Raw genomic sequence first — 57671 nt, 5'->3', positions numbered from 1 at the left:
GATGATCGCCGCAAGATCGAGTCCGGCCAGGATGGCGATCAATCGGTCACGGGTCACCGGATCGAGATTGTTGGTCGGTTCGTCGAGCAGGAGTGCGGCCGGTTCCATAACGAGAATGGTCGCCAGCGCCACCAGTTTCTTCTCGCCGCCTGAGAGCTGGTGGGTGATTCGCTGCGCCAAGTGACCGAGCCCGAGGCTATCGAGGGTGGCCAGGGCGCGGCTGCGGGCCTCGTCGATCGAAGCGCCGAGGTTGAGTGGGCCGAAGGCGATGTCTTCGAGAACGGTGGGGGAAAACAGTTGGTCGTCGGCATCCTGAAAGAGCAGGCCGACTTCTCGGCGCAACCCCTTGAATTCATCTTCGCTGTTGGTCGGTCGCCCGCGAAAGAGGATGGTCCCGGCCGTTGGTTTGATCAGCCCCATGATCAGGTAAAACAAGGTGGTCTTGCCGCTGCCATTGGCTCCGATCAGACCGATTCGCTGGTTGGCGGCCAACGTCAAGTCGACCTGGTTGAGGATCGGACTCCTGTCTGCGTAGCCGAAACAGACGGCCTTCAATTCGATGAGCGGAGTTTCGGGCATGGTAACCGGTTTGCTGATGAGACAGGGATAATGGCGGCCGGACCCGGCGACTCAGAGCCGGTTGAGCAGCGTCTCGCCGGTGGCGAGCATGATGGCCAGCGCTACCATTACACCAAGAAAGAGCAGATCTCCACGTTTAATTGAAAAATGGTTGATGCTGTGGAATTGCCCCTGGAAGCCGCGAAGCAGCATGGCCTGCCGGACTCGTTCGGCCCGCTGCCAGCTTTTCAGCAGCGTCATGGCAAACAGGTAGCCGAAGGTGCGATAGGTGTGCAGATTGGTGCCGGGCTGGAAACTGCGCAGCCGGGCGGCGCGGGCCAATCGTTGGTATTCCTGGTGGATGACGAAGATATAGCGATAGGAGAAGAGCAGCAGCAGACAGAGTTTTCGGGGGAGTTTAAGGCGTTCCAGGCCGTAGCCGATGTCGGCCACCGTCGAGGTAGCCAGCAGGGCGATGAGCAGCAGTACGATGGTATTGGCCTTTAGGGTGATCAGCAAAGCCAGTGCCACACCCGGTCCGCTGATAGCGAGCGGGCCGAGCGTAGCGATGGCTTGACCGGGATAGGTTAGGGGCAGGGTCAGCCAGAGAAAGAGGACAAAGCCGTTGACTACCAGCAGTCGCCTGAGCAGGTGCCGGGCATCGAGTCGGGCCGCAGAAACCAGCATCAGACCAAGAGCCAGGCCGGCCAGTACGGTCCAGGGACTGCGGCTCAGGGCGAGTACCGGCACCAGAACCAGCACGCTGACGATCTTGATGCGCACATCGCTGCGGTGCAGCAGCGATGTGCCCTGGCTGAACTGCTCGAACATCATGGTTGCCGATACTCGTCCAGATGAATCCACAGAACGGCGCCAAGTTCCACGCCCTTTTCTGCACCATCCTCTGTCTTCAACCGGTAATCGCCTTCGTTGAGGGCGGCAAAGCCCCACCAGCCGGCGCGGGGACAGGTAAAGGAAAAGATGCCGTTGGCGTCGGCCTTGACCACTTGGGTGACATGATAATCGCTCGGGGCGGTCACCGCCTGCTCGCTGTTGAAGAATTCGACCTCGACCTCGGCATGGGCGACCGGAGCCCCGTCCATCAGTACCTGGCCGACGAAACTGTTACCGGCGAAGTTGCCGAACGGCCGGAGCAGCGGTACGATCTCGGTCGGCAGGCCGAGCGGTTCATCCCAGCCGGTATCGGCGCCGAACGCGGCGACGATGGTTTTGGTGTAATGGATAATAAACAGATCCTCGGCCGGTTCCCAATAGGGCTGCGGTTCCATGGCAAACTGGTAGACACCGGGGCGCTTGCAAGTGTAGCTGGTCTGCCAGCCGGTGTGGCCCATTACCTCTGTCTGCTCAAGACCGTTGAGCAGATCGGTCTGCGAGCCGTCGGTGGCAACGAAAAAGCGTGCCGGTTTTTCGAGCTCCATGCCGACCATTTCGAAGGGGTGCGAAAAAGACAGGGTCAGGTCGATCGTCTTGTTCTGCTGGTCGGCGATCGGGCTCGAAGGGATGAGCATGCCGAAATGGGCCGGGGCCTCGCCGGCGCCGGCCGTCAGGAAAAGGGTTAAACAGCCGAAGATGGTCACGATTCGGTTCATCACTTCTCTCCTTTCTGAGATTTGATCAGGGCGATTACCCCAAAAATGCCGACAATGTAGCCGATTCCTCCGAGGATATCGCGGAGTCCCGGGCCCGACTGGCGTGTTTCCAGCATGAGTCGTTTCAACGGAGCAACCTGCTTCTCAACGGCCGTTTCGATGATCTGCTGTAATTGATCTTCCGGCCAGGGCGGTGGTAGTGCGATTTGTTGCGGAGGCAGCTCGATAGCAACGGGAGATTGCCGTTCGGAAGCCGCGTGAGACTGATCGTCGGGAGCAGTGTCAGTTTCTACGGGTAAATAGTCTTCGGCCGTCAGCAGCCATTCGTTGCGGTGACCCTCGCCGGCACGCACGACGATGAGCAGGTCGAGTCGTTCGTCGCGCGCCCTGTCCGGTACCGAAAAAGAAAATGTCCCTTGGCTGTCGCTGCGGGTCTGCAGCAAAACGGCGCCGGTCGCCCGGTCCTGAACCAAGATCTCGGCATTTTGTGCCGGTCGCCCGCCGCTGAACGAGGTCTCGCCGATGATCGTTCCCGCCTCGACGTAGGCAAAAACGTTAACCTTGTGCGCGTTGACAGGCGTAGTGATGACGAGACAGAGAAGCAGGATGGATAGGAAAATCGATAGTTGTTTCATGGTCGGCTCCCGGTGATGAGATCGGGGGTCACTTTGGCAAGAAAGGTGATGGCAAACATTGTGACGATCCCCTCGATCAACATAATCGGCAGGTTGGCGATCACGACGAGTTTTGCGGTGGCGAGAAAGCCGCTGTCGGACAAGGCGAGCGACAGAGCCATGCAGAGCGCGGCCAGAAAAATCGCCAACGCCCCGCCGGCAAAACCGGCCACACCGCGGGTTTTGGGTCTGGCCAGCAGCGGACGGACCAGGTAGTAACAGAGCAGGGCCGGGGCCGCCATGTTGAAGGTATTGACGCCGAGGACGAGCAGTCCGCCGAATTGGAAGAAGACGGCCTGCAGCAGCAGGGCGACCAGGATCGCCGGGAAACAGGCCCAGCCGAGAATGATGCCGAGCAGCCCGTTGAGCACCAGATGAATACTGCCCGGTCCGATCGGGACATGAACCAGGGAGGCGACGAAAAAGGCGGAGGTCAGGATGGCGGTATTCATGATCCGGTCGTAGTCGAGCCGGTGCAGACCGATCCCAGTTCCAATGACCGTGAGAACACCGCCGCCGATCAATACCGGTGCGGATAGAACACCTTCTGATATGTGCATCGTGCTGGACCGCGCCGGAATTACAACAGAACGGATCGCCGGCTGCGAAACGCTCCAGTAGTAATACTAAAAAAAAATATGTAACACCTTGACCATCTTCATGCCACGCTGTCAAGAGAAACTTTTCCTGTTGATGCTTACGAAGATGAAAGATCGTCCACGTCCGGTGCGGGTACGTTGAAAGCCGTCAAACTATCGGGATTGACCATGGAACAGATCGGCCTTACCGTTTTACTCGCGGTGGCGCGAACTGGTCGCGTCCTCCCGCAGGGCCCCGACATACAAGTGGAAACCTTGAAAAATTGTCATTTCACCAAATCTCATCGTTGCGCAGTCAAATTTTATCCTCTTCAGTATCATGTATATACCTACGGTAAAATTTTCTTGCGCGCCTCGATCTTGAACGAAATTCCGAATTTTTCAAGCTCCCCATGTGTTTGCATCGTGGGCGCTGTTTAGACACTAGTGTGCAGAGGATATCTGTTATGGAACATAATCTACCTTCATTACCGTATAATTATGATGCCCTGGAACCGTACATCGACGCGCGTACCATGGAGATTCACCACACCAAGCATCACCAGGCCTACATCAACAATCTCAACGGTGCCCTGCGCGGGCACGATGCGCTCCAGGAATGGGAGCCAGAACGGTTGATCGCCAATCTGGACCAGGTGCCGGAGGCGATTCGAACAACAGTGAGGAATCATGGCGGCGGCCATGTCAACCACTCGCTATTCTGGCCGTTGTTAAAAAAAGATGTTGCTCCGGTGGGTCCGGCGGTGGCAGCCATCGCCAAGACATTTTCCAGCATTGATGGGTTCAAGAAGGCCTTTTCCGAGGCCGCCGTCAAACTCTTCGGCAGCGGCTGGACATGGTTGGCGCTGCATGACGGCGAATTGGAGATTGTGACCACGGCCAACCAGGATAATCCGCTATCGCAGGGGAAACAGCCGATTCTCGGGATCGATGTCTGGGAGCACGCTTACTATCTGCTGTATCAGAACCGACGTCCCGACTACGTCGAGGCCTTTTTCAACGTGATCAACTGGGAACGGGTCAACGAGTTGTATCTCGCTGCGACCAGATAACGTCCGGTTGCGGCCGGACCCCCCCATCACGCCGCTTCTGCCGATCCACCGCCCGGTCTGTGCCACCGTCTCAGGACCGGGCGGTCTGCCATATTACCCTTTTTGTTGCAGCATCCCTTGAGTTGCCGTCGGCCACGCGGTTTTTTTCGTTGTTCCGATAAGAAAACGAAGCAGCCGGAGGTAGGAGCGACCAGTCCTTCCGACCAGACACCGACTTTCATTGTTCGTCATGACGTCCCGTCATGGGATTTAGCTGGAATTCGATTTTTTCGAAGCAGCCGTATGCGATCCTTATGGAAATAGAGCGGCGCAATGATTACCATGGAGCTGACAATCATTTCCATAGGAGGTGCATCCATGCGAATCCTGCTTTATCTGGCTACCAACCTGGCGATCCTGGTCCTGCTCGGAACAGTCATGAGCATTCTCGGGATCGACACCCGCTCCACTTCCGGGCTGCTGGTCTTTGCCGCATTGTTCGGCATGGGCGGGTCGTTCATCTCACTGGCCATGTCAAAATGGATCGCCAAGAAGGCGACCCGGGCTCAGGTCATCGAACGGCCGAGCAATCCGACCGAACAGTGGCTGGTCGACACCGTTCGTCGCCATGCACAACAGGCCGGCATCGGCATGCCCGAGGTGGCGGTATTTCAGGCGGCCGATATGAATGCCTTTGCCACCGGCATGAAGCGTGACGATGCCCTCGTTGCCGTCAGTACCGGGTTGCTGCAGAACATGGGCAAGGATGAGGTCGAGGCGGTACTGGCCCACGAGATCAGTCACGTCGCCAACGGCGATATGGTCACCATGGCGCTTATTCAAGGCGTCCTGAACACCTTTGTCATCTTTCTCTCCCGGGTTGCGGCAACCATCATCGACAATTTCCTACGCCAGGACGAGGAGGGTGGGGGGCTCGGTTTTCTCGGGTACATGGCGGTGACCATCGTCCTTGAACTGGTCTTCGGCCTGTTCGCTTCGATCATTGCCATGTGGTTCTCCCGGCGACGGGAATTTCGCGCCGACAGCGGTGCCGCCCAATTGGCCGGCCGCCAGAAGATGATCGATGCGTTGCGCCGTTTGCAGGCCCACCATGAACCGTCCCATTTGCCAGACCAGATGGCGGCCTTCGGCATCAGACCCAAGGAAGGGGGGCTGGCCTCCCTGTTTCGCAGCCATCCACCGCTTGAGGCCCGTATCCAAGCACTGCAGGGCGGTCAATAACAGCACCGGATTCGTTTGTCGGCCAAGAGGCGAGGGTCGGGAGCACACGGCATGACGTGCCCGCCTCGCCTGTCAGCTGTTGACACCGGTGTGGCACTATGCTTCAGGAACGTAATCTTATGGAGCAGAATATTCACCAGACGCTGAAAAGCGTCTTCGGCTACGACCAGTTCCGCAGTGCGCAACAGGAGATCATCGAGCGGCTGCTGGCCGGTCGGGATTGCTTCGTGCTGATGCCGACCGGCGGCGGCAAGTCACTGTGCTATCAGCTGCCGGCCCTGCATCGAGACGGCGTTGGCCTGGTCGTATCGCCGCTGATTTCACTGATGAAAGACCAGGTCGATGCCCTGGTCGCCAATGGCGTGCAGGCGGCGTTCTATAATTCCTCGCTCAGCGGTGTGCAGGCTCGCCGGGTTTTGGCCGAGCTTCACGCCGGCCAGCTTGATCTGCTCTATGTGGCCCCGGAGCGATTGATGAGCGATGATTTCCTGGCCCGCCTGGCCGATATCCCGGTCGCCCTGATCGCCATCGACGAGGCGCACTGCATTTCCCAATGGGGGCACGACTTTCGTCCCGAGTACCGAAAACTGGGCGGCCTGCGGCAGCATTTCCCGCAGGTCCCGATTGTGGCGTTGACGGCGACCGCCGAACCGCATACCCGCCGCGATATCATCGAGCGGCTGCAGCTGCAGGAAGCGCAGTCCTTCATCACCGGCTATGACCGGCCCAATATCCGTTACACCGTCCTGGAGAAGCAGAAACCTTTCAGCCAGCTTCGCACCTTTCTGGCCGGACGTCCCGACGAGGCCGGCATCGTTTATTGCCTGAGTCGAAAACGGGTCGACAAACTCTGTCAGCAGCTTGTTGATGCCGGATTTGCCGCGGCGCCGTATCACGCCGGGCTGACCGACCAGCAGCGCCGTGAGGCGCAGGAACGGTTTCTCTACGATGAGGTGCGCATTATCGTCGCCACGGTGGCCTTCGGCATGGGCATCGACAAATCCAACATCCGCTTTGTCGTTCATTATGATATTCCCAAAAATATCGAGAGCTTTTACCAGGAGACCGGACGCTCGGGACGGGACGGACTGCCAGCCGAGGCGCTGCTGCTCTTCGGCTACGGCGACATTCAGGTGGCCCGCGGTTTGATTGAGAAAACGATGAATCCGGAGTATCGGCGCATCGAGCTGCATAAACTCAATGCGATGATCGGCTTTGCCGAAGCGCTCGGTTGCCGGCGGCGGGTGCTGCTCGGCTATTTCGGCGAGCAGCCCGATCGGGACTGTGGTAATTGCGATATCTGCCTCAATCCACCGGAAATGATCGACATTACCGAGGACAGCCGCAAGGCGTTGTCCTGTGTTTATCGCGTCGGTCAGCGATTCGGAGCCGGTCATGTGATCGCCGTGTTGCGCGGCTCGAGCGGGGAGAGGATTGTACGGCTCGGCCATGATCGATTATCGACCTATGGCATTGGTGCAGACCTCAGTCAGGACTATTGGGGCAGCATCATCCGGCATCTGGTGCATCGTGGCTATCTCAGCCAGGATGTCGGCGATTATTCGGTACTGCGGCTGACCGAGGCCTCTTGGCCGCTGTTACGCGGTGAGCAGCGACTGGAAATGGCGCGCCCCCGGATTCGGGCGGAACAGGTCGGCAGGAAAACGAAAGCAGCTCGTCTCCCGGACGGAGTTGTTGCCGATGAGCAGCTTTTTGACCGGTTGCGTCGGTTGCGGAAGGAACTTGCCGATCGCAGCGGCGTGCCGCCGTTCGTTATCTTTCACGACCGGACGCTCATGGAGATGGCCGGTCGGCAACCGCTCACCGAAGAGGAGTTGCTGTCGATCGGTGGCGTCGGCGAGGCCAAATGTCGGCGATACGGTTCGGATTTTCTTGAGGTGATCGAAACCTATCGCGGCGAAGATCACTGATTGCGGGAGGCTACCCCTTGAGTCTTCAGCACCACTTCGGTTGCGACACCTCGTCGACCAGGTAGAGAATCGAGCGATAGGGTATGCCGGCGTGTAGAGACAGGCCGATTTCGCAGGTTTTACTGGTTGAATAGCCCGCTTCGCAGCTGCATACCTGTTCGGCCAGGCCGTGCAGCGCCGATTCGTTGAGTTCCGGAAAACTGAGACCGCGATCGCCGGCAAAACCGCAGCAGTGAATATCCTGAGGCCAGATGACCCGAGTCGCGCAGGCGCGGGCCAACTCGAGCAGTTTCGTCTCCAGTCCCATCTTTCTCGTGCTGCAGGTCGGGTGGATGGCGATCGTTGTTTCCTTCTGTTTGAAGGTTAGACGATCCATCAGAAAGGTCAGCACGAATTCGATCGGTTCGTAGAGCTTTAATCGGCTGTCTAGGGTGAGGCGCATTCGCTGCAGACAGGGGCTGGTGTCGCAGAGGACCGGCAGGGCGCCATCGTTGGAAGCGGCCAGCAGGGCCGTCGACAACTCCTTGGCTTTGCGGTCCGACTCGTCGGCAAAGCCCTTGCTCTCGAAGGCCTGGCCGCAGCAGAGACGATCGAGGTCATCGGGATAGAGGATCTGGTAGCCGGCCTTGTGCAGTAATGAGGCGGTTTTTTCCGGAAGTGTCTCGCGCTCGTTCTCCGACCTGGACGGCCCGCCCATGGCCCGACTGGCGCAGCTGGGAAAATAAACCACCTGGAGTGGCTGAGCGCTTCCGCCGGATTGCGGCGATATCTTCCGGGCACCGGTCGGCATCTCCCGATTCCAGAGTGGCAGCCGGTTCAGCGTGGCCGTGCGGGCCAGGGAGGAGGCCCGCTCCATGAATGGTGTGCCGGTATAGCGATGAACAAGATCGACCGCGTCCAGGCTCCGGCTGATGGTCCGGGATACCGGTGCGAACCGGGAGCCGACCGCGGCGGCGATTTTATTGGCCAGCGGGCCATGGGCTTCCTGGCGCAGGGCCTTGACCATCTTGCCGGTATCGATACCGACCGGGCAACGGGTCGCGCAGAGACCGTCCGCGGCGCAGGTGTCGATGCCCGGGTATTGATAGCTGCCGGTCAGCCGTTTCAGCGCCGCCGTGCCGGCGCCGGCGGCCAGGCGCCGGCTGATTTCCCGGCGGCCGGCGATCCTCTGGCGCGGGGTGAAACTGAGATCACGCGACGGGCAGACCGGCTCACAGAAACCGCATTCGATGCAGGTGTCGGCAATCGCATGGGTGGCCGGTAACGGTTTGAGATTGTGGATATGCGCTTCGGCGTCGTCATTGAGGATAACGCCGGGATTGAGCAGATTGTCCGGGTCGAAGAGCTCTTTGATTCGTTTCATCAGCGCAAAGGCGGTCGGTCCCCATTCCTTCTCGACAAACGGCGCCATGTTCCGGCCGGTACCATGTTCAGCCTTCAGCGAGCCGTCGTACGTGGTGACTACCATGTCGACGACGTCGGCCATGAAGTCGCGATAGCGGGCAACCTCGGCGGGGCTGGAGAAATCCTGGGTGAAGACGAAATGTAGGTTGCCCTCGAAGGCATGGCCGAAGATGATTGCTTCGTGGTAGCGGTATTTGGTGAACAATGCCTGTAATTCAAGTGCCGCAGCGGCCAGTCGCTCGGTCGGGAAGGCGACGTCCTCGATGATCACCGTGGTCCCGGTCTGGCGAACCGCACCGACCGCCGGAAAGAGCCCTTTGCGGATCTTCCACAGGGCCTGGTACTCGGCCGGGATCGATGTGAAGCTGATCGGCATTACCGTTGTAAAATCCGCCAGACTTTCGCTGATTCGTGCCACCTCGCTGGCCAACTCGCCTTCCTCGTTGGTCCGGGTCTCGACCAGCAAGGCGGTAACCGCCGAATTGAGCCCTTTGAGAAATGGGGGCATGCCCGGCTGCTCTTCAACCGAGGTCAGGCTGGCCCGATCCATTAACTCTGCTGCCGCTACCGGCTGGCCACGGAGGATGGGAATGGCCCGGCAGGCATCTTCCATGGAGGTAAAGAGGATCAGTGCGGTGGCCTTGTAACGGTGCTCGACGACGGTTTTGAACACGGAATCGGCAATAAAGGCCAGGGTGCCCTCCGAACCGATCATCAGGTGCGTCATGATATCGACGGGATCTTCGAAATCGACCAGTGCATTGAGGCTGTAGCCGGTGGTATTCTTGATCTTGAATTTTCGGCGGATCTTTTCGGCCAGCGGCTGGTCTGCCAGGATGGTGCTGCGTAGTTCGGCCAATTGTCCGAGCAGGCCGGCATGACTGAGCCGGAAATCGGCAACGCTTCTCGCATCGCCGGTATCGACGATGGTCCCGTCGACCAGGATCAGGCGGATGCTGTCGATGGTCTGATAGCTGTTCTGTTCGACGCCGCAGCACATGCCGCTGGCGTTGTTGGCAAGGATGCCGCCGATCTTGGCGGTGTCGATGGAGGCTGGATCCGGGCCGATCTTCCGGTCGAAGGGGGCCAGCTGCCGGTTGGCAAGGCCGCCGATGATGCCGGGCTGCAGGCGGATGCGTCCGGCGTCACCGGAGATATGGCAGCGATCCCAGCCGCGGCCGAGCCGCACAAGGATGCTATCGGTGATTGATTGTCCGGACAAACTGGTTCCCGCTGCCCGAAAGGTGACAGGCAGCCGGCGCTGCCGCGCTTCGCGCAGCACGATCTGAACCTCACGTTCGGATTCGACATCGACGATTATCTGCGGGATCAAGCGATAAAAGCTGGCATCGACCCCGATGGCCACCTTGCGCAGTGGATCGGTTATGATGTTTTTTTTTGCTATGCTCCGCGAAATGGCGCGGCGAAAATCGCGATAGGCGGTTACTGATGGCATCAATGTGCTCCCTGGTGCTATTAATAATGAGTATCACTATCTGATCATCTCTTTCTTGTACCATGTTTCCGGCGTTCAGGGAAGATCAAAGGTCCGACCAACCGTTTCGAGCACGCTACCGAGTTGCATCGTTTGTTTTGATGTACGGAAAGGGGGTTATGCACGGAAATCATTGAAAAAGAGGTGACGGTGCGGTAGAAAGGGAGGCCGAATCTTGTTTCGGAGGTATGAGTCGTATGCCAGAGCAGACTGATCGGCAGCACGTTGTCCAATCAAAAGAGCAGACCGGATGTCGCCGTGTCCTGCCCGACCGCCGGATTCAGGGTGAACGCCGCTCCGATCCCCGTGGTGATTGCAGCGGTCGGAAGCGTTCGATAATGGCCTGGGTGCGAACCCTGGCAAACCCGCGCATCGGTGTTGATCGGCGCAAGGGAGTGGATCGTCGCCGCGCTGAACCGGAGCGGACTATTCGCATCAAGTCGCTGCTGACCCAGGAAGAGCTGTCCGAACTATTGAAATAATTTCGTTGACGTGAAGTCACAACGAACGATCAAAATCAGCGCCGTGGTCGGATGGGCTGGTTGATCCTCCCTTCGGCTGCTGCGCTGCGGCCTGGTCGGCCGGGATCCGAGGCCGGCAGACAGGCCATCCATGGCCTGGCCGCCGGTGGCGGACGTCCTGTCCGCCACCCTTCGGGCCAGATTCTCCGCCCGGTCGGGCCTACGCGATGCAGCCTCCAAGAGAACCAACCAGCCCGGGAAGTTCAGCCTGTGAAACTTATATTCATGTACCCCCTCCCCTGACGGGACGTCACAGCGAACGGTGAAAATCGGCGTCGTGGTCGGAAGATCCGGCGGATGTAAGCAACCTTGCCGATAGTGGCGATAGTTTTTATTATTAACTGTGAGGTTCCGTCAACGGGGGCGGCATGACGGTTGCTTTGACCTGCTTTTGCATATTTTGAGGCGAGTGGCCTGGGCACAAGGTACAATCGACAGCAGGACAGATTTTCTCCTATTCATCCCTTCCGAGCAGGTGCCGGAAAAAAGATCGGGGAAGTATTGAGAGTGCGGAAAGGAGCTGGGTATGCGCAACGGGGGTAGTAGCGGTGACGGTCATAGATTCCAGCCGACGGCACCGGTGGCGGCTGTCGCGGTTATTCGCTGTGTTGAACAGGGAGAACGGATTTTGCTGGTACGCCGGGCGAGAAACAGCAAAGATCCCTGGTCCGGGCATTTCGCATTTCCCGGCGGCCGGCGGGAAGAACAAGACCCCTCTATCTTTGCAACCTGTGTCCGGGAAGTCGATGAGGAGACCGGTATCAGGTTGACACCCGAAAAACTGGTCAAAACGTTACCGGCAACTGTTGCCGGAGGCGGGTTGCTGGCACCGGTCCTGGTTCAGCCGTATCTGTTTGAAGTGAGCGCCCGCCCGACGGTGCGTCCTGCCGTCCTGGAAATCGAATCCTATCTCTGGTTGGAGACGAAACGTTTTCGGGACCGTACCAACCACGCCGTTACCGAAGTCATGCCGGGTACGGCGCGGGCGGTGTTTCCGATCGACGACTATTATATCTGGGGGTTCACCTATAAGATACTTCATTCCCTGTTTGTCTGCGACGATCCTGCCACAGGGAGCGTTTGACGAGGCTATCTGTCGGTATGGTCGGCGGCGTGCGACAACCGGTTGTCGAGGCAGCGGCGGATCGCGTGGGCGAGTTGCTTCGGGCCCACCGGTTTCTGCAAAAAATTGATGTCACTGCCGAGGACGCCGTGGCGCACAATGGCATCTTCCGTATAACCGGACATAAACAGGATCTGCAACCCGGACTGCATGGTACTGAGGATGGCTGCCGCTTCAGGACCGCTCATCTCGGGCATGACCACATCGGTGAGCAACAGGTCGATCTGCCCATGAAAGTGCTTGACTGTTTCGACGGCCTCCTTGCCGTTACCCGCTTCCAGAACGGTATACCCGAGATCTGTAAGGATGGTGACGCAGAGCCCTCGCACGGCGTGATCGTCCTCTACCAGCAGAATCGTCTCGACGCCCCGAGGCAATACCGCCGAGTCTTCGCCGGGGTGGTGGGGGCGGATCTGTGCGTCCGTGCCGTGACAGCGGGGCAGCAGCAGCGTGAAGACCGCGCCGTTGCCTTCTTCGCTGGCAACTGATATGAAGCCGTTATTCTGCTTGATAATGCCGTAGACGGTTGAGAGGCCGAACCCGGTGCCGACACCTTTGGGTTTGGTCGTGAAGAAGGGTTCGAAGATCCGGGCCTGAACCTCCGGGTTCATGCCCGAACCGGTATCGCAGCAGGCGAGTTGTACGTAATCGCCGGCGGCAACATCGTAGCGCCCGGAGCGGTATTGTTCCGCAATCGTCCGGTTGCTGATCCTGATGGTCAGTTTGCCGCTTTCGTCCATTGCATCACGGGCGTTGACCGCCAGGTTGAGAATAACCTGCTCGAATTGGGAGCGATCCATTTTGACAAACCAGAGTTGCTCGTCGACAACGGTGCGCAGTTTGATTCCTTCCCCGAGCAGGCGGGTGAGCATTCGGTTGAGCACCTTGATCTCCTCGGCAAGATCGAGCAGTTGCGGTTGGATGATCTGTTTTCTGCTGAAACCGAGTAATTGCTGAGTCAACCTGGCGGCACGATTGCCTGCCTCGTTGATCTGTTCGATTTTGCTACGGTAGGGATTGTCCGAGGCCATTTCGAACAGGCAGATATCTGAATAGCCGTTGATAATGCTGAGAATATTGTTGAAATCATGGGCGATGCCACCGGCCAGCCGGCCGATGGCTTCCATCTTCTGCGACTGTTGTAATTGGTTTTCCAACCGTTTGGCCCTGGTGTTGTCGTGTACCTTGGTGACGAGGCCGACCACTTTTTCCGTGTCGTTGAATACCGGATAGTAGGTGTAGTGGATATGGCGCTCCCCGGAGCCGGGAAAGACGCGCCAGCCCTCGAAGTGGGTAAGATTACCGGCCAGTGCCTGGTCGATCCGCTCCTTCATCGTGGTTTCGAATAACTCCTCGCCGATCAACTCACGAACGTGCATGCCGACCAACTCATCGCGGGAGCGGGCATATGCGGCACAATAAGCATCGTTGACGGCGAGGAACCGGTATTCGGGGCTGATGATCGCCAGCAGGTCGTCGACGGTGGAGGCCATCACCTCGTAATGGCGCAGCCGCTTTTCGATGCCGATTTGCTCGGTAATATTCTCGGCGATGCCGAGTACTCCGATGACGCTGCCGGTTTCATCATGGAGCGGCATTTTGTTGGTTCTCAGCCAGACGCGCTGATCATCGCAGCATTGCAATGTCTCGACGAAATTGTACTCTGCACGGTCGCACTCGATGATCCGTTCATCGCAGAACCGGTAAAAATCAGCGTCTTTTTTCGGGACCGGCAGATCGTAATCGGTCTTGCCGATGATGTCGTTCGGTTCGTTCAGGCCGACAAGAGTAGCAAATTGCCGGTTGCAGCCCTGGAAGACGAAGTGCTCATCCTTCCAGAACACGCAATGCGGTACCGTGTCGAGCAGCTGCTGCAGGAGGTGTTCGTTGCGTTGTGCCAGGGGTTGGTAGCCAGTTGGCTCGGAGACCGGCGGGCCGGATGAATTATCTCCCTTGTTTGCCGGGGAGGCCCGTAATTTTGGCGCTTTTTGGTTCATCGTCGGCACCGGTCTCGTCTGACTTTTTGTCTGAAGGTTAGTGGTGTCTGGTACAGAATTTATTTTTGGAAATATGTTTTTAATTTCAGATAAATGTATAGATCCTGTCAAGAAAATACTTCCCGCTTGTAGCTATGAACACTGCTGGAATTGTAACGGGTCCGCTCACCGATCGTGCCATGCAGATGTCGGTATCATCAGCAGCCACACGTCCTTCTTCTCAGGAGATGAAGATGCAGGTAAACCAGGTATCCGGGTTGGATCCTGGATATCAAAAGATGTCATAGAAAATAATGTGTCTCACCCTAAATGTCCGTTTGTCGAATAAAGACCAGCTATTCTAGATAACCTGAATATGATCAATTGACAAGATTGCTTGTAATTTCAGAAAACCGGTGGCAATATGGCGCTGTTGCCTGAAAAGTGGAGTTACACCGGATAGATCGAACCACATGTCCTGTGCCGATATTACGTGTAGGGGTGGTGTCGGTGAAGGAAGCTGTCAATGTTCACCCATGGGGGAGTAAAGAATGGCGCAAAGAATTGCCTCGTTTTCGTTGGTTTTTATATTGATCGGCTTGCTCTTTTCCTTCGTGACGGCAAGCCGGGGGTGTGCTGCTGATGCAACCGAACAATCAGTTCGCGCAGAGTTGATATGGAGCCAGAGCGACGGTCTGCGACATGAAATATTTTCAAGTTCATTCTGTGCGGGTGAGTGGGCGGAGCCCCAGCAAATAACGGACGACAATGCCGACAATCTGCATCCATCGATTGATATTGGTCCGGACGGGAGAAAGTGGGCGGCCTGGACAGCTCTCGAGGAAAGCGGCATGGAGCTACGTTACAGCCAGAATGATGGTGATCGTTGGCAACCCTCCGCCTTGATTCCTAGTGATCTGGCCAGCAATATCAAACCATCGATCATGGTGGCGGAAGACGGTGTCGTGTGGGTTGCCTGGTCCGCAAATGATGGCGGTCTTGATGACATCTATTATTCCCGTTTCCTGAACGGGGAGTGGGATGATGCCCAGCCGATTCATGACCCGAATCAAGTGCCTGACATTTTGCCGGTTCTCAGTCTGGACGAAACGGGATCCCCTTTAGTCACGTGGCAACGGTATCAGAACGGCGGTTATGTGCAGGTTGAAAGTATTTGGGAAGGTTCAGCGTGGGGAGAACCGACCGAGTTTCCAGAGGAGGACGAGCTGACCGACGATCAGGATGTACTGGTGCAAGCGCTGACGCTTCCAGATTTTGTCTCTGATACCAGACAGGTATTTGTCAAATTTATTGAGGAATCCCCGGAAGAACCGGATTGCACAGTGATTACGAGATAACAAGGGGTTGGTGATGATTCAGGTTATGAAAAGGCGGTTTCTGGTCAGCACGATGGTGTTGGTTTTGGGGATTTTCAGCATGATGTGGTGTGATGTCGAAGATCAGGTTTTCGCTGCAAGTGGCAGCTTCTCTTTTCAGACTGACGGTAGCGAGGATGATTCGACAGCAGGTACCGGGACGATTTCACCGCCGACATCCGACTTGAGTAATAACATTTCAGCATTCGGTGACTCGGTTACTGAGGGAAGGGGAGGATTTTTACCTTATTCCGCCTATTTGCAGGAAATCATCGGTGGTTGTGCGAACGTCGTCAACTCAGGCCTCGGCGGTGAACAAACAAGCGGCGGAGTGAACCGCATCAGCAATGTGCTGACCAACGTAAGGCCCTCTCAGATCCTGATCATGGAGGGAGCGAACGATGCTTTTTGGGGGGTGTCACCATCTACTGTCAAATTCAATCTTGGCGTAATGATCGACAAGGCGCGGTCGATAGGGAGCGTCGCCGTCATTTCAACGATTACCCCGAACACGCAAAATAACGGTATCGGGGCCACGATAGCATCTTCCTACAATCCTTCAATTCGTGCCCTGGCCGCTGAAAAAGGAGTTGTCCTCGTTGATTCCTACGCACAGGTGGCGGCAGATTGGCCGGCATTGAACTATGATGGAATTCATCCCAATGAAGCGGGCGCGATACGACTTGCCCAAGGTTTCAGTGCTGCTGTGTCGTGCAAGGGTGGATCTAGTGGCGGTGGTGGCGGCGGCGGTGGTGGCGGATGTTTTATCGCTACAGCCGCCTATGGGTCGGCCTTTGGCCCGCAGGTATCCTTGCTGAGAGCATTTCGAGATCACTATCTGCTGACGAATGCTCCTGGACGATGGTTTGTTCAGCAATATTACCGGTATTCACCGAAATATGCCGAGTTCATCGCCGAAAATCGGGTGCTGAAGGCAATTGTCAGAGCGCTCCTTTATCCCCTTGTTGTCTTTGCCTATATCTTGGTCGAGATGGATCGACTCCAGCAATTGATTGTGCTCTTGTCTGCAGTAGGAGGGGGGCTGATTTGTTTTCGGCGGCTTTACGCTCGTCATCCTGCCTCAAGATACTGAGTATCACGAGGCTCAAAAAAACTTCATCAGGGCAGGTGCCGACGGTTACTTCCAGGTTCATGGTGCTCCTGGATCCTGCCTGGTCTGGCGAAAGAAGAGAGATGATCGCGCTGGTGCTTGACAGCCCTGATACTCTCGGTTAGAAACAGCTTTCCGGTTGCGTCCAGCACGGTTGTTTGTTCATTCAGGCATGAGGATCTGCTCTTCTTCTCGCGTCAGGAGCGTTTTTCTTCGCCTATATTATGCCGATATTGAAGGATTAAATCGTAATTTACCAGTGAGCCCGATCAGGCTCGTTGAAGGCTGATCTCTGCGTTCCCCATATGGTCTTTAGCTCGACGATTTTTCTTTTTGTTTTCCTGCCGTTAGTTCTTCTGAGCTATCTTGTCGTCAGCCGGAAGTTCAGGAACCTGCTCCTGTTGACAGCCAGTCTGATCTTTTATGCCTGGGGCGAAAATATCTATGTGCTGTTGATGCTGGTATCGATAGCACTGAATTATAGTTTCGGCCTTTTGATAGATCGCGCCAAGCAGCGGGGCTGGTCTGCCAGGGTTCCTCTGGGGTGCGCGCTGGTGGCAAACCTTGGTTTGCTTGGTTTTTTCAAATACGCCAATTTTCTTGTCGATAACCTCAACACGGTACTTGTCAATATCGATCTGGCGACTGTCGAGTTGCAGACGGTTCATTTGCCGATCGGGATTTCTTTTTTTACCTTTCAAGCATTGTCCTATGTTGTTGACGTGTATAGAGGCCATGCATCCGTGCAAAAAAATCCTGTTCACGTCGCCCTTTATATCTCTCTTTTCCCACAATTAATCGCCGGCCCCATCGTGCGCTATCACGACGTTGCCGAACAGATCGTCCGGCGGATGACACGATTTGATGATTTTGCGTACGGTATTCGGAGGTTTATTATTGGGCTCGGGAAAAAGGTATTGGTGGCAAATGTCCTTGGCAGGACTGCCGACTACATTTTCTCATTACCGGCGGAAACCATTCCTGCAGGTCTTGCCTGGATTGGGGCAATCTCTTATACATTGCAGATTTATTACGACTTCTCTGGGTATTCCGATATGGCTATCGGGCTGGGAAGGATGTTCGGTTTCCGATTTTTGGAAAATTTTAATTATCCCTATGCCGCGCAGTCAATGAGAGAATTCTGGCGCCGGTGGCATATTTCACTTTCCTCGTGGTTTCGCGATTATCTCTATATCCCGCTTGGCGGCAATCGGCATGGGGGGCTCCGGACACATTTCAACCTGTTAATCGTTTTTTTTCTCTGCGGCTTATGGCATGGTGCCAGTTGGACGTTTGTCGTGTGGGGACTCTACCACGGTGGATTTCTTGTTCTTGAGCGATTGCGACCGATCAACACCGTACTCGAGGCACTGCCTAGAGTTCTCAGGCATGCGTATGTGGTGTTGGCTGTTGTCGTCGGGTGGGTCTTTTTCCGAGCAGAGACCTTCTCCTATGCGATCGGGTACCTTCAAGCGATGGTAACCTTTACCACCCCACCATTCTACAACTCCCAACTGTTCTTGATTATCAATAATGAATTCTGGTTGACACTCGTGGTGGCGATTATCTGTTCCGCTCCGGTCATGCGCGGTTTGGCAAGAACCTATTCCATTTTGGAAGGAAAGGCCGTCTCGTCTGGGATGATATATGGTTACGTCCTGTCGATTGGTGCGGTGGTCTTTTTTGGCTTCGTTTTGTCATATTCCGTCGCCAGTTTGATGGGCGGTGCCTATAACCCGTTCCTCTATTTCAGGTTTTGATGAAGGTTCCTTTTCTTAAAGGGATGGGTGACAGGAACTTCCATGTCACCCTTCTCTATGCTTCATTCGCGGGTCTGTTTCTGCTCTTGTGCGTGGAAGAGAAATTGGTTGCTGATTTTGCCGATGGCAAATGGCAAAGCCTGCTGACCCGAATTGCTCTTATCAGCCTGGTCGGCCTGTTGATTGTCTGGCGGATTGAGGTCCCGAATCAGTTCAGGTTGGCGAAAGAGCAACAGAATCAACGGAATTTGCTCATCGTAGTGCTGTTTCTCGGCACGCTTTCCTACCCGTTTGCTGCCAATATTTCGTTTCTGACGAAAAGTGTCAGCGATGTTGTTGAGGAAATAACGAAGAACCGGGAGAGCAGATTCGATAAATTGGCTGCTTTGCTACACGAGTTTCCGTCCATGTACGAAGCCCATATAGAACACTGGCTTCCATTGCCACAAAACTATATTCATCTCAATGCTCTCGTTAAAATATATGGACTGGGGGTGTCACCTAACAAGAATGTCGCTTATGGCAAGAACGGGTTTTTCTTTGAAGGATGGGGAGCCCGACGGGTAGAGAAAGGTGTTACCGAAGATTTTGATAATATCGCCGATTATATGGGGCAAATACCGTTCTCTTCTGAAGAACTTCGGCAGTGGAAACGTATTCTTGAAGAACGCTATTATTGGTTACGAGAGCGGGAAATCGATTATGTGTTCGTCTTGGCACCAACCAAGGCGATGGTCTACCCGGAAAACCTTCCCGATAATCTTCAGAAGGTTGAAAAAGGGCTCACTCGCTACGAACAACTATCCGGTTTTCTCAAGTCTTCATCCCGACTCCCGTTTATTGACCTCCTTCCAGCGCTGCTCGCCGCTAAAGAACGGCAGGCTTATCCATTGCTGTTTTACAAGACGGATTTTCATTGGAATTTTTATGGAGCATTCATTGCCTATCAAACGATCATCGATCAGATGCTCGATATTTTTCCGGCGAACTCATTCACCCATCCCCAATTGTCGGAATTTGAGTTGTCCATTGATCGAAAATGGGCGCATCATCGCTTCATGGACATGGTAGGGTTGCCTTTATGGCTCCACAGAAATGAACATTATATCAAAATGATACCCAAACTTGGGGGGCGATACGACTCGGCGCTTGATGTGCCTCCTAGTGGAATTCATGATGTATATCCTCCGCAAAAGATGTTGACCGCCGAGGACGGGAGTACGCTTCAGATAAGGTTGATCAGAAACCCTGATGCACCACTTCGCTCCCTCTTGCTGCTCGGTGATTCCTTTCTTGAAAAATGCGTTTACTTTTTCAGTGCCGACGCCCAGCGTGTCCTGAATGCACGTACGGTGGTCAATTTTCCTGAGCATATTTTCAATTATGAAAAACCCGATATTGTCATCCAGGAAATCCTCAATATGTTCATTCTTCGCGAGGTCCCGGAGAACCCTGCCGGTTTTCATTCCAGCTATCTGCGCGGTAAATTTCTTGATCATCAAGCGCATCGTACGGTCCGGCCAAAACAATTCACGCGCCTGCACCAGATAAGCGACCAAGAGGTTACGTGGGAAGTGAAACTGTCCGACCTTCCGCCACCGGCAACGGGCGAGGTCCGGGTGGCTCGTATCACGTTCGCCGCTGAAGATCAATGTGGGGCTGATATTCGCCTCTATGACACGAACGATCAATCCTTTGATTTAGCAGCAAACGATATTCATGCCGAAGGGCGACAGCTTTTTCTTGAGTTGCCCGCTGTGGAGAGCACGGGAAGAGTGGTCGTCGCGGTTCCAACACCTCGGGGAAAACGCTGCGCACCTGAAAAACTTGAGATACGCTCCGATCTGCCTTTGGTAAAAAACTCGCAATGAGTGTCAATTTGTCAGCATCAAGCCCTGTGGCCATGCGGCTGTCCGTTATTTCTTGCCTGATAGATGGTGATACGTTAAGTATGTTGCTCTTGGTAAAGGCCGTATGAGAGCGGGGGGCTGCCGTAATCAAAAAGGCTGGGGGGGACCTGAGATATACGCAATTTCTCCTGCGGCCTGTTAACGAGTTGATTGGAATGCCAGACTTGGCATATAGAAGATATTTATCGAGGTAGTCTTACATGCTGAAAATCAGTATCGGTCTATTCTGTGTCGCTTTGACGACACTCATGCTCGAGCTCAATCTCGTCAGAGTGTTTGATGTTATCTGGTATTCCAACATGGCCTATATGGTTATCACCCTCGCCATGTTCTGTTTTGGGCTTTCGGGGATATACAGTTCGTTACGCCCTCGCCCGATCGACAAGAATGTCCATGGATATCTGTCGGTACTCGCCCTGATCTTCGCCCTGTTCAGCCTTGCCGTATTACCGGCCATGAATTGGATTCCCTTCGATTTTAACACGCTCTATACCTCGCCGGTAAAAGCAGGGGCGCTGTTTCTCGTGATGTATCTGTTCCTGATCATCCCTTTTTTCCTGGCCGGTTTGATTTTTACGACCGTTTTTTCGTTTTACGCAGACAAAATTCAGAGCCTCTACTGTTGGGATCTCAGTGGGGCGGCCCTGGGCTGTTTGATCCTTATTCCCTTTCTCCCGTCGATTGGTCCCGGGGGAATTATGTTTCTTGCATGCGCATTCGGTTTGATTGCTTCAGCGTGTTTTTCTGAGAGAAGAACCTGGTCGTTGATTGCCGTCGTGGTGGCTCTTGGTGTGGCCGTTATTCCGTTCGCCAAGGACGGCTATTTTGAATTCAAGGATCACATTGACAAGCGAGGAGTGAAGGGTGCTCGTGAACGCAATCTTATCGAGGATGAACACTGGGATCCAATTTCCAAGATCGAGGTTATCGATTATGGCAAGATGAAGCACATTGCCTACGATGGCGGTTCGCAATCGAGCTTTATTATTCCTTTTGACGGTGACTATGAAAAATTGCGGGAAGATGTCAGGACCGGCACGGGATATCATTTTTACGGAAGCAGCGTTTATATCTCCCACGCCATGAAAAAGGATACCGGTCACGAGGCGCTGGTGATCGGTGCGGCCGGTGGTTCAGAGACCAAAGCTGCATTGATGTTCGGTGCGTCCCATGTCGATGCTGTTGAGCTGGTTGGGTACGTCATCGAAATCGGCAAAAACAAATACGCCGATTACAATGGAAACATCTTTAATCATCCAAACGTCAACGCCCTTAAAGGTGAGGGCCGCAGTTTCCTGAGATCGATTGATAAGAAGTACGATATCATCCAGATGTACAGCAACCACACAAGCTCGAGTATTGCCGCAGGTACGGGCGCGATGGCAACGACCTACCTGCAGACGGTTGAAGCATATAAAGAATATTTCACGCACCTGAAGGGCGACGGAATTCTCCACATTAACCATCACGTTTATCCCAAGATGGTGACCACGGCAGCCCAGGCGTGGCACGAGTTGGGGAAAACAGATTTTCTCAGGCACATCCTTGTCCTGGAAGCCGTCAAGGAAGGATTCCAGGATAACCTTCCGACCTTGATGGTGAAAATGCAACCGTGGACGGAGGCTGAAATTGCTGAGGTGCGATCGTATTTTCATCCGGTAATAGAGATGGTGGTACACCCCCTCAAGCCGGAAAGCAACATGCTTCCCGCGGAATTTTTCTCCGGTACCCTGGCTCACCAGACCATTGATCAAGTCAACTATCGCGTAGCCGCTTCGACGGATGATCGACCGTATTTCAATTTCTTGCGAAAGTCATTTGTCGAACTTGATGCGGATCCTTCGAAGTATCTTAATTTCTCAACGGCCTCATTGCTCAATTCCCAGTTGAAAAGCGGCTGGATTGCAACCGATGTCATCCATCTGATAGTCACTGGTGGAGCTTCGCTCTTTTTCATTGTCCTCTTTGTGTTCGTCCCGATGTATTTCTCCCGGGCTGGGAGAGAAAAATGGGAAGGCAAGATTGCGAGTTTGATCTATTTTTCCTGCCTGGGTGCTGGTTTTATCATCTTTGAGCTGGTCTTTATCCAGATTTTTATGAAGTTGATCGGTTATCCACTTTATACCTATTCGACAATTGTTTTCGCTATGTTGATCTCGGCAGGTTTTGGCAGCGTCATGTCCGAGAAGATGAGTATTTCACCGAATCAGAGATGGTTTGTACCATTCGCCGGCGCCCTGGTGTTTAGCGTACTGATCCTCATTGGCTACGAAGCTTATTTTGAACTGTTCATGCAGTTGCCGACGATCGCGCGGGTGATCGCGGCTACCGTATTGATTTTCCCGCTTGGTTTTTTTCTTGGAATGCCCTTCCCGCTCGGTATTCTTGCAATCGCCCGGCAACCACGCGGATCAATAGCCTGGGCCTGGGCTATGAACGGTCTTTTTACAGTAGTCGGGGGCCTGAGTAGCGTTCTCTTGTCGATCTATCTCGGATTCCGATTTACCGTGATCGTGGCGATTCTGATCTACGCTGTCGCTTTCCTGATGTTTAGTAGATTGAGACATGCAGCGCGGTAGTTTGTATCGACTGAGCTACATGAATCGGTTGCGATTTGTGAAGCCGGAAACACCAACGTCTTGAACTATGAACAGTTTACCAGAAGAGCACGAAAGACAGCGCGGCCGACTGCTGATTTTTATCGTTGCTTACAATGCTGAAAAAACCATTGAGGCGGTGATCAAACGAATCCCGATAGGCTTGTCGAGGTCCTACGATGTTGAGATTCTGATCATCGACGATTCGTCACAGGATGAGACCTTTGCCAAGAGCGAGCTGATCAAGCGAAGTGGTGATGTGCCATTTACCATGACCGTCCTGTTTAATCCGGTGAATCAGGGCTATGGCGGAAACCAGAAAATCGGGTTTCACTACGCCTTGCGCAACCGATTTGATTGGGTGGCTCTGGTGCACGGAGACGGACAATATGCTCCAGAGTGTCTGCCCGATCTCGCCGGATCTCTGGCGAACGATGGGGTTGATGCCGTATTCGGTTCACGGATGATGCAGGGAACCTCGGCGCTCAAAGGAGGCATGCCACTCTATAAATTTGTCGGCAACAAGATTCTCACGACGGTCCAAAACGCGCTGCTGGGATCCAAACTCAGCGAATTCCACAGTGGTTACCGTCTCTATTCAGCTGCGGCGCTTGCTCAGGTCCCCTTTGATTTGAACAGCAATGATTTTCACTTTGATACTGAAATAATTATCCAATTTATTACTGCTGGATTGAAGATCAAAGAATTGCCCATTCCTACATTTTACGGTGACGAGATTTGCCACGTCAACGGTCTCAAGTATGCCTGGGATGTTTGTCGAACAACAATTCAGGCCAAGATACAAAAGTTTCACATATTTTATGATAGGAAATTTGATTGTGCTCGGACGGATGACAGCGACAAACCAGATGGTTCTCCAGGACGATTTATCCAGTCTATCGTTCAGGAGAAGATAAAGCCCGGTACCGGAGTGGTTATTCTGGGAGGCGCGAGCGATGATTTCGTGGCCGCGCTCGTTGAGAACGGGTGTTCTGTTCGCCATGAGCAGGCGGACTATCTTAAGACGCCCCCAGAGATTAGCGATACGCTCGATTACCTCATTATTTTTGATGATCGGGAAATTTCCAGTCGGCCGGAGTTGTATATGGAACAGCTGCAGAAATTCTGCCGTTACCTGCCGACGCTAACCATTATAGTGGCGGTCGGTAATATCGGTTTCTGCGTGACCAGAATTCTTCTTTTACTGGGGCGGTTTTCCTACTCTAGAAAAGGCATTATCAGTTTCGGTCACTCCCGTTTTTTTACTTTGCGCTCATTGAAAGGCTTGTTCTCCCAATATCTGTTTGAATGCCTTGAAGAAACAGGGGTTCCGATTCAATATGACAAGATCTTTCGAACTCGTTTCATAAGTACCGCTCTTTTGTCATTCCATCGCGGTTTGATCTTCATCCGGCCATCCTTCTTCGGGTACCAGCTATTATGCTCATTCCGACCGAAGCCTTCGCTTGATTATCTTCTCGAACATGCCATGAGCGTCTCACAGGAAAAGAGCCAGCTCGTCTGAGCTCTAACCTGTCACATCTCGTAAAAAAGGGCTTCCGTTCATTGCAAGGGATGGCAAAACCGCTGTTCTTCCGGATAAGCAATAATTATTTAACGATAAATTCCTTCCCTGACTCAAGTTCTATATCCTTTGGTCCCAGTCGTCTGGCACCCGGGTGTTGACTGCCGACCCTAACCATGGGAGGCATGTATTCCGGCATGACATTGTCCGTCTTGATGATCACATAGGTATTCTCTTCCTCCAGGTTCAACTGTTCAACCCGGTGAATCGTTTGTACAAAAGCGGGAATAGACGTCATGATCTTTTCCTGTCGTTTCGCTGGGTGCTGCAGGTTGTCAACCCAAACAAGGCTGAAAAGGAGCAGACTGACGAGAATCTGAACTTTAAACGAACCATTACAGTGCTCGAGGATCTTGTCAACGGTCAGTAGAAGGAAAAGAAGCCAGAAGAAAACTGAAATATACAAATGGCATGGAAAGACCATTTGGTAGAGCTGGAATTTGATACTGAGAAAAAGTGGGGCAAGTCCGGCGAGAATGATGGTGAATAGGATAGCGCTGATTTTAAGGTAATAAACGTTCTTCCTCAAAACGTATAACGCCGCGATGAGCAAGAAAGAAAATATGATTAGTTTCAAGAAGGATAGTTTTCCGAAGAGATCGAGAAAAAAAACCTGTTCAAAGAGTACATGAGTAGCGATTCGACGAGTACCGGCATCGAAGATGTTCATGATTTGGATAGTGCTTTCTTTGACCGATAGGCTGTAAAGCAAAACGTTGATGATCACAACGGTGAAGAGAATGCTCTTTGATCCGTTGCGAAAGAAAAGCAGGAACAAAAGCGATACCGGAAAAGCAACGACCGAATATGGTCCGGACCAGACGAGCAGGGAGGCGGCCAGGCAGAGAGCGGCAAGAGTGATTTTTGATTTTGGGGCTGGGAAGAATAAAAGACACAACAGCAGTACTACCACATTGTACATCTGAAACGTGAGAGTATTGTAGTAGTAAATATGGTTCATGCCGGAAAGGCCGAGAACAATGGGTGCGGCCAGTAAAATAGAGCGATGCTGCAATAAACCGGAAAAAATCAGGTTGGTTGCCGTGATAACACCCAATGTCATAGCGAAGAGATGGTAGGTTAGCGGTTGTATCCGGACATCGAGATAGGAGGCTAGCCAGGCAACTAGGTTGTTGATAATGTTGTAGTAACCGTTGGGATGTTGGAGAATGAAGCTGAATTCGCGTTTCAGTCCGTAATAGAGATTAAAATAGTGGGTAGCATCTTCCCAGTAGAGGCCGGGATTAATCACGTTCGGCCACGATCTCAGGAGAAATACGGCACTGAAGAGTATCAGGGAAACAACGATGATCGACTTTTTCTCCCGAAGAGCTATCCGTGATTGCTCTGCATATGGTTTCCGTATAAACAGCGGCAGTGTTGCAGACAGCGCGGCGGTCCAGTACTTGATCATTCGGTGTATTCGCGAGATGGTAATAGGGGCCCGTTGGCTGCGAGCAGACAATCAGGTTACGAGTTCTCTGCCACTACCGATTTAAGTCAAAAATGGTAGGTGAGCATCGCCGAGGCGACCGGATAGAATTCGAACCAGTCAAGCTCGTCTTCGATCTCTTGCTCCTGTTCCGCCAGAAAGCGCTGCACGTCATCGAAGCCGTTGACGTCTATGGGCGCATTAACTCTGAGGTTTTTGACATCGGGGGCGCCCTGGTACAATACGCCGAGTTCGATGGCAAAGCCCCAACCGGAGGTATCGCTGTTGCTGCGCCAACCGATGCCGGCATACGGAGCAACGGGGTTGAATTCGACATCGCCGCTGATCGATACCAGATCGGCGAGGAACGCATAACGATAGTAATCTGCCGGGATGATGCCGCTATCGATGGTTCCGGTAACCCCAACGTTGTTATTGTTGAAGTATGCCCCGCCGCTGATGAAAAATGCACCGCCGAATGGGTGAACATCAAGTACCAGTGAGGCTGAATTGTGCTCCGGTTCGAATTCGTAATCGATATCTGAAATGGTCGATTCGAATTCATACTTCAGATAATTGACACCGCCACGTAATCTGGTGTTGGGGAGAAGCGGCGTGCTGAGCTCGGCACCGACACCCAACGTCCCGGCTTTAACGGCGATTCCGAGACCTTCAGCGGCGGAGCTGAGGTGTGGTGTGCTGATCAGCAGAAGACAGGTCAGTGCCGGCGCGATAAGATTTGCTGTGCGTTGCATGATCTTCATTCCTCTTCAGAGAAGTGATAAGGGTGGGCCTGATACAACCTGACTGATGATTGTTTTTCAGACTTCGCAGTTCTGCAATAATACCTGAAGGCGAACGAATTTCAATGTTTGCGGTAAACCAACCGAGTATTTTCTGTTTTTTTTTCATATGAAAATCGGCGGGACAAGTTTTAACCTGTCCCCCGCTCACTTTCAAAAACCAACCAGATCTTCCGGCCACGGCGCTGATTTTCATTGTTCGTTGTGACGCCCCGTCATGGAGGTTATAGGAAAACCAAAAAACCGGTCAGAGCGGCGGCAGCAGTTCAACGCGAAACCGGGTACCCCGATAGCTGAGGAGCACGCCGGTCTCGGTTATTTCCTCGAGCCTGACATCCGGCGCAAGCAGATCCTGTTCCCGGACGATTGTCTGGTTTGCCATGATCATGCGCAGGGAGGGCACAGGGGAGAAAACGTGCCCGCTGAACCGGATTTCCGGGATTGCCGCCTGCATGGCCGGCGAGAGGTCGACAAGCAGCGGAACGTTCGTGGGAGCTTCTGGCGGTGCCGGCCGCCCGGGCGGTTCTGCGGACACTTCCTGAGTTCTTGTGGTTTGCGCTGTCGTCGTGGCCGGCAGGGCGGTCGCCTGTCTGCCGACGGAGGCGGCCTGGCCGTTTTCCGTTCGGTTACGAATTACGGTGTCGGCCGGGGACTCGCCATCGGGCAACGGTCGCGCACCCAACCAATACCAACCAGCACCGGTCGCCAGTGACAAACAGAGCAGCAGGGCCGCCAGCACCGGCAGCAGGCCCTGTGATACTTGCCGGTCGGCGGTGGAGTAAACAGGCGGCTGGCCCAGAAGCGGGTCTGACTGTTGCACGCGCCGTCGTTCATCGGCGGATTTCTTTAGTGCATCAAGGATGTACGACATGAGCGCCCGTATCACGCCGGTTCGACGAAGTATCGCGAACGGTTATCGGCCCGATATTGATTTGATTTTCTCCCTTTTTGCCGGCACTGTACAACAGTGGATCGGCCGCATCGTCAGCAGATGCCGAGGCTTCGTTTCCCGGGGGGGCGTCGGCTGTGTCGTCCTCGACCCCCGTCGATTTGGCCGTGTCCGGTGGGGAGTGGTCAGAGGTAAAGCTGCCGAGCCACATGCCGACCGCCAGCGCTGCGGCCAGCAGGCCGGCGAGTGGAACGAGCAGGCGGCGGGCCGGCCTCTGGCGCGGCGGCTGCCGGTCGCCGAACAGTTCACGGGCGGCACGCTTGACGGTGCGCTGATCGACCTGCTCTTTCCCCTCGCTGTAAGCGCCGAGCAGCGAGCGATCACAGAGATTGTTGATCAGGCGGGGAATACCGCCGGTGAGTTCGTAGATGGCTCTGCAGGCCCGTTTGCCGAACAGGGGCGAACGACCACCGCCGGCAACGGTAACGCGGTGCCTGATATAGCCGCTGAGATCGCTTCGTTGCAGGCCGCCCAGGTGGTATCTGCTGGTGATGCGTTGATTGATCTGGCTCAGGTCCGGTCGGGCGAGCATCAAGGCCAACTCCGATTGACCGAGCAGGATGATCTTCAGCAGTTTGTGCCGGTCGGTTTCCAGGTTGGTCAGCAGGCGCAGCATCTCGAGAACATCGCGATCGAGATGCTGCGCCTCATCGATGACCAGCAAGGCTTGCCGGTTGCGGGCATGGGCCTGTAGCAGGTAGTCGTTGAGCAGGTTGATCCGTTGCCTGGTCGTCCGGATGGCATCGGTCCGGTCGATTTCGAACTCATCGCAGATGGCCCCGAGCAATTCGTCGGCGGTCAGTTTCGGGTTGATGATAATGGCAACGTCAGTGTTTTCGTCGAGTTCGTCGAGAAACCGTCGGCAGATCGTGGTCTTGCCGGTGCCGACCTCGCCGGTCAGCAAGATGATGCACCCGTCCGAGACCGCTCCGAAGCAAAGATGAGCCAGGGCCTCCTGGTGCCGCTCGCTCATGTACAGATATCGGGGATCCGGAGCGATGGAAAAAGGATTTTCGTTGAGGCCGAAATAGTGTTTGTACATAGAGAGCGTGTGGGACGGTGATCCGGGTGGTTTGCCCTGCTGCCGGACATTGCGCCATTATAGGACAAATCGGCGGCCATTGCCATTTTTCTTTGTATCCTGTTGTGGTTGTCGGCTATCATGCAGAGCATGACGACAGCGGCACGAGACCGGCATGCCGATAACGGCGCCGGGATGCCGCGTTGCAGCGTTGAATTGTGGTCGGTACGCCCTGATGGTTAAAAAATTTTTCTTTGTCACGCTCCTTTTCTGCTACGCCATCGCGTTGACCCTGGTACTGCTGGTTATTCGCTTTCCCAAGGAAGATCTGCTTGCGGCCGCTGCCGCCAGGCTGGAAACGGTGGTGCCCGGAGTGGAATGCACTATTGCCGATGCCGGCTATCATCATCCGCTGGGGCTTGTCCTCGACACCATCAGTATTGAAGCGGCACCGTTGGGGGAACCGTTGGTCATCGATACAGCGGAAATTCGTTTTGTTATGCGCCATCCCCTGAGCCGGTTCCACACTCGACTCGAGGTGTTGGGAGCGGCGGTGACCGGCGAGGTGGTGCTCGATCGTTCCCGGGAGACGCTGGCTCTGCCGGCCGTCTCGGTGCAGGGATTTGATCTGGCTGTGGCGCCGGTGAGTCGGCGCCTTGATCGACAACTGAGCGGCGTTGCCGGTTTTTCCGGCAACTATCAGGCACCGCTGGCCGATCCGGTTGCCGGAACCCTGCATGGGATGATCCGGATAGAGGATCTGCGGCTTTCTCTGAAACGTCAGATTCTCAGGGAAACGGAGATGCAATTCGACTCGGTTTCGGCCGAGATCGATATTACCGATGCAACGATCGCCCTGTCCCAGGGGGAGGCGGCCGGCCAGAACTATGAGGCGATGTTTACCGGGCTCGTGCGTTTGGCAACCAACTGGCGTGACAGCGAGGTTGCCGTGGCCGGCCAGTTGCAGCCGTCATCCGGCTACCTCGCCGCCAACCCTCAAGCGGCCCGGGCTGTTGCCCTGCTCAACCGGACGTACGGCCCCGGTCCGATTCCGTTTCACGTTGCGGGCAGTGTGCTGGAGCCGGTGTTTCAATTCGGACCGGTTCGCCGGCCGTGAGCGGTGAGAGCGACGGGATGATCGGATTCCGGAAAAGAGCTCATCTGACGGAGTGACAGAGTGGTGATGAACGATACCGTGGGCAGGTTGCTCGTCGAGCGGGCGGGGGTGCCGGAAGAGGCGCTGCAGCAGGCCTATGCCGTCCAGAAAAAGGGCGGCGGCAAACTCGGCGAAATTCTCGTTCGGCAGAAGGTATTGCGGGAAATGGATCTGCTCCAGGTCCTGGCCGAACAGTTCCGGATGACGGTGATCCCGCTGCTGCCGACCACGATCGATACCGGGTTTACGAAGAAGTTGTCGATCGGTTTTTTGAAAAAGAATCTGCTCGTTCCGGTGATCACCGAAGACGAAGTGTATATCGCCGTGCACGACCCATTTGATTTCCAGGCGCTCGACGAGGTGCGCCTGCAGCTCGATCTGCCGTCCTGTCCGGCGGCATTGAGTCCGCACAGCGAGATCATCCGGACCATTAACTCTGCCTATGACCTGACGCTGGATACCGCTGAAGAAGTGCTTCAGGATATCGACGAAGAAGACCCCGATGTCCTCTTTTCGAAAATAGAGGAGGTCGGCGATCTGCTTGATGATACCTCGCATTCACCGGTCATTCGGCTGGTCAACCTGATGCTCTCCCAGGCCGTCCGGCACAATGTCTCCGATATCCATATCGAACCGTACCAGAACAGCCTGAAGATCAGGCAGCGGCTCGACGGCCTGCTCTACGACATGTTCACGCCGCCGAAACACGTGCAGTCCGCGCTGACGTCGCGAATCAAATTGATGGCCCGGATGAATATCGCCGAAAAACGGTTGCCCCAGGACGGGCGGATCGAGATCAAGGTCGGCAACAAGGACATCGATATCCGGGTCTCGACTCTGCCGACCGCATTTGGCGAACGGGTGGTGCTGCGTCTGCTTGACAAGTCGACGGTGCGCATGTCGCTCACCGATCTCGGCATGTCACCGGAGCGGTTGACCCTTTTCTCCCGGATCATCAAGGCGCCCAACGGCATCGTGCTGGTCACCGGGCCGACCGGTTCGGGCAAGACAACGACGCTGTATGCGGCGCTGTCGGCAATCAACCGGGTCGACATCAATATCATCACGGTGGAAGACCCGATCGAATATCGGATTCCGGGAATCGGCCAGGTGCAGGTCAACCCGAAGATCGACCTGACCTTCGCCTCGGGACTGCGCTCGATCGTCCGCCAGGATCCCGATGTCATTCTGATCGGCGAAATCCGTGACCTGGAGACGGCGGAAATAGCCATTCAATCCGCCCTGACCGGCCATCTGGTCTTTTCCACCCTGCATACCAACGATGCCCCGAGTACGGTTACCCGGTTGCGTGATATGGGGGTCGAGTCCTTTCTGATCGCCTCATCGATCAATGCCATTCTGGCCCAGCGGCTGGTCCGCATCATCTGCCCCGCTTGCCGTGAATCCTATGAGCCGGACGCGCAGGAGATCGCCGGTATCGGCCTGACCAGGGAGATGCTAAAGGATACCCCGGTCTATCGTGGGCGGGGGTGCGAGGAGTGCCGTAATACCGGTTATCGCGGTCGAACCGGTATCCACGAATTCATGATCATGAATGACGAACTGAAACGGTCGATCCTGAAGACCTCGGACTCCTCCGCGTTGCGCCGCCAGGCCCAGGCCGGGGGAATGACGACGTTGCTCCAGGACGGTGCGGCAAAAGTGCTGGCCGGCGTCACCACCATCGAGGAGGTGTTCCGGGTGGCCCAGGCCCAGTGAGCGGCCGGGGTCAGCCTTTTTTCATCTCGGCCATCTTTTTTTTGAGCTGTTCCTCCATGTCGTTGAACAGGCTCTGGCGCTTTTTTTCCATGTCGGCCTGAATCGATTCGACCTTCTTGTTCATCTCTTTTTTCTTGGCCATGAACTGCTCCAGCTCCCTGGTCAAACCGTCTTCCTTTTTCGCCTCGCGAGGCAGGGCCTCAATGGCCAGGTGGTCGCCGACGACGACTTTGACGGTAAAGGGGTCGTCGATAAATTCGACGATCTGCTGGCGCTGTAGCCGCCGGCAAACGGCCAGTGCCGACTCGACGGAGACGTCGAGCAATTGACTGACGTCCTCTATGGACGGGGCGCCGTGTTTCCGGTGTTGCGTGATCCTGATGGCGGCGATGTAGAGATGGGCTTCGGTGTATTGATCCATGGCTGACCTCGCAGAGAGATAACTGTTATCCGGGATCAACAGGCGATCCCACAGACCTTAGCATACCCGTCGGCAGCACTTTTGTCACCAGCCTCCGCCGACCTAACCAATCCTCGTAACTGGGAGTTACAACAATCACTGAAAATCGACTCCTGGTCGGAAGGGTCGGCCGGTCCTGCCTCCGGCTGCTGCGCTGCGGCCTGATCGGCTGGCCTCCGAGGCCGGCAGACAGGCCATCCATGGCCTGGCCGCCGGGAGCGGACGTCCTGTCCGCTCCCCTTCGGGCCTGATTCTCCGGCCGGCCGGGCCTTCACGATGCAGCCTCCGGCAGAACCGGCCGACCCGGGGAACTGATTTTCATATAAAAAAAAGGAGCATGAAAGAATCGAAATTTCGTTCAAGATCGAGGCGCGCAAGAAAATTTTCCCGCAGTCATATATATGATATTCCGAGGATAAAATTTGATTGCGCAACGACGAGATTGGACGAAATGGCCCGTGGCGTTCACGCCGCCCGTCGCGGCCGGGAAGGTGTACCCAGCGGCTTTTGCGGGGGCAGGTCGGTCGAGGCCGGTTCGAGGTGAGCCGAGGCGAGTTCGATGACCAGGCCGACCTTCAGCAGGGCTTCGCTGATGGCGATATTGATCGGTCGGCGGGCGGTGCCGAGATCCGGGTGCAGCGCGGTGATGGCCATGCCGAAGTCATGGAAGAGCGGCAGGTCTCCGGTCCCGGCACCATTGGCGCCGGCGCGTGTCGTCGTCGTTCGTTGCCGCATGATCCGGCAGAACGCCAGCCGTGGCTGACCTCTGCGATCGTTGCAACCAGCAAAACCAAACAATCGGCAGACCAGGGCTCGGCAGTGATATTCGCTGCAGGCGCCGCTGTTCGGACTCCCCCGATCCGGCCTGAAGAGGATACAACGGTTGGAATCGACCTGTCGCTCTATTCGTTTGAGTACCAGTTCCGCCTGTCTGGTGCGAAACAGGTGGAAGGCCAGCGGCAGCATCTCCAACACCGTCGCCTCAACCTTCTCCGACAGGCAGCAGGTACAGCAGCCGGACGGGCAGTCCAGACCCGATGCCAATTTAAACCGAAGCGTCGCCTCGTCCGCCTGGGCATACAGGTCAAGAACCCGGGTCGACAAATCCTGGAGCATGGTTGTATATGGAGAAGAAAGAGGAGTTCAGCGGTTTTCCCGGACGGGAAGGACCGGTTCCTGAACGATGTCTCGATACTTACCGGAAAGATCCGGAAAAGGCAATACGGATCAAGTCCTCGCCGTTTGTTTCAGGTAGTCGAGAAAAACCTGGTAGTGATTGGGCATGCTTCGTTTCGGTGTGGTAACGATATAAAATGAACGGCGCATCGCAAGTCCGGTGATCCGTGTCTCTGTCAAGACACCGGTGTGTAATTCATCACGAATGGCCGTTCGGGAGATGATCGCCAGCCCGAGACCGGCCTTGACGGCCTCCTTGATGGCGGTGCTCGAGCCGAGCCGTGCCCTGACCTTGAGTTGCGCCGGGGGGAGTCCCGCCTGACTGAGAAAGTGTTCGACGTTTCTGCCGGTTCCCGAACCCTCTTCGCGGAGCAGGAAATCGTAGCCGGTTAAACTCCGGGCGTCAATCTCGGCGGGTAGCCGCTGTTCTTGTCGCGCTGCCAGGACTAACTCGTCTTCGCCGAATTCCGTATAATCGAGACGGCCGCCGGCGATTTTGGCGCCGACGACGCCGAGATGGAGTCGATGCTCAGAGACTGCGGTGACGATCTGGGCCGAGTCGTTGATGGCGATTTCAAACGATACGTCCGGATACACTTGTTTGAAAGCGGCGGCATGCTCGGGCAGCAAATAGGCGCCGGGGATCGTGCTGGCGCCGATGACCAGATCGCCGGCCACTTTGTTGGTCGCCACGGCCAGAGTTTCCTTGAGCTTGTCGAGTTCGTCGAGGATGGCCATCGCTTTCGGGAAGAGGATCTGCGCCTCGGGGGTCGGCGAGATGGAGCGACCGAGTCGATCGAACAACCGGCAACCGAGGCGATCCTCGAGGTTATGCATGTGTTCGCTGACGGTGGGTTGGCTGGTGAACAGCTGCTCTGCCGCCTTGGTGAAGCTTCCTGTCGTATAAACCGCGACAAATACCCGAAGATGACGTGTTTCCATAGTTGATCCGACTTGAAAAATGGCTCGGCAGACACCGTGTCTGCCGGAAAAATGGGCAATGAATATGAATATACATTACTTCGGCCTGACGGCAAACAACACAGTGCCGGCAGCATGGCCAACGGTGGTCAAACCGGTCCGGGACCGGCAGGTTCCGGTCCGACTGGGGAAGCCGGCGCTCCGGTCACTGGCTGGAGCGCCGGTGAGACCTGGAGCATACTGAAATTTCATCATAATTGATTGCCGGGTCAGTGTTCCGTATGCTAGGGTTGACCTCGGTTCCGAAATTCTCTCCGCAGCTGTACATAAGCACTGTTCTGGTGAGGGTGATATGGATAAAGGCTTAGACCCATTTTCCAGCAAGGCTCTGGCCACGCTAGCCGGCGCCGTGACGGTCCAGGGATTGCTGCAGCGCACCCGCGAACTGCTCCGTACAACGTGTCCGGTTTCCCTGACGGCGCTTTATTGCGTTGATCCCGACAGCGCGGTCGTGCGTCTGGGCGGGTTGGCCGATCAGGATGGCGGCCGACGAGATGAGCGCGAACTGGGTGATACGCCGGACATCATCAGAGCAGTGCAGACCATCGGGGCGCCGATTCAGCTGGCACGTCGTGCGTCACTGTCGGCGGCGGCGAAACCGCTGGTGCAACACGGCCTGATTGCCGGAGATGCATCGCTGATCATCATCCGGCTCATTATCGATGAATCGCTGTTCTCATTGCTGTTTGTCTCGGCCGAACCGGGAAAAGAGTTTACCGCCGAGCATGGTCGGGTCTGCAAATCGTTGCGACTGCCGTTGGCGATCAGCCTGGGCCATTGTCTGAAGCATGATCGCCTGCGCGATCGGTGTCGCTGTTTCGAGGCAGATATCGATTACCTAGGTCGCTCCCGCTTTGAAGGCGAGGGCGTCGAAGTGATCGGCGCAGACCTGGGATTGCGCACGGTGATGAACGAGATCCGGCGGGTGGCCGGCAGCGACTGTCCGCTACTGATCCGTGGTGAGCCAGGTGTCGGCAAGGGATTGCTGGCCAAGACCAGTCATTTTTTATCGGCGCGCCAGCGACGACCCTATCTGGAGTGCCAGCTCAGGTTGGTTCCGGAGGGGCAGCGCGGGGGGACACTTTTCGGCGGCCCTGAACCTGCGGGTAGCGGCGGGCCGGATCGGCGAGCTGGCCTGTTTCCCCGGGCAACCGGAGGGACGGTGGCGCTGCGCGGTGTCGAGTCACTGGCCGCTCCGCTCCGGCAGCGGCTGCGCGGTATCATCGAAGGCGGCGCGGACCTCCAGGTCCGGACCGGGGTGCGCTGTATGCTACTTGACGATCGGTGTGGCGAGCGATCGGAGGGTTTGCCGGTGCTGTCCGGTACATCGTCGATCGTGACCATCGACGTGCCGCCGTTGCGCGAGCGACGGGAGGACATCCCGCGGCTGCTCCACTATTTCCTGGAACGGGTCTGCCTCGGCAGCAACCGGCAGCTGCCGGTCATCGACCAGGCTTCGCTGCAGCGCTGTCTCGACTATCATTGGCCCGGCAACGTCGGGGAACTGCGCGCCGTTGTTGAGCGAGCTTTATTACTGACGACTGAAGAGGTGCTGCGGCTGCCCATAGGAGTGGAGCAAGAGGCCAGGCAGGGCGGATCGGCTAAATTGGTTCACCTCGATCGTCTGGTTGCCGATCACATCAGGCGGGCGCTGCAGGCGACCGGGGGGAAAATCGCCGGGCCGGATGGTGCCGCAGCCCTGCTCGGGGTCAATCCATCGACGCTGCGCAAGCGGATGCGAAAATTGCAGATTCCCTTCGGGCGTGGCGTTACGTACTGACTTTTGGACTGCCGGTATGTGCCGGCCGTCCGGAGGATATCGGCAGGGGGCGATTGCGGCACGACCCGAGCTGCCGATCTCGGTTACTCGCGTTGTTCGTCGATCTTCTGTATTCCGTCCATGACCATGCCCATGAAGCTGCCAATCGGGGGGCGCGATGTTAACTCTTTCGGAATCCCTTTCGTGTAGCTGAAGTGACCGTTTGTTGTGTCGAGCAGGGCATAAACGGCCTGTTTGTCGCGAGCGTCGCGAAAGCGTGCGTGGACGATTTCGCCCTCTTGAAAATAGACGGCTGCCTTCCCCTGATCGAGCACGAGAATCACCGTTCCGGTCTTTCGGGAGGAGTTGATCAGCTGAAACAGGTCGACGGCCGATATCTCCGCCAATTCCCCGGTCATGCCGGAGGTGATCTGGCCGGATCGCAGGCTCTTCGACTGGGCCCGGTCCACCAGTAGTTTGAAGAGGAACAGCTGCAGGACCGGGTATTTTTTCAACACATGCTTGAAATTTTTGGCACTGAGCATTGCCACCTGGGTGACGGACAGGGTGTGTACCGAGTTGCTGGCCGGTTCACCGGACAGCAGGCTCATCTCGCCGAAGATCTTGCCCTCGCCCATCTCGGCGATTCGTTTGCCGTCGTCGGCGATAACCGCCACCTGGCCCTGCAGCACGATATAAAGAGAACTGCCGGGATCGCCCTTGCGGATGATCATCTTGCCGAGCGGGATCGTACGGAGCTCAAGGAGCAGGGTCAGATCGCTCAGTGCGTCGTCGTCGAGCGGTTCGAAGATATCGAGATTGCGCAGAATGCCGAAGAACTGATCGAGATGTTGCCGCCGTCGCCGCTCTTCCGTTTCGTTGAGCAGCTTCATTTGAAGCGTAGCGAAATCACGTTCCTTTTTGAACTCGAAGCTGATCAGGCCGTCGCATCCCCCGCAGGTAAAGCGGGATTTTTGGCCGCCCATCGTCTGAAATCCACCGAAGGCATCCCGTGAGGAGATGATGCGCGCGATTTCTTGGGAGAGGTAGAGGCATCCCGGCTTGAAGGAAGGGAGCGACAGACAGAATTGCTCGACCTTGATCTCCTCGCCCACGTTATAGACGGGGCATGACTGCTCCTCGGTGACGATGAAGATCGCATCGCGAAATTTTCTGCCGGCCTTGTTCATGCCCTGCTCCCGCGGTCCGGATTCGGCTGGGACCGATGTGCATTATTATGCTAAGTCAACAGGTTATCGGGGTCATGGTGAAACAATACGTTGATTCCGTCAAGATAAAGTTGTCAGGGGTCGAGAGTTTTTCGGTCCAGCCGAAGATTATTGTGTCTTTCCCGGATGCTTCAACCGCCCGGATAGTTGGGGTGTTGCTGCCGGAAACGGTGATGAGGTTTCCGACAAAGCTGTGCGGGCGGACAAGTACGGAATTTTACTGTTTCTGCTCGATCTTCCGGAAGCACGGAATGCAGAGCGTCTGGCCCCCGAGACGGCGGGTACGGGATTCCATCGTCGTTTCCGAACAGGCGGCGCAGGTCAGGCTCTGCAGGATCCGCGCCGGCCGGGGCGGGCTCTGCTCGAGGTGCTCGACGCTAAACAGCTCGGACAGCGGCAGGTTCATGATCTGTTCCTCGCTGCGCTGCCGCATCTCGCTGAGCCGCAGCTGGTCGGTGCTAGACAATTCCCCGGTCAGGCTGTCGGCCATCAGCCGGGTCATTTCCTGCCGCTCGTCCTCCGTCTGGTAGTCCATCAGGACCAGGCGGATACCGCGATCGTTCGTTCGGTCAAAAAATGAAAAAGCCATCTTGCCGTAGTCGCGATGGATCAGGTTGCCTTTGCCGAAGGTGCAGCCGGTCAGAAACTGGATGGCATCGACACCGCACATGTCGGTTTCCGTGATGCAGACCAGCGAGGCACCCGGGGTGTCCGGAAACTCACGGGTGGTCAGCTCGGCGGCACGGATGCCGATGGCCAGGCCGGGACAGCGATGACCGTGAAAGCTGACGACCTGGTCGATGGTCGAAGCGGAATAGCTGCAGTTCATGGAGACCTCCTGGAGGGTGTTCAGTGATTGGTGTGGTGCGGCAGAATAACCGTTTGCTGGTCGAGACGGTGAATGGTTACCGGGACGCCATAGACATCTTCGATGATTTTCTCGGTCAGCTCGGCGCTGCTGCCGACGCTGTGGATCCTGCCGTCTTTCAGAAAACAGAAGCGATCGCCGTAGCGCAGGGCACTGTTCAGATCGTGCATGGTCATCACCGCGGCGATCCGGTGTTCGGTGACGATCCGCCGGATGATCGAGAGGATGGTCACCTGGTTTTTCAGATCGAGCGATGCGGTCGGCTCATCGAGCAGGAGCAGGCGGGGTTCCTGGACGAGGGCCCGGGCGATGGCGACCTTCTGCAACTCGCCGCCGCTCAGTTCATCGATGAAGCGCAGTGCCAGGCGATCCATGGCCAGCAGCGACAATGCCCCGTCGACGATCTTCAAGTCCCGCCTGGCGACCCGCCACCCCATGTGCGGTTTGCGGCCCATCAGCACGGCGTCGAAGACGGTGAGACGGGCCGTTTCGGTGCGCTGGGCGACATAGCCGATATGGCGTCCGATTTCTTCGGTTTTCATGGTCAGCACATTTCGGTTTTCGACGAGTACCGTGCCGGCGGTCGGGCGGTGGATGGTGTTGAGGCATTTGATCAAGGTGGTTTTACCGACCCCGTTGGGTCCGAGGATGGCGAGCAGTTCACCCGGTGCCACCGCCAGATCGATCTGCCGGAGAATCGGGGAACCGTTGTAGGCAAAGGCCAGATTGTTGATGGCGAGACTCATCGATGATTACTCCTGCGGATAATTAACCAGAAAAATGCCGGCGCGCCAAGAAAAGCGGTGAGTACCGAGACCGGCAGTACATGCGGCATCAGGATCAGCCGGGCCATAGTATCGGAGAGAAGCAGCAGCAACGCACCGACAAGCAGGGAGGCGGGCAGCAGAAACCGGTGATCGGAGCCGATGAACCGCCGGACCAAGTGAGGGACGATCAGGCCGATAAAGCCGATGATCCCGAGAAAAGCGATAATGACAGCGGTGAGCAGTGAAGCGAGCAGCATCCCGAGCAGACGCAATCGATCGACACGCACGCCAAGCCCCTTGGCGGTTTCGTCACCGGTGTCGATGGCATTGTAGTTCCAGCAGTTAAGCAAAAAATAGACACTGCAGCCGGCCAGGACTACGGTGATGAACAGGAGTTCCGGCCAGCTGCCCCGGGCGGTATCGCCAAAAGTCCAGAAGACCATGGCGGCCAGTTGGACATCGTCGGCAAAGAATTGCAGGAACATGGTGCCGGCGGTAAACAGGGCGCCGAGCGCGACGCCGGTCAGTACCATGATCTCCGGAGTGGCGCCGCGTAGTCGGGCGATGGCGATGATCAGCGCCGCTGCCAGCAGACTGAAAACAAACGCAGAGCCGGTGGTCAGATAGGGATTGGTGATCGAGACGGCACCGGCGCTGGTCGAGCTCATCGTGCCGCTGCCGAGCAGCATGACCGACAGGGCGGCGCCGAAAGCGGCGGCATGGGAGATGCCGAGCGTAAACGGGGAACCGAGCGGGTTGCGCAGAATCGATTGCATCACCGCGCCGGCGACGGCCAGTCCGGCGCCGCTGGCCATTGCCGCCAATGCCTGCGGCAGTCTGATATGCCAGACGATCGCTTCGACTTGGTGCGATGTCTCCGCCCCAACCAGAGCGCGGGCCACATCGGCGATGGGCAGCCGGGCCGCGCCCAGTGAGACGGCAACCAGCAAGGCCGCCAATAGCACGATGGCGAGGAGCAGGATCAGGCCGATCTTCCTGCCGATATAAGCCTGATAAGCGTCCGGAACGGTGCCGTGATCAAGATGCATGGGCGGTTTAGCGAAGTGGGATTGCGGCAAATGCCAGGTCGCCGAACAGACGGTTCATCTCGTCAAAGACCGGACGGCCGACCAGAAAGCTATAGATGTCGTCCGCTGTGCGGCGCGGGTCGATGTCGGCAAAACGTTCGGGATAGAGCACACTGCCGACATAATAGGCGTTTGCCAGGATCGATCCGTGATTACTGGTGTACCAGTTATACGGCAGAACACCGTAGACCCGGTCTTCCCTGACGGCGGTCAGGGTCCGGTAGGCGGGATCGTTTTGCAACTCATAGAGACCGCCGGCCTCATCGCCCATTTGCAGGGTGGACAGGTCGAGGAAGAGGATATCGGGGTCCCAGACCACGATCTGCTCTTTGGCGATGGTGGTATTGCTCAACTCTTTTGCTGTCATTGCTTCATCATAGGCCAGGTTGTAGGCGTTGACGAATTGGAAGGGGGGATAGGTCGGCTCGGTGGAGTTGAACCCGTGCGGCCCCTTGAAGGCGACACCGCCGAGCAGTACTGACGGACGTTGGTCTGCGGGAACGGTGGCTGTTCGCTGCTGCAGATCAGTGATGGTGGCATCAAAAAAATCGATCAGCTCCTCGGCTCGCTGCTCTCTGCCGAGTACGATGCCCATCAGCTGCAGTGTTTGATAGAATTGGTTGCGCAGCGAACTCAGGTTGCCGTAATTCAACACGACAACCGGGATGCCGGTTTTCTGCTGCAGTTCGACCGGGTCGTGGCCCATGGTCGAGTAGGTCTTGAAAATGACCTGGGGTCCCGGAGACAGCGACAGAATCAATTCCGGATTGTCATGACCGCGAAACTGGCCGAAGATCGGCAGCGTTTGGTATCGGGAGATTGCGAGCGCATACGGGCGGGCGTCAAAGGTGTTTCGTTTGGACTCGATGTCATCGACGGCTACCACCAATTCTTCGGCCTGCAGAAAGGTGAGCAGGCGCAGACAGCCAGGTCCTGAGCAGATAACACGCTCTACCCGGTCTGGAACGGTCACCTTGCGGTCCAGCGCATCGATGACGGTTCGTGCCGATGCAGATGCTACCAACACGATGAAAAGGAAAAAAATAATGATTGAATTCGAGTAATAATGCATAATCTTTCCGTAGTGTGAAGATAATTAATATGTTATTATGCGTATTCGCTCATAACATGGGAGGCCGTTGCCGGTCAAGGTAAATCATATTTTCTGAAGATCCGTGTTACCGAGAGCGTCGACCACTGTCTTTTGCCGCTTGCTATTGATGATCCCGATGCGTCAGCAACTATTCATCGGCAACATCTATTGGCGCACGGTGTCGACATGTGCTAGTAATTTGAACAAGAAAGAAACCAAACTGCGGTTGGAACGATGAGCGAAGAACAAACCAGACTGACCAGGACCGTCAAAGGCGCCGGTTGAGCATCTAAACTGGCGCCAGGGGACCTGGACCAGGCATTGTGTGGACTGGAGATACCGACCGACGAGCGGGTTCTGATCGGCATCGGTACTGCCGATGATGCCGGCGTGTATAAAGTTTCCGAAGAACTGGCCCTGATACAGACCGTGGATTTTTTTACCCCGATTGTTGACGATCCATACGCCTTTGGCCGGATCGCGGCGGCTAACGCCCTGTCTGACGTCTATGCCATGGGCGGCCAGCCGAAAACAGCGATGAACATCGTCGCCTTTCCGGCGCAGAAACTGCCGATGGAGGTATTGCGCCAGACCCTGGCCGGTGGCATGGAGACACTGAAACGGGCTGGCGTTGCCCTGATCGGCGGCCACAGTATCGAGGACGACGAGTTTAAATACGGTCTCTCGGTTACCGGCTTTATCCACCCGGAGCGGATTCTGGCCAACCGTGGTCTGCGCCTCGGTGATCGGCTGATCCTGACCAAACCGCTCGGCACCGGCATCATCAATACCGCGATAAAAGGCGGTCTTGCCTCGGAACAGACGGTGGCCGAGGTTACCGAGCAGATGGCTGCCCTGAACGACACGGCGGCCCGGATCATGGCCGGCTGCAACGTTTCCGCATGTACCGATATCACCGGTTTCGGCCTGCTCGGTCATCTGGCCGAGATGATCGACACCACCGGAGCGGCCGTGCGTATCGACAGCGCCCAGGTACCGCTGCTGGCCGAGGCCCTTGAATTCGCTCGCATCGGCTTCGTGCCTGCGGGCGCCTATCGTAACAAGACCTTCCGCGGTCATCTGGTCGACCTGCAGCCGGGCGTCGATCCGATTCTGCTTGATGTCTTTTTTGACCCACAGACGTCCGGCGGCCTGCTCTTCGGCTGCCCTGCCGAGGCGGTTGAGCGAGTCCTCGACCAATTGCGAGCAGCCGGCATCGTTCGCGCGGCGGCTATCGGTGAAGTGATCGATGCCGGCCGGGAAGCACTCATTATTGCCTGAGAAAATAGAACATGGCCACACAAAAGAATCTCGATGCCCGGGGGCTGACCTGCCCGTCTCCGGTGTTGCTCGTCAAGGATGCCCTGGAAGCGGAAACGGTGCCCCAGTCGCTGAGTGTGCAGGTCGATAACGAGGCTGCCCGGGAAAACGTCACGCGCTTCCTGCAATCCCGTGGCTTTACTGTCAATTCGACCGCCGACGGGGACGACTGGGTTATTACCGCCACCGGCGGTGCTGCAGGCGCCCCTGCCCCCGAAGCGGTACCTCGGCCGGCACCGGCCGCTGGCACCCGGAAAATCATGGTGGTGGTCGCCGCAACGGCGATGGGGCGCGGCGATGACGTGCTTGGCGAAAAACTGTTGATCAGCTATCTCAAAACGCTTGAAGAGATGGGCCCCGAACTCTGGCGGCTGGTCTTCATCAATGGCGGTGTCAAACTGACCGTGACCGGTTCCCCGGTACTTGAGGAACTGCAGGCCTATGAGAGAAACGGCCTGCTCATCCTCGCCTGCGGTACCTGCCTGGAACATTTCAAGCTGACAGCTGACAAACAGGTGGGCCAGACTACCAATATGCTTGATATCGTCACCGCGATGCAGCTGGCCGACTCGGTCATCACCCTCGGATAAGACTCAGCCAACGGCATCGTCTCATTCAACGGCGAAATCTCATTAAACGGTAGGACAGGTATTAACCTGTCCTCCGCTCACATCCAGGTCCACTCCCCTGTTGGGGCCTCCCTGCGATGCAGCCTTGCGGCACAGTCAACAATCGAGCCGGTTATAACGACCATTTTCATTGTCTGTTGTGACCTCCAGCCACCGGAGTTAGACAAAAACTGGCAAAACCGCTCCGACATCCTTACAGTAACAGGGAGTTGCCGACAAGTTGCCAAACACGAACGGTCCCCAGGTCAGTAACGATGCAACGCGCCGACGAGCGCGCTATCGATGCCGGGAGCCGGGTGAACCAGGTTATAGGAGCTGCATCGTTTCGGGGCGAGGGAAGAAGAGAGCTGAATCATGGAGGAAGACAAGAATACGTCCGCTCGACACGACGCCTTTCACACAATGGCGGTAAAGCAAGCGCTGGAGAGACTGCACAGCGACAGGGAAGGCTTATCCTCGGAAACAGCGTCTGAGCGTTTGGCCGCTACCGGCCCGAACCGCCTTTCTGAACCGTCGCCTGAACCGCTGTTGAAGCGGTTTTTTAAACACTTTCACGATATGTTGATCTACGTGCTGCTGGTCTCAGCGGTAATCACCGCGTTGCTTAAACACTGGATCGATACCGGGGTCATCCTTGGGGTCGTGCTGATCAACGCGGTTATCGGTTTTATCCAGGAAGGCAAGGCCGAGCAGGCGCTGGCCGGCATCCGGAAAATGTTGTCGCCCAAGGCCCGGGTGCGGCGCGACGGCACCTGGCAGGAGTTGGCGGCAGACCAATTGGTGCCCGGCGATGTCGTACGACTCCGCTCCGGTGATCGAGTCCCGGCCGATCTGCGTCTATTTGAGACGATAAATCTACGTATCGAGGAATCGGCATTGACCGGTGAGTCGGAGCCGAGCGAAAAACAGGTCGAACCGGTCGACGACCATGCCGGTATCGGGGATCGCTCCTGCATGGCCTATTCCGGTACCTTGGTGGCCGGCGGGCGGGGCGTCGGTGTGGTGACCGCCACCGGCGGAGCTACCGAGATCGGCCGGATTACCGACATGATTGCCGATGTGGAAAAGCTGACCACGCCGTTGACCCGGCAGATGAATCGGTTCGGCACGGTCCTCTCGGGAGCGATTGTCGCCTTGGCTTTGGTGCTGATGCTCGTCGGCCGGTTGCTGCATGGTTTCGAACTTACCGACTTGCTGTTTGCCGCCATCGGTTTTGCCGTGGCTGCCATTCCTGAAGGATTGCCGGCCGTTCTGACGATCACCCTGGCTCTCGGTGTCCAGCGTATGGCCAAACACCAGGCGATCACCAGAAAACTCAACGCCATCGAGACACTCGGCGCGGTCACCGTAATCTGTTCCGACAAGACCGGTACCCTGACGAAAAATGAGATGACCGTTCGTGAGGTCGTGACGGCGGCAAGCGCTTATGAGGTTACCGGCACTGGTTATGCCCCGGACGGTACGATCGAGGTGGACGACGAGCAGGTATCGTTGTCTGTGCGCACCGATCTGCAGCCGCTGGTGACGGCCATGGCCGTCTGTAACGACAGCGAATTGATCGAGGAAGACGGGCAGTGGCGAGTCCTTGGGGAGCCGACCGAAGGTGCCTTGCACGCTCTTGCCGGCAAGGCCGGTTTTGCGGACGAAGGCTATCGACGGGTCGATGTTATTCCATTCGAGTCGGAGAACAAGTTCATGGCCACCTTGAACCGGTTCCCCGACGAATCGTTGCAGATCCTGGTCAAAGGCGCGTCGGACCGATTGCTCGATCGTAGCCGGCAGCAGCTATCGGCCGAAGGCACCACGGAACCGCTTGACCGGTCGTTCTGGGAAGAGCAGATCGAGGAGCTGAGCGGCCAAGGGTTGCGGGTTCTGGCCGCTGCCGGCCGTCCGGCACCGGATTCGGTGAGTGATCGTCTGACGATGGACGATATCGATCAGGAACTGGTCTTCTACGGCTTGGTTGGCATCATTGATCCACCCCGACCCGAGGCGATTGAAGCGATTCGGATCTGCCGGCAGGCCGGCATCAGGGTCAAGATGATTACCGGTGACCATGCCGGCACGGCAGTGGCCATCGGCAGGGAAATGGGGTTGCTCGACGGCGACGGCCGGGCTGTCGAGGGCGGTGAGCTGGAAGAGGCATCCGACGAGACGATGCGTACCCTGGCTGCCGAGTACGATATCTTCGCCCGCACCAGTCCGGAGCACAAACTGCGCCTGGTCAAGGCGCTGCAGGCTAACAGTGAGGTGGTCGCGATGACCGGTGACGGGGTTAACGACGCCCCGGCGCTGAAACGGGCCGATGTCGGGGTGGCCATGGGTATCAAGGGGACCGAGGCCACCAAGGAAGCCGCCGATATCGTGTTGGCCGACGATAACTTTCTCTCCATCGAGCGGGCCGTGGAAGAGGGCCGCACCATTTACGATAACCTGCGCAAGGCGATTCTTTTCATACTGCCCACCAACGGCGCCGAAGGGCTGGTCATCCTGGCGGCGGTCCTGTTCGGCCTGGTCTTGCCGTTGACCCCGGTGCAGATTCTCTGGGTCAATATGGTGACTGCGGTTACCCTGGCCCTGGCGCTGGCCTTCGAGCCGACGGAACCGGGGGTGATGGACCGACCGCCGCGCCAGGCCGACGAGCCGATTCTCGGCCCGTTGCTGATCTGGCGCATTGCCTTCGTCTCGCTGGTGATCGGCAGTGCTACCATTGCCGTCTTCCTGCTGGCCGGCCGCTGGCAGATGCCGATTGAGCAGGCGCGGACCATGGCGGTCAACACCCTGGTCTTCGGGCAGGTATTCTACCTGTTCAATGCACGGTTTATCGAGCAGTCGAGTCTGCGGCTGACGTTATGGTTCGCCAATCCGGTGGTCTGGCTGGCGGTCGGTCTGCTGCTCGGTTTTCAGGTGCTCTTCACCCACGCACCATTGATGCAGCTGTGGTTCGGCTCAGCCGATCTGACACTTCGCGACTGGTTGATCACCGTGGCCATCGGTTGCGGGGTATTTCTGCTGGTGGAAGGACAGAAGACAGTCAGCCGGCATTTTCAACGGAGGCGTGCGACGGCCTGACGAGTTGGCCTGTAACTTGCTTTTTTGGGGGACAGAGTAGAATAAGCTCTCTGTCCCCGAGCCCCGCTCCTTTACTCCGGAACCTTGCTTGCCCGCAGGAGCTTGAGATAGTCGTGCATCTCCTGGAGGTTTTTATTCTGGGTCCAGCGGCCATCGGCAAATACACCGTAATCGGCCCCGCCCATGGCGGTGGCAAAGCGTACCGAATTGCCAAAGAAGAGCCACTGTTCAACCCACTTGAGTTCGATCGCCTCGTCAAAGGGGTTAGCTCCTTGCGGGATTCCCGTGGCAAGTCCTTCTTCCCAAGCCTCGCTGAGAATTTTTGTTGCCTGCAGGGTCATATGGTTAGCGGTTTCGATGGACTTATCCAGGCGGAGGAAGTGACCGTCAACCCATTGCCTGCTATGACAACCGAGACAAACCGCCTCCATCGTCGCCTGGCGACCGGCCATCTCTTCTTCATCAATGAGAAACTCGCTCACGGGAGTGCCGTCCAACTCGGTGGGTAGATTGAGCCCCGCAGAGTTGACGATTATCGTGGTATCAGCCGATATCGGGTGGGGATGGGCGTAGGGCAGGCCGAAAATCCGCCAGGGGAGCCGGTCATTCATGCGATGGCTCCGCTTGGCAAGGAGTTCACCTTGCTCATCGATCACTTCGCTGGCGTGGCAGGTGGCACAGGTCGGCGCGGTAAAATCCTTGCCGATTGTCCAGGGGACTGCTTGATAATCCCAGTAGGTGTCCATTGCTTTCTGGATATTGCCGTGAACACTGACTGAATAGACTTTATAGGCGGGGACGTCCGGCCCTTTGTGACACTGGCCGCAGGTGTAGGGTTTGCGTGCCATTTCGATGGAGAACTGGTGCCGGGTGTGGCAGGAAGAGCAGGCGCCGCTGCTGCCGTCGGGGTTGAGTCTGCCGACCCCGGTATTGGGCCAGTTGGAAAGGGTGGGGAAATCCATTTCACCCATCTCTGTGTCACGAGTCTCTGAGCCGATCACTTTGACATCGGTGCCATGACAGGCGAGACACGAGTCGGCATCGCTGATCGGGTCGGAACCGTGGAAGGCCATCACCCCCTGCTCATAGACATGCATGCCGTTGGTGCTGTCGACCATCATCTGATAAACCGGGTTGTTGACCAGATTACCATAGGCCTGTCCCATCAGGTTATCGGCAAACTCCTCGACTTCCACCGGGTGACAACCTGCGCAGTCGGCCGGAGAAACCACCGTGTGGATGGTGAAACCGTTGTGCTCGAAACTGTCCGGATGCCCCTCGGCATTCAGCGTATGGCATTCGGCGCAGCCGACCACCGTGTCTGCCAATCCGTCGGGCACCGTTTCCGTCGAGATCCGGCGTTGTTGCGGTTCCTGCGTCAGCGCCTCGGCGGGAATCACCCGGGCATGGCGGCTGCCCCGCCAGTCGCCGACAATTCCTGGCGTCACAATCGCATGACAATCGATACAGGCCTCGCTGTCAGCACTTAACTCGGCAGCCGACAAGCCGGCCGGGATTGCCGACAGTGCGCTGATCAGCAGAAAATGAACTACGGTCTTAGAGAATGGTTTGATCGACATTTTTTCTTCCTCGGGTTATTGGACAAACGGGGCAGGCGTTTCTTCTTCTCTTTGTTTTGTAGTATAGCAAATCGACCACTCCTTCTCCAATAAATCAAAAAAATCGTTAACCAGTGCGATAGTTGGGGTTAAGGAAAACAGAGATAGGGTCCATGACACATCCGTGATATCGGTGGACTTGTCTTGGCAGCGGTGCTGCACAGTTCGATACATCCTTCCGGGATATCCGACGATCATTCAAAAATATTTAGAATCATTGGAATAATCGTGTATGAGACAGGTAGATGTCACTTTTATCTTGCTACTATAAAGATAGCATGCTATTTAATACGTAGCGCGCGCTGATTTTACCAGTGTCTCAGCCTGACGTGTCTCATCTCGCGGTGCTGGGGCAGGGAGTGAATGATTCTAAAAAAGGAGAAACAGACATGCCTATCATTTCAGTGGCACTTGGCGAGGGTCAGACCTCGACAAAGCAGAGAGAAGAACTCATCCGTCGTTTGACCTCGGTCGCCATCGACATTACCAAGCTGCCTGCACAAGCTTTCACCGTGTTGATCAATGAATTGCCGAACGACAACATCGGCGTGGCTGGAAAGACGTTGGCCGAATTGAGGGGAAGCGGAGCATTATAGCGCGGAAATGCCCTTTCATTTTTCCTGCCGGAGCGCTATTTTTATCGTAGCGTTGCACGATCAATAGTTGACTGCCGGAGGACAGAGAAATGGCAATTCCACGGCCGGGTAAACCGGTGCGGGGCTCCCAATCGGGAGCCCCGATCATGGCAGCTTTCGATTTGCTGGGCAGGAGGTGGGCCATGGGCATTATCTGGAATCTCAGCAGCGGACCTGCTACGTTCAGGGGTCTGCAGGCTGCCTGTGAAACGATTTCCCCTTCGATCCTGAACCGACGCCTCAAGGATTTGCGTGAGGCCCGCCTGGTTGAACGAACGCTGGACGGCTATCAATTGACGGAGAGCGGCTCTGCGTTGTTCCGTCATTTGCATCCCCTCGGTGATTGGGCGATCGGTTGGGCCAGATTGGTTGCCGACGAGGAAGAGTGAGGACGAAGGCCCGCCCGGGTATGGATAGTCATCAAAACAAAGAGGAAACGAGCAGCGCACGCCGCTGATTAAAAAGCTCATGCCATCTCCTTGGAATCTGCAAGATCCTTTTATGCCGTACTTCGGACCCGTGCCGGCGGATCACGGGCCGGTATACTGGTTTGTTTTCAGCAACTCGCAGCTTTTGCTGGCCAGAAACGCTGCGGGACAGCCAGTCATCCCGTATGGCGAGAACCTACCGATCCCTGAAGCATGTACCGGCTATGCGCGGCGTATTGGCACCTATCGCCAATCCGATTGCATCGTCGTTGATTGTGCCGGAGATTGTGCGTGTCAGCAATATGGCTTGGAGCCGATCGGTCTACGCCAGGCGGCCGATCTGCTCGGCAACGAGTTATGGTTGATCGCCGGACGTGCCGATCAGATCCTGACCTGGCACCGGAGTCATGTATTTTGCGGGAGTTGCGGCACGCGGCTCACCGAAAAGAGCGGGGAGGCGGTAAAAGTCTGCAGCGCCTGCGCGGCAACGGCTTACCCCCGATTGGCGCCGGCGGTGATCATGGCCGTTATCCGCGATGATGCGATTCTGCTTGGCAGGGCACCTCGGTTCCCCGCCGGCATGTACAGCACCCTGGCCGGATTCGTCGAACCGGGGGAGACCCTTGAGGGGGCAGTCGCCCGGGAAATTGGTGAAGAGGTGGGCATCGAAGTGAACGGCATCACCTATGTCGCCAGTCAGCCCTGGCCGTTTCCCTACTCCCTGATGGTCGGCTTCACCTGCCGCTATCTGCGCGGCGAGATCCGGGTGAATCGGGACGAACTCGAGGACGCCGCCTGGTTCACCGCCGATCGGCTGCCCCGGCTGCCGCCGCGGATCAGCATTGCCCGGTTTCTTATTGAACAGTTCCTGGCAGAGCAAAGAAAAACTGGTATTTGACAATCGCAATCACTGCTGGTGCGCTGGTGATACCTTCGAGGCAGCAAGGGATGAGGTGCCCTTCCGTCTGCCACGCTCCAACAAATCGCTGCAGCAAATGAAGATCGTGAGATACATTCTTGTCCTACTTCATGTGTTGTTGTGGTCGGTTGGCCTTCACGCCGAGCCGGGTGTCGATATCGTGCCGGTTCGGAAAGGTGAACGGAAGCGATCTGGCAACTGGTGGAGATGAATACGCCAATTATCATCGATCCCTAACAACGTCTCATTTCGCTTCGGAACGTCCCGCCACAGAACTTCTTTTCAAAATCCGTATCTTTTTTCAGGAAAAACGAGAGAGTGAGGTGGTCTGTCAGAAAATTGTCAGATCCTCTTGGTAAGCTGAATACTTTTTGAGGTCAAGTAATCACATTCAGTTGCACCGAGGGGAAGAGTGATGCCGCGCCGCATTCGTGTGATCATACCGGGGATAACCGTCCATGTTATTCATCGGGGGCGCTTGCGGCAGCCGTGCTTCTGGGCCGCTGACGATTATCTCCTCTATCTCGATTTGCTCAAAGAATATGCTCTTCCATCCGGGTGCCTGATTCACGCCTATGCACTGCTGCCGACCCATGTTCATCTCTTGTTTACCCCGTTGGCGAAGACCAGCCCCTCAACCATGATGAAACAGGTCGGGCAGCGATATACCAATCATGTCAACAGCACTTATCGGCGGCAGGGACCGCTTTGGGAAAGCCGGTTTCGCTCCTGCCTGGTGCAGGGTGGAAACCATGTCCTGCTCTGTCAGAGGTATATAGAAAGCAACCCCCTCCGTAACGGCCTGGTCACCGATCCGGCAGAATACCGGTGGACCAGCTATCGTGCCAACAGATGCGGTGAACGCTCGAATGTCATTGTGCCGCATCCTGATTATCGGCATCTCGGGACCACGGATGACACGCGGCAGAAAACCTATGGCGATCTTTTTCGAGACGCTTTGGCCCCAAAGCTGGAGCAACAGATCACCAGGTTTACCAATGGTTGTTACCTTTTCGGGGATGAGTCGTTTGTCTCCGACTTCTCATACTTGTTTGATAGCCAATGACCGATAACGCAGCGTTGTTCTACGTCCCTGACGGGTATGACACCTCCGGCAGCAAGCTCATGGGCCGCCAGGCGGCGGGGGAAGCCTTCCTGCGTGGTTTTGCCGGTTTTGCCGATATCGACCGGCTGGTATGCTGCAGTCACGATGCCACTTGTTACGACAGGTTCCGCCAACAGCTGGCTTTCTTTCGGCAGGATACCCTCACTGAGGTTTTGCGGCCACCGTTGCCGACCCAATATGTTTCCAGCAGCGACCATGTATCATTGAGCAAAATCGGTTGCCTCTTTTATCCTTCGCCGGCACTCGCTCCGCTGGCGTGGGGGCGGCGGGGTGTTCAGTCTGCCGCCTACAGTTTATGCGGCATCACCCACACGACGGCATCGCTTGCCATCATGGATGCGCTGGCAGAGTTGATTGTCGCGCCGCTGGAACCATGGGATGCAGTCATTTGCACGTCACACGCGGTGAAGAAAATGGTGGAGCATTTCTTCCAAGGATACGCTGCGGATCTGCAGCAGCGTTTTGGCTCCAGCGTTTGCTTTCGTGGTCAGCTCCCGGTCATTCCGCTGGGGGTGGATTGCCGGCAGTTCGACCGGAGAAGAGAGGAATATAAGAAGGGATTGCCTGCGACCGGCATCACGGCGTTTGATGAGTTGCTGTCATCGAGAAACGAAGAGGAGGTCCGGGTTCTGTTCGTCGGCCGGCTCGCGTTCCATGCCAAGGCGCATCCGTTGCCGATGTATCTGGCCCTGGAGGAGGTCGCTCGTCGTTCGACAAAGAACATTCATCTCATTTTGGCCGGATGGTTTGCCAACGACTCGATCCGTCAAACCTTTGTTGACGGTGCCGAACGATTCTGTCCTTCAGTTACCCTTACCCTTCTCGACGGCCGGCTAAAGCTGGTACGCGAGTATGTCTGGTATACGGCCGATATCTTTTGCTCGTTGTCCGACAATATTCAGGAAACCTTCGGCATCACGCCGCTCGAGGCGATGGCGGCAACCCTTCCGGTGGTAGTTACCGATTGGAACGGGTATCGGGAAACCGTCAAAGACGGTCAGGACGGCTTTCGCATCCCCACAGCACAGCCGCCGTCGGGGTGCGCTGAGCATATCGCCCAGGCATACGCCAACCGATCGCTCAATTATGATCGCTATATCGGTTATTTGTAGCAGACCGTGGCGGTGGATATCGATGCGTTGACGGAAAAACTTCTGATCCTGGTTGAGTCCGCCGACCTGAGAGAGAAGATGGGCCGGGCAGGGGCGCAGCACGTGGCCCAGAATTTCGACTGGCGCCATATCGTTCGACACTATCAAGACCTGTGGCACGAGCTTGGCCATATCAGGCAGGGCAACAATCAACGCCTGCAGAGACCGACCGTACCTACCGCCAACAGCAGTTCATGCATGCCCGTCAATGCAACCTCCTTCGACAAGACCAACTATATCTCACAGAATCCCTCGCGTCCTGATCCCCTTGCCCTGTTTTCCCATTACCCGACATTGACCTTAACCCCTGATACATCTGTGGAAATACGAAAGAGCGAGGCACGAAAAGAATGGTCGACACGTTGTTCACACCCTCTGTTCAGTTTTGCCCGCCCGGTCATGTGCGATGATCGGACCATCGGACAGATACTTGAAAAACTCGAAACACAAAAGAGCATTTCAGTTGGCGAACTTGTTCATAAATTGCAACCGGTCCAAAAAACCAGGGTGGTATTAACCGTCATGTGGCTGATGAAAATGGGAGTGATTTTGTTCCCGGAAACGAGGGAAGCAGGAACGAAAACGGGAAAGCACCGATGCTGATCAGCCAGTGAATAAATATGTCTGGCAGAGACCAGTCACCTATCAATATATAGCAGTATTTACAATTTTCCGGCAAGCGCAGTAAGGGATTGCGGCGGAAAAGGAGGGGGCAGACCTCGAATCTCCATATAACGAACTGAAACCAAATAGAATTTTTTTTTGGTGAGCGGATAATAATAAAAAATGGAGCAAAGCCTTTACTGGTAAGGGAAGATGGCCAGATGGTGTTCGACATACCGGAATCATGTGGTTTTTTGCTGTTGACCGGGTGTTCTTTTGTATGGTAGGCAAAATGAAGTTTCCCAGCGTCGGAAGACGAACGAAGAGTCGGGCATATATGACTGCCTTAAAAATCCAGGTGCCGTTTCAGGAGAAAGTGAACGGGAATCGCAGGCAAATATATGACTGTTACCACAAAGTGGAATCCCATTAACCCTGGATGAAGTTTTCTTCTGACCTCATTAACCGTGGGTTTTGTCAAAGGTGCGGGACTAGGAGCAAGTGAAAACATTGCACGACATGGCCGTTATTCGGAGCTCGTATTTTAAATATTAAATCAAAATAGGTAATTATGCAATTTTCTCTTCATTTGTTTGGAGGGTTATTTTTTCTCCTCTGCACCATAGCGCTTCTCTTTTTCTACTTTGTTGTTCCATATGTTTTAGTGGCAGGATTGAACCATTTTCGCAAGATAAGTAAAATGAAGAAAGCCGGAGATTCTTTGGAAGGATTTCGCTTTAAATGGCAAAGACATAGGAGGATTCTTTTTCTTATAGTAATTATTCTCATAGCCTTTAACTCGTCGCTGTATCTTCGACAGCGCTCTGAATGGATTGGAGCGGATAACGCCAATCTTGAAGCCAAAGAATATTTTGTTGCCGGGCAGGTAGTTTTTTTCCACAGGAAGTTGGCCAGTGTTTTTTTTGGCCATCCAGATAGATTTAACATCTTGGTTCCTCTCAACCTTTTGCAAAGAACTATATATAACTTGGGAGTCAGCAAGCTTCCTGAAGAAGATGGAGAAAAAGGTGTTTGGGCGGACTTGTGGTTTGTCTATATCTACTCAAAAAACAACGAACTACCTCATAATATATTCAGCGATAGAGAACTGGGGTACGAACAGTTCAAGGGCATAAATGGCGAGATTGTAACGGATGAAGATGCTTTGCTTGGCAAAACTCCACTGTTGCCCAAAAAAAACAAATATATGGATCTTGTCTGGTTTTGCTTGGAAACGATGGCAACTAAACACTTTGCCGATCCGAAAATAGAGGAGTTCCATTATTTGAGGAATTTTGCTGGAGAGGCACAGTACTATGCCTATAACGCCCCTCGTAGCTATACGAAAATGTATAAAAACTCGAGACGTTTCTATGCACAGATGCCGGAGTTGACAGCCAGGGATGAAAAGTTGGCAGTTTGGCTCCGCGATTTGCCGGATAAGTGGCAACAATCAAATAAAGTAACAGCTTTCATTCAAAAAAAACCAAAAGTCGATGCCATGCGGCAGATGGGATTGATAATGACCCTTGTCAATGTTTTTGATGCCCGAATATGGGCACGTCATTTTGACTGTAGTGATAAATATCTTGGTTACCTGCGCGATGCCAGGAGAGAGTTTGTTGACGGCAGGGGAAATAGCCCTCCTTCATGGGATCAGATGCAGAATAAACAAACGGCGAAGATGTTCTATGAAATTGCCATTAATTCTGACATTGCCAGATTCACCAACTTCATAACAGAAAAGAAATGTGGTGATCCGTTACCTGGGGAAGAAGATATGAGAGAATTCCAGGGAGAATCAATATCACCAAGAGACGCAAGAAAGATGGTTTTACGGAATTTATTTCCATATGAATTGCGGTTGATGGGGATGACGGATGTTTTGGAAGAAAAATATTGGACAAAAACTGTTCATGGATATGAGTGGCGCTGATTTTTAGAATAATCTCATAAAGGGTGGAGTTAAATGGAAGCTAAAAATAGCAATGATCTTTGGGTAGCATTTCGACAAAAAGTCGGAGAAAAGCTTGATGAGATGGGTGTGGATCAGACATCCAAAGATACTATTCTAGCTACGTTGTCAACAGATACTCCGGATTTGATAATTGATTTTACAAATTGGTTCAATGGTGTGGCAACCACTGCAGCTGGCGCACCAAATCTGGGTGTTTTTGTAATAGTCGCAGAAGGAGTTCTTGCTTCTACGACTCTTGATTTGAGCGGGTATGAAGAAGGGCAACCCCGCAATTCCGTATATGAGGTTATTTTTGCTGAAAATTTTGGTGCCATTGTAAGCTATTTTACAGCTAAAGCTGTGCAGGCTTTAGGTGTAGGTGGAAGTGTAATATTACCAGAGTTTTCACCTGCATTGATTGCGTTAGCAGCAGGAGGAAATACACTAGGGTATTTTTTTGGCAACGGAGCCACTGCCCTTTTCCATGAAGGCTGGGATCATGTATTCGGCACCGAGTATACTGCCAGATACAATAGTGATGATGATCATCTTGAGTTAAATGTAAATAATTTGGAACTTGCTTTAGAACAGTATTGGCAAGATAGAGTAGTTACTGTTAAGCATTTGGATACTCAAGGTAATGAGACGGAGACCGAGCATACATTGAAGGATTCAGCTCAATGGACAGTGAGGTTATGGAATGATCAGGTGGGTGGGGATGAGAGCAAGATGCTCAGATTGGAGTACCGAGGGAATGAGGATAGACTTGTAATAAAAAATTCTTCCTCCACAAATAATGGATCAGATTTAACATCTTTTTTCTGGGCAAATAGGGAGGCAACAATTCAACTGCTGAAAAATTTGGTCGATGATTTCACTCTGGATTTTGAAGGTACAAGCAGCAATCTGAAAAACTACATTAATAGTTCCCTACCTTCTCTCACTAGTGCCGCTTTAAGTGGTGACACAGACACAATAGCCGCCCTGCTAAATCTGACTCCTTTCCATGAAGAAAGGGCGGGTTCACCAGCAAACCCAGACGGCCGGTCAGAAAAATATCTCGAAGACCGAGCCGCCTTCCTCTACTACAGCATCCATCCTCTTGAAGCCATTGATTATTTTCAAGATCTGGGGATTCCTTTCACTCTTGAACAACAGCCTGGTCTTCCTGCTCCAAGAAGGAGTATAATTTTCGGCAGTGAAGGCGATGATAGTAGTATCGAGGGCACCAACATTCCAGGTCGTGGCGACAAATTCGATGATCATCTGTACGGCATGGGCGGCAACGATACGATCTATGGCCATGGCGGTAACGATTATCTTGAAGGCGGCAAAGGCCAGGACACGCTGTATGGTGGCTCGGGAAACGATATCTTCTTTATCATGGGTGAAGATGAAGACTACGATATTTTTATCGGTGGCGACGACGAGGACACCATCCAAGGAAGCGCCGGTAACGATACCATCCGACTCCATGAGTTTTTCGGGGAGAAGACGGTTGAATTTATCAACGGTGGTGGCGGGGAGGATATCATCGCCGGTACCGACCTCAATGATACCATCGACCTGTCCGGCACAACACTCATCGGCACCAAGCATATTGAAGGGGGCGATAAGGTCGACACGATCACCGGATCCGCCGGCGACGATACCATCTATGGCGGGGCTGGGGGCGACATCCTTAATGGCGGACTGGGCGATGATACCATCTATGGAGAAGATGATAAGGACACGCTGAGCGGTGGCGGCGGAGTAAACCATCTGCATGGCGGCAGTGGTCTCGATATCTATATCGTCGGTGCGGCAGCGGCGGCGATTGGTGAGACCGACTATATCTCCGATGAAGATAATGACGGCATCATTCGACTTGATGATGGCACGATATTAGGTGGTGTCTGGGAGCAGATTGCCGAGGGCCGCTACCGTCACGAGGGAACCGGGCTTGAAGGAACGACCGGCGGCGGGCGATTTACCATCGAACTGAGCAGCAATAAAACCGCTATTATCGAGAACTGGGAGGACGGACGGTTCGGGATAACGCTGCAGGAGCCTGAAGGGGAGCCAGAGGCCCCGGAACCAGGCAGTTATACCGCTGTGGGGGATTATGAGTGGAAGGTGTTTCATAACGATGATGGCGACCCCTATTATGACTGGGATGATTGGGGGAACTATATCCTTGATTACGAAGCACCGGCCCCTGATAAGGAAGACACCCTCTACGATACCCCGGACAATGATGAACTCTATGGCTATGGTGGTGTCGACTGGTTGTACGCCTATCGCGGCGGAAATGACATCGTCGACGGCGGCGCGGGTGACGACTGGATCGAGAAAGGCGGAGGATGGGGCATCCTCATCGGCGGCGAGGGAAGCGATGCGGTGTTTGGCGACACCGGCAACGATATCCTCTATGCCGACGTCAGGATGAGCGTCGAAGAGATACACGAGGCCTATGCCGATGGGACGGGTACCGGTGCAAGAGGTGACCTGCTGAGCGGGCAGGAAGGAGACGACACCCTGTACGGCTGGCATGGCGACGATATCCTTGCCGGCGGTATCGGCAACGATACAATCTATGGTGGTGCAGGCAACGACACGATAGAAGGTGATGCTCACATGGGCTGGTGGTATGCGCTCGATCCCTGGGAGGTGACCCGGGAGATTGAACCGGGCGACGTAACCATTTACCGGCGTACGTATGGCGGTGGTATTACCTGGTCCTGGGGTGACCCCGCTGATCACGGAAATGATATCATTGATGCCGGTGCGGGTGATGACTGGATCTTTGCCGGTGGCGGGAATGATATTGTCGATGCTGGGACCGGTAACGATGTTGTGTTTGGAGAGCGCGGGAACGATACCATTATGGGGGGCGAGGGAGCGGATAATCTAAATGGTGATGAAGAGGTGGCCCCGGAAATTTGGACAAGCCGTTAAGTGGAAGATCTGCTACCATTTTGACTGGCCAAATGGCTATAACAATGGAGCAGAAACATGGCAAAGAAAAGACGAAGAAAACATTCCGGGGCCTTCAAGGCAAAAGTGGCATTGGCAGCTCTCGCCGGAGACAAGACTCTTGCTGAGCTGGCACAACAGTTCGAGGTTCACCCGAACCAAATTACCCAGTGGAAAAAGCAGTTGAGCGAACATGCCGCCGATGTTTTCGATACCGGCAAGAAAGAAGAGCAACCGATTGATATCAAGGCGT

At 55.3% G+C, this 57671-nt stretch carries 47 protein-coding genes (1 of these 47 running past the window's edge); 26 read left to right on the top strand and 21 right to left on the bottom strand.

The annotated features are described in order from the left end of the window. The 5 genes in view from BUC26_RS17400 to cbiM are tightly spaced (at most 51 nt apart) and all read right to left on the bottom strand, a layout consistent with a single transcriptional unit that may run on beyond the window. On the bottom strand, positions 1-579 hold the 5' portion of the coding sequence (locus BUC26_RS17400) for an energy-coupling factor ABC transporter ATP-binding protein (protein ID WP_073378064.1). Its footprint begins 153 nt before the window's first position; the window shows 579 of its 732 coding nt (coding positions 1-579); it begins with the start codon at positions 577-579; its stop codon lies off the left edge, out of view. A 51-nt stretch (positions 580-630) separates the two neighbouring features. After that, positions 631-1392 (bottom strand): cobalt ECF transporter T component CbiQ, encoded by a 762-nt coding sequence (cbiQ, locus tag BUC26_RS17395; RefSeq protein WP_073378062.1) that lies wholly within the window; start codon positions 1390-1392, stop codon positions 631-633. Beyond that, positions 1389-2168 carry a DUF4198 domain-containing protein gene (locus BUC26_RS17390; RefSeq protein ID WP_073378061.1) on the bottom strand — a complete coding sequence of 260 codons (780 nt, stop codon included), beginning with the start codon at positions 2166-2168 and terminating at the stop codon, positions 1389-1391. The genes cbiQ and BUC26_RS17390 overlap by 4 nt, the downstream gene beginning before the upstream one ends. Beyond that, a complete protein-coding gene (locus BUC26_RS17385; protein ID WP_073378059.1) occupies positions 2168-2803 on the bottom strand; it encodes a hypothetical protein in 636 nt (211 codons plus the stop codon). The genes BUC26_RS17390 and BUC26_RS17385 overlap by 1 nt, the downstream gene beginning before the upstream one ends. Continuing rightward, positions 2800-3402 (bottom strand): cobalt transporter CbiM, encoded by a 603-nt coding sequence (cbiM, locus tag BUC26_RS17380; RefSeq protein WP_073378057.1) that lies wholly within the window; start codon positions 3400-3402, stop codon positions 2800-2802. Before cbiM ends, BUC26_RS17385 begins: the two co-directional genes overlap by 4 nt. A gap of 485 nt (positions 3403-3887) precedes the next feature. Between cbiM and BUC26_RS17375 the strand changes: the two genes are divergently transcribed. The 3 genes from BUC26_RS17375 to recQ all read left to right on the top strand — a co-directional run bounded on the left by BUC26_RS17375 (position 3888) and on the right by recQ (position 7645). Then, complete coding sequence (locus BUC26_RS17375) at positions 3888-4493, top strand: superoxide dismutase (protein WP_073378055.1); 606 nt, start codon at positions 3888-3890, stop codon at positions 4491-4493. Positions 4494-4850: 357 nt separating this feature from the next. Continuing rightward, complete coding sequence (gene htpX, locus BUC26_RS17370; protein ID WP_073378053.1) at positions 4851-5714, top strand: protease HtpX; 864 nt, start codon at positions 4851-4853, stop codon at positions 5712-5714. A gap of 119 nt (positions 5715-5833) precedes the next feature. Further along, on the top strand, positions 5834-7645 hold the full coding sequence (gene recQ, locus BUC26_RS17365) for a DNA helicase RecQ (RefSeq protein WP_073378051.1): 1812 nt from the start codon (positions 5834-5836) through the stop codon (positions 7643-7645). Between the two features lie 25 nt (positions 7646-7670). Here the strand turns inward: recQ and BUC26_RS17360 are convergent, their stop codons facing one another. After that, complete coding sequence (locus tag BUC26_RS17360; RefSeq protein ID WP_143166058.1) at positions 7671-10505, bottom strand: FAD-binding and (Fe-S)-binding domain-containing protein; 2835 nt, start codon at positions 10503-10505, stop codon at positions 7671-7673. A gap of 236 nt (positions 10506-10741) precedes the next feature. Here BUC26_RS17360 and BUC26_RS17355 point away from each other — a divergent pair, with 236 nt between their 5' ends. Both BUC26_RS17355 and BUC26_RS17350 read left to right on the top strand, forming a co-directional pair. Further along, a complete protein-coding gene (locus tag BUC26_RS17355; RefSeq protein ID WP_073378048.1) occupies positions 10742-11026 on the top strand; it encodes a hypothetical protein in 285 nt (94 codons plus the stop codon). Between the two features lie 565 nt (positions 11027-11591). Further along, positions 11592-12149, top strand: coding sequence for an NUDIX hydrolase (locus BUC26_RS17350; protein ID WP_073378046.1), 558 nt, complete (start codon positions 11592-11594; stop codon positions 12147-12149). Positions 12150-12154: 5 nt separating this feature from the next. On the opposite strand, the gene BUC26_RS17345 is transcribed toward BUC26_RS17350, so the two are convergent. After that, positions 12155-14185, bottom strand: coding sequence for a hybrid sensor histidine kinase/response regulator (locus BUC26_RS17345; protein WP_073378044.1), 2031 nt, complete (start codon positions 14183-14185; stop codon positions 12155-12157). A 530-nt stretch (positions 14186-14715) separates the two neighbouring features. Here BUC26_RS17345 and BUC26_RS17340 point away from each other — a divergent pair. The 6 genes from BUC26_RS17340 to BUC26_RS17315 all read left to right on the top strand — a co-directional run bounded on the left by BUC26_RS17340 (position 14716) and on the right by BUC26_RS17315 (position 24443). Then, complete coding sequence (locus BUC26_RS17340) at positions 14716-15522, top strand: TolB-like translocation protein (RefSeq protein ID WP_073378042.1); 807 nt, start codon at positions 14716-14718, stop codon at positions 15520-15522. Between the two features lie 13 nt (positions 15523-15535). Further along, entirely contained in the window at positions 15536-16633 is a 1098-nt protein-coding gene (locus BUC26_RS17335; protein ID WP_073378040.1) for an SGNH/GDSL hydrolase family protein, read from the top strand. A 323-nt stretch (positions 16634-16956) separates the two neighbouring features. Then, on the top strand, positions 16957-18411 hold the full coding sequence (locus BUC26_RS17330; RefSeq protein WP_073378038.1) for an MBOAT family O-acyltransferase: 1455 nt from the start codon (positions 16957-16959) through the stop codon (positions 18409-18411). Next, positions 18411-20282 (top strand): alginate O-acetyltransferase AlgX-related protein, encoded by a 1872-nt coding sequence (locus BUC26_RS17325; protein ID WP_073378036.1) that lies wholly within the window; start codon positions 18411-18413, stop codon positions 20280-20282. Before BUC26_RS17330 ends, BUC26_RS17325 begins: the two co-directional genes overlap by 1 nt. Before the next feature lie 239 nt (positions 20283-20521). Beyond that, entirely contained in the window at positions 20522-22900 is a 2379-nt protein-coding gene (locus BUC26_RS17320) for a spermidine synthase family protein (protein ID WP_073378034.1), read from the top strand. A gap of 67 nt (positions 22901-22967) precedes the next feature. Beyond that, positions 22968-24443 carry a glycosyltransferase family 2 protein gene (locus BUC26_RS17315; RefSeq protein WP_073378032.1) on the top strand — a complete coding sequence of 492 codons (1476 nt, stop codon included), beginning with the start codon at positions 22968-22970 and terminating at the stop codon, positions 24441-24443. Positions 24444-24528: 85 nt separating this feature from the next. Here the strand turns inward: BUC26_RS17315 and BUC26_RS17310 are convergent, their stop codons facing one another. The 5 genes from BUC26_RS17310 to BUC26_RS17295 form a co-directional block, all read right to left on the bottom strand. After that, a complete protein-coding gene (locus BUC26_RS17310) occupies positions 24529-25917 on the bottom strand; it encodes a hypothetical protein (RefSeq protein ID WP_073378031.1) in 1389 nt (462 codons plus the stop codon). An 86-nt stretch (positions 25918-26003) separates the two neighbouring features. Continuing rightward, entirely contained in the window at positions 26004-26690 is a 687-nt protein-coding gene (locus tag BUC26_RS17305; RefSeq protein ID WP_073378029.1) for a hypothetical protein, read from the bottom strand. Then, complete coding sequence (locus BUC26_RS23090) at positions 26608-26934, bottom strand: hypothetical protein (protein ID WP_143166057.1); 327 nt, start codon at positions 26932-26934, stop codon at positions 26608-26610. The genes BUC26_RS17305 and BUC26_RS23090 overlap by 83 nt, the downstream gene beginning before the upstream one ends. Positions 26935-26985: 51 nt before the next feature. Beyond that, the gene (locus tag BUC26_RS17300) at positions 26986-27609 is read right to left on the bottom strand and encodes a general secretion pathway protein GspB (protein ID WP_073378027.1); all 624 of its coding nucleotides are present in this window, start codon (positions 27607-27609) and stop codon (positions 26986-26988) included. Continuing rightward, on the bottom strand, positions 27593-28729 hold the full coding sequence (locus BUC26_RS17295) for an ExeA family protein (RefSeq protein WP_073378025.1): 1137 nt from the start codon (positions 28727-28729) through the stop codon (positions 27593-27595). The genes BUC26_RS17300 and BUC26_RS17295 overlap by 17 nt, the downstream gene beginning before the upstream one ends. Before the next feature lie 154 nt (positions 28730-28883). On the opposite strand from BUC26_RS17295, the gene gspN reads away from it, so the two are divergent. Continuing rightward, on the top strand, positions 28884-29825 hold the full coding sequence (gspN, locus tag BUC26_RS17290) for a type II secretion system protein GspN (protein ID WP_073378023.1): 942 nt from the start codon (positions 28884-28886) through the stop codon (positions 29823-29825). Between the two features lie 66 nt (positions 29826-29891). Continuing rightward, positions 29892-31583 (top strand): type II secretion system ATPase GspE, encoded by a 1692-nt coding sequence (gene gspE / locus BUC26_RS17285; protein ID WP_073378021.1) that lies wholly within the window; start codon positions 29892-29894, stop codon positions 31581-31583. 10 nt (positions 31584-31593) lie between these two features. Here the strand turns inward: gspE and BUC26_RS17280 are convergent, their stop codons facing one another. The 3 genes from BUC26_RS17280 to BUC26_RS17270 all read right to left on the bottom strand — a co-directional run bounded on the left by BUC26_RS17280 (position 31594) and on the right by BUC26_RS17270 (position 34161). Next, entirely contained in the window at positions 31594-32004 is a 411-nt protein-coding gene (locus BUC26_RS17280) for a hypothetical protein (RefSeq protein ID WP_073378019.1), read from the bottom strand. Between the two features lie 504 nt (positions 32005-32508). After that, positions 32509-33159 carry a hypothetical protein gene (locus BUC26_RS17275; RefSeq protein ID WP_073378017.1) on the bottom strand — a complete coding sequence of 217 codons (651 nt, stop codon included), beginning with the start codon at positions 33157-33159 and terminating at the stop codon, positions 32509-32511. Between the two features lie 111 nt (positions 33160-33270). Next, positions 33271-34161 (bottom strand): selenium metabolism-associated LysR family transcriptional regulator, encoded by an 891-nt coding sequence (locus tag BUC26_RS17270; protein WP_073378015.1) that lies wholly within the window; start codon positions 34159-34161, stop codon positions 33271-33273. Between the two features lie 331 nt (positions 34162-34492). On the opposite strand from BUC26_RS17270, the gene BUC26_RS17260 reads away from it, so the two are divergent. Beyond that, positions 34493-35980 carry a sigma-54-dependent transcriptional regulator gene (locus BUC26_RS17260; RefSeq protein ID WP_073378012.1) on the top strand — a complete coding sequence of 496 codons (1488 nt, stop codon included), beginning with the start codon at positions 34493-34495 and terminating at the stop codon, positions 35978-35980. 83 nt (positions 35981-36063) lie between these two features. On the opposite strand, the gene BUC26_RS17255 is transcribed toward BUC26_RS17260, so the two are convergent. The 5 genes from BUC26_RS17255 to BUC26_RS17235 form a co-directional block, all read right to left on the bottom strand. Beyond that, entirely contained in the window at positions 36064-37149 is a 1086-nt protein-coding gene (locus BUC26_RS17255; protein ID WP_073378010.1) for a cyclic nucleotide-binding domain-containing protein, read from the bottom strand. Positions 37150-37405: 256 nt separating this feature from the next. Then, positions 37406-38017, bottom strand: coding sequence for an FmdE family protein (locus BUC26_RS17250; protein ID WP_073378008.1), 612 nt, complete (start codon positions 38015-38017; stop codon positions 37406-37408). Positions 38018-38037: 20 nt separating this feature from the next. After that, on the bottom strand, positions 38038-38802 hold the full coding sequence (locus BUC26_RS17245; RefSeq protein WP_073378006.1) for an ABC transporter ATP-binding protein: 765 nt from the start codon (positions 38800-38802) through the stop codon (positions 38038-38040). Further along, entirely contained in the window at positions 38799-39872 is a 1074-nt protein-coding gene (locus tag BUC26_RS17240) for a FecCD family ABC transporter permease (protein ID WP_073378004.1), read from the bottom strand. The genes BUC26_RS17245 and BUC26_RS17240 overlap by 4 nt, the downstream gene beginning before the upstream one ends. A gap of 7 nt (positions 39873-39879) precedes the next feature. Beyond that, a complete protein-coding gene (locus BUC26_RS17235) occupies positions 39880-40983 on the bottom strand; it encodes an iron ABC transporter substrate-binding protein (protein WP_073378002.1) in 1104 nt (367 codons plus the stop codon). Positions 40984-41238: 255 nt separating this feature from the next. Here BUC26_RS17235 and selD point away from each other — a divergent pair, with 255 nt between their 5' ends. From selD to BUC26_RS17220, 3 genes are all read left to right on the top strand, one after another. Further along, a complete protein-coding gene (gene selD / locus BUC26_RS17230; RefSeq protein ID WP_084540741.1) occupies positions 41239-42285 on the top strand; it encodes a selenide, water dikinase SelD in 1047 nt (348 codons plus the stop codon). A gap of 11 nt (positions 42286-42296) precedes the next feature. Beyond that, the gene (gene yedF, locus BUC26_RS17225; protein ID WP_073377998.1) at positions 42297-42914 is read left to right on the top strand and encodes a sulfurtransferase-like selenium metabolism protein YedF; all 618 of its coding nucleotides are present in this window, start codon (positions 42297-42299) and stop codon (positions 42912-42914) included. A gap of 393 nt (positions 42915-43307) precedes the next feature. Beyond that, entirely contained in the window at positions 43308-46025 is a 2718-nt protein-coding gene (locus BUC26_RS17220) for a cation-translocating P-type ATPase (protein ID WP_073377996.1), read from the top strand. 71 nt (positions 46026-46096) lie between these two features. Here BUC26_RS17220 and BUC26_RS17215 read toward each other — a convergent pair whose 3' ends face one another. Then, positions 46097-47605 (bottom strand): multiheme c-type cytochrome, encoded by a 1509-nt coding sequence (locus tag BUC26_RS17215; RefSeq protein ID WP_073377994.1) that lies wholly within the window; start codon positions 47603-47605, stop codon positions 46097-46099. Between the two features lie 428 nt (positions 47606-48033). Between BUC26_RS17215 and dmpI the strand changes: the two genes are divergently transcribed. The 9 genes from dmpI to BUC26_RS17160 form a co-directional block, all read left to right on the top strand. Next, entirely contained in the window at positions 48034-48240 is a 207-nt protein-coding gene (gene dmpI / locus BUC26_RS17210) for a 4-oxalocrotonate tautomerase DmpI (RefSeq protein WP_073377992.1), read from the top strand. Between the two features lie 146 nt (positions 48241-48386). Further along, complete coding sequence (locus BUC26_RS17205) at positions 48387-48668, top strand: winged helix-turn-helix transcriptional regulator (protein ID WP_244155890.1); 282 nt, start codon at positions 48387-48389, stop codon at positions 48666-48668. A 112-nt stretch (positions 48669-48780) separates the two neighbouring features. Continuing rightward, positions 48781-49605 (top strand): NAD(+) diphosphatase, encoded by an 825-nt coding sequence (gene nudC / locus BUC26_RS17200; RefSeq protein WP_073377988.1) that lies wholly within the window; start codon positions 48781-48783, stop codon positions 49603-49605. Between the two features lie 436 nt (positions 49606-50041). Next, positions 50042-50692: a transposase gene (locus tag BUC26_RS17195; protein WP_073377986.1), complete on the top strand. Its 651-nt coding sequence runs from the start codon at positions 50042-50044 to the stop codon at positions 50690-50692. Beyond that, the gene (locus BUC26_RS17190; RefSeq protein ID WP_084540739.1) at positions 50689-51864 is read left to right on the top strand and encodes a glycosyltransferase family 4 protein; all 1176 of its coding nucleotides are present in this window, start codon (positions 50689-50691) and stop codon (positions 51862-51864) included. The genes BUC26_RS17195 and BUC26_RS17190 overlap by 4 nt, the downstream gene beginning before the upstream one ends. Before the next feature lie 12 nt (positions 51865-51876). Then, positions 51877-52506 carry a glycosyltransferase gene (locus BUC26_RS17185; RefSeq protein ID WP_073377982.1) on the top strand — a complete coding sequence of 210 codons (630 nt, stop codon included), beginning with the start codon at positions 51877-51879 and terminating at the stop codon, positions 52504-52506. A 700-nt stretch (positions 52507-53206) separates the two neighbouring features. Continuing rightward, positions 53207-54442, top strand: a complete 1236-nt coding sequence (locus tag BUC26_RS17175) for a hypothetical protein (protein WP_073377978.1) — start codon at positions 53207-53209, stop codon at positions 54440-54442. 33 nt (positions 54443-54475) lie between these two features. Continuing rightward, on the top strand, positions 54476-57400 hold the full coding sequence (locus BUC26_RS22745) for a calcium-binding protein (protein WP_084540738.1): 2925 nt from the start codon (positions 54476-54478) through the stop codon (positions 57398-57400). A 57-nt stretch (positions 57401-57457) separates the two neighbouring features. Next, positions 57458-57671 (top strand): IS3 family transposase (locus tag BUC26_RS17160; RefSeq protein ID WP_073377972.1); only part of this gene is annotated, 214 nt, incomplete at its 3' end.

The sequence above is a fragment of the Desulfofustis glycolicus DSM 9705 genome, from assembly GCF_900130015.1.
Classification (GTDB): Bacteria; Desulfobacterota; Desulfobulbia; order Desulfobulbales; family Desulfocapsaceae; genus Desulfofustis; species Desulfofustis glycolicus.
Note: the sequence above shows the minus strand (reverse complement) of the source record. Positions and strands in the feature narration are given on the sequence as shown.

Excerpts from the sequence above, each read along its gene's own strand:
- BUC26_RS17345 (WP_073378044.1), bottom strand. The coding sequence starts at position 14,185 with ATGAACCAAAAAGCGCCAAAATTACGGGCCTCCCCGGCAAACAAGGGA.
- BUC26_RS17205 (WP_244155890.1), top strand. The coding sequence starts at position 48,387 with ATGGCAGCTTTCGATTTGCTGGGCAGGAGGTGGGCCATGGGCATTATC.
- nudC (WP_073377988.1), top strand. The coding sequence starts at position 48,781 with ATGCCGTACTTCGGACCCGTGCCGGCGGATCACGGGCCGGTATACTGG.
- cbiQ (WP_073378062.1), bottom strand. The coding sequence starts at position 1,392 with ATGATGTTCGAGCAGTTCAGCCAGGGCACATCGCTGCTGCACCGCAGC.
- cbiM (WP_073378057.1), bottom strand. The coding sequence starts at position 3,402 with ATGCACATATCAGAAGGTGTTCTATCCGCACCGGTATTGATCGGCGGC.
- BUC26_RS17195 (WP_073377986.1), top strand. The coding sequence starts at position 50,042 with ATGCCGCGCCGCATTCGTGTGATCATACCGGGGATAACCGTCCATGTT.
- BUC26_RS17240 (WP_073378004.1), bottom strand. The coding sequence starts at position 39,872 with ATGCATCTTGATCACGGCACCGTTCCGGACGCTTATCAGGCTTATATC.
- BUC26_RS17385 (WP_073378059.1), bottom strand. The coding sequence starts at position 2,803 with ATGAAACAACTATCGATTTTCCTATCCATCCTGCTTCTCTGTCTCGTC.
- BUC26_RS17175 (WP_073377978.1), top strand. The coding sequence starts at position 53,207 with ATGAAGAAAGCCGGAGATTCTTTGGAAGGATTTCGCTTTAAATGGCAA.
- BUC26_RS17375 (WP_073378055.1), top strand. The coding sequence starts at position 3,888 with ATGGAACATAATCTACCTTCATTACCGTATAATTATGATGCCCTGGAA.
- BUC26_RS17260 (WP_073378012.1), top strand. The coding sequence starts at position 34,493 with ATGGATAAAGGCTTAGACCCATTTTCCAGCAAGGCTCTGGCCACGCTA.
- BUC26_RS17235 (WP_073378002.1), bottom strand. The coding sequence starts at position 40,983 with ATGCATTATTACTCGAATTCAATCATTATTTTTTTCCTTTTCATCGTG.
- BUC26_RS17315 (WP_073378032.1), top strand. The coding sequence starts at position 22,968 with ATGAACAGTTTACCAGAAGAGCACGAAAGACAGCGCGGCCGACTGCTG.
- BUC26_RS23090 (WP_143166057.1), bottom strand. The coding sequence starts at position 26,934 with ATGAAAATCAGCGCCGTGGCCGGAAGATCTGGTTGGTTTTTGAAAGTG.
- BUC26_RS17360 (WP_143166058.1), bottom strand. The coding sequence starts at position 10,505 with ATGCCATCAGTAACCGCCTATCGCGATTTTCGCCGCGCCATTTCGCGG.
- BUC26_RS17255 (WP_073378010.1), bottom strand. The coding sequence starts at position 37,149 with ATGAACAAGGCCGGCAGAAAATTTCGCGATGCGATCTTCATCGTCACC.
- htpX (WP_073378053.1), top strand. The coding sequence starts at position 4,851 with ATGCGAATCCTGCTTTATCTGGCTACCAACCTGGCGATCCTGGTCCTG.
- recQ (WP_073378051.1), top strand. The coding sequence starts at position 5,834 with ATGGAGCAGAATATTCACCAGACGCTGAAAAGCGTCTTCGGCTACGAC.
- BUC26_RS17390 (WP_073378061.1), bottom strand. The coding sequence starts at position 2,168 with ATGAACCGAATCGTGACCATCTTCGGCTGTTTAACCCTTTTCCTGACG.
- BUC26_RS17250 (WP_073378008.1), bottom strand. The coding sequence starts at position 38,017 with ATGAACTGCAGCTATTCCGCTTCGACCATCGACCAGGTCGTCAGCTTT.
- BUC26_RS17275 (WP_073378017.1), bottom strand. The coding sequence starts at position 33,159 with ATGCTCCAGGATTTGTCGACCCGGGTTCTTGACCTGTATGCCCAGGCG.
- BUC26_RS17330 (WP_073378038.1), top strand. The coding sequence starts at position 16,957 with ATGGTCTTTAGCTCGACGATTTTTCTTTTTGTTTTCCTGCCGTTAGTT.
- BUC26_RS17295 (WP_073378025.1), bottom strand. The coding sequence starts at position 28,729 with ATGTACAAACACTATTTCGGCCTCAACGAAAATCCTTTTTCCATCGCT.
- BUC26_RS17270 (WP_073378015.1), bottom strand. The coding sequence starts at position 34,161 with ATGGAAACACGTCATCTTCGGGTATTTGTCGCGGTTTATACGACAGGA.
- BUC26_RS17300 (WP_073378027.1), bottom strand. The coding sequence starts at position 27,609 with ATGTCGTACATCCTTGATGCACTAAAGAAATCCGCCGATGAACGACGG.
- BUC26_RS17190 (WP_084540739.1), top strand. The coding sequence starts at position 50,689 with ATGACCGATAACGCAGCGTTGTTCTACGTCCCTGACGGGTATGACACC.
- BUC26_RS22745 (WP_084540738.1), top strand. The coding sequence starts at position 54,476 with ATGGAAGCTAAAAATAGCAATGATCTTTGGGTAGCATTTCGACAAAAA.
- gspE (WP_073378021.1), top strand. The coding sequence starts at position 29,892 with ATGAACGATACCGTGGGCAGGTTGCTCGTCGAGCGGGCGGGGGTGCCG.
- dmpI (WP_073377992.1), top strand. The coding sequence starts at position 48,034 with ATGCCTATCATTTCAGTGGCACTTGGCGAGGGTCAGACCTCGACAAAG.
- BUC26_RS17340 (WP_073378042.1), top strand. The coding sequence starts at position 14,716 with ATGGCGCAAAGAATTGCCTCGTTTTCGTTGGTTTTTATATTGATCGGC.
- BUC26_RS17355 (WP_073378048.1), top strand. The coding sequence starts at position 10,742 with ATGCCAGAGCAGACTGATCGGCAGCACGTTGTCCAATCAAAAGAGCAG.
- BUC26_RS17350 (WP_073378046.1), top strand. The coding sequence starts at position 11,592 with ATGCGCAACGGGGGTAGTAGCGGTGACGGTCATAGATTCCAGCCGACG.
- BUC26_RS17280 (WP_073378019.1), bottom strand. The coding sequence starts at position 32,004 with ATGGATCAATACACCGAAGCCCATCTCTACATCGCCGCCATCAGGATC.
- BUC26_RS17215 (WP_073377994.1), bottom strand. The coding sequence starts at position 47,605 with ATGTCGATCAAACCATTCTCTAAGACCGTAGTTCATTTTCTGCTGATC.
- BUC26_RS17305 (WP_073378029.1), bottom strand. The coding sequence starts at position 26,690 with ATGCAACGCACAGCAAATCTTATCGCGCCGGCACTGACCTGTCTTCTG.
- gspN (WP_073378023.1), top strand. The coding sequence starts at position 28,884 with ATGCCGATAACGGCGCCGGGATGCCGCGTTGCAGCGTTGAATTGTGGT.
- BUC26_RS17320 (WP_073378034.1), top strand. The coding sequence starts at position 20,522 with ATGCTGAAAATCAGTATCGGTCTATTCTGTGTCGCTTTGACGACACTC.
- BUC26_RS17325 (WP_073378036.1), top strand. The coding sequence starts at position 18,411 with ATGAAGGTTCCTTTTCTTAAAGGGATGGGTGACAGGAACTTCCATGTC.
- BUC26_RS17220 (WP_073377996.1), top strand. The coding sequence starts at position 43,308 with ATGGAGGAAGACAAGAATACGTCCGCTCGACACGACGCCTTTCACACA.
- BUC26_RS17245 (WP_073378006.1), bottom strand. The coding sequence starts at position 38,802 with ATGAGTCTCGCCATCAACAATCTGGCCTTTGCCTACAACGGTTCCCCG.
- BUC26_RS17310 (WP_073378031.1), bottom strand. The coding sequence starts at position 25,917 with ATGATCAAGTACTGGACCGCCGCGCTGTCTGCAACACTGCCGCTGTTT.
- BUC26_RS17335 (WP_073378040.1), top strand. The coding sequence starts at position 15,536 with ATGATTCAGGTTATGAAAAGGCGGTTTCTGGTCAGCACGATGGTGTTG.
- yedF (WP_073377998.1), top strand. The coding sequence starts at position 42,297 with ATGGCCACACAAAAGAATCTCGATGCCCGGGGGCTGACCTGCCCGTCT.